At 43.9% G+C, this 57,671-nt stretch carries 55 protein-coding genes; 24 read left to right on the top strand and 31 right to left on the bottom strand.

Annotated elements, in window-relative coordinates:
• Positions 1-174: 174 nt before the first annotated feature.
• A complete protein-coding gene (locus ACHUFW_RS00005) occupies positions 175-711 on the bottom strand; it encodes a DUF4136 domain-containing protein (RefSeq protein ID WP_394199766.1) in 537 nt (178 codons plus the stop codon).
• Between the two features lie 162 nt (positions 712-873).
• Here ACHUFW_RS00005 and ACHUFW_RS00010 point away from each other — a divergent pair, with 162 nt between their 5' ends.
• Complete coding sequence (locus ACHUFW_RS00010; RefSeq protein WP_394199768.1) at positions 874-1,143, top strand: DUF1289 domain-containing protein; 270 nt, start codon at positions 874-876, stop codon at positions 1,141-1,143.
• A gap of 9 nt (positions 1,144-1,152) precedes the next feature.
• Here the strand turns inward: ACHUFW_RS00010 and ACHUFW_RS00015 are convergent, their stop codons facing one another.
• From ACHUFW_RS00015 to ACHUFW_RS00035, 5 genes are all read right to left on the bottom strand, one after another.
• Positions 1,153-2,439, bottom strand: a complete 1,287-nt coding sequence (locus tag ACHUFW_RS00015; RefSeq protein WP_394199770.1) for an ATP-binding protein — start codon at positions 2,437-2,439, stop codon at positions 1,153-1,155.
• 17 nt (positions 2,440-2,456) lie between these two features.
• Entirely contained in the window at positions 2,457-3,170 is a 714-nt protein-coding gene (locus tag ACHUFW_RS00020) for a response regulator (RefSeq protein ID WP_394199772.1), read from the bottom strand.
• The gene (locus tag ACHUFW_RS00025; protein ID WP_394199774.1) at positions 3,170-3,592 is read right to left on the bottom strand and encodes a DUF3019 domain-containing protein; all 423 of its coding nucleotides are present in this window, start codon (positions 3,590-3,592) and stop codon (positions 3,170-3,172) included. The genes ACHUFW_RS00020 and ACHUFW_RS00025 overlap by 1 nt, the downstream gene beginning before the upstream one ends.
• A 5-nt stretch (positions 3,593-3,597) precedes the next feature.
• A complete protein-coding gene (locus ACHUFW_RS00030; RefSeq protein ID WP_394199776.1) occupies positions 3,598-4,494 on the bottom strand; it encodes a MipA/OmpV family protein in 897 nt (298 codons plus the stop codon).
• A gap of 147 nt (positions 4,495-4,641) precedes the next feature.
• Positions 4,642-5,505 (bottom strand): LysR family transcriptional regulator, encoded by an 864-nt coding sequence (locus ACHUFW_RS00035; RefSeq protein WP_394199778.1) that lies wholly within the window; start codon positions 5,503-5,505, stop codon positions 4,642-4,644.
• A gap of 157 nt (positions 5,506-5,662) precedes the next feature.
• Here ACHUFW_RS00035 and ACHUFW_RS00040 point away from each other — a divergent pair, with 157 nt between their 5' ends.
• The 3 genes from ACHUFW_RS00040 (at position 5,663) to ACHUFW_RS00050 (ending at position 10,189) form a co-directional block, all read left to right on the top strand.
• Positions 5,663-6,838, top strand: coding sequence for an acyl-CoA dehydrogenase (locus ACHUFW_RS00040; RefSeq protein ID WP_394199779.1), 1,176 nt, complete (start codon positions 5,663-5,665; stop codon positions 6,836-6,838).
• Positions 6,839-6,899: 61 nt separating this feature from the next.
• Complete coding sequence (locus ACHUFW_RS00045) at positions 6,900-9,134, top strand: dehydrogenase E1 component subunit alpha/beta (RefSeq protein ID WP_394199781.1); 2,235 nt, start codon at positions 6,900-6,902, stop codon at positions 9,132-9,134.
• Positions 9,131-10,189 (top strand): ACP S-malonyltransferase, encoded by a 1,059-nt coding sequence (locus ACHUFW_RS00050; protein WP_394199783.1) that lies wholly within the window; start codon positions 9,131-9,133, stop codon positions 10,187-10,189. Before ACHUFW_RS00045 ends, ACHUFW_RS00050 begins: the two co-directional genes overlap by 4 nt.
• A gap of 154 nt (positions 10,190-10,343) precedes the next feature.
• Here ACHUFW_RS00050 and ACHUFW_RS00055 read toward each other — a convergent pair whose 3' ends face one another.
• The 4 genes from ACHUFW_RS00055 to ACHUFW_RS00070 all read right to left on the bottom strand — a co-directional run bounded on the left by ACHUFW_RS00055 (position 10,344) and on the right by ACHUFW_RS00070 (position 15,206).
• The gene (locus ACHUFW_RS00055) at positions 10,344-11,507 is read right to left on the bottom strand and encodes a response regulator (protein ID WP_394199785.1); all 1,164 of its coding nucleotides are present in this window, start codon (positions 11,505-11,507) and stop codon (positions 10,344-10,346) included.
• Positions 11,504-11,845, bottom strand: a complete 342-nt coding sequence (locus ACHUFW_RS00060) for an Hpt domain-containing protein (protein ID WP_394199787.1) — start codon at positions 11,843-11,845, stop codon at positions 11,504-11,506. The genes ACHUFW_RS00055 and ACHUFW_RS00060 overlap by 4 nt, the downstream gene beginning before the upstream one ends.
• Positions 11,832-14,576 (bottom strand): PAS domain-containing hybrid sensor histidine kinase/response regulator, encoded by a 2,745-nt coding sequence (locus ACHUFW_RS00065; RefSeq protein WP_394199789.1) that lies wholly within the window; start codon positions 14,574-14,576, stop codon positions 11,832-11,834. Before ACHUFW_RS00065 ends, ACHUFW_RS00060 begins: the two co-directional genes overlap by 14 nt.
• Positions 14,577-14,720: 144 nt before the next feature.
• Positions 14,721-15,206, bottom strand: coding sequence for a YcxB family protein (locus ACHUFW_RS00070; RefSeq protein ID WP_394199791.1), 486 nt, complete (start codon positions 15,204-15,206; stop codon positions 14,721-14,723).
• 232 nt (positions 15,207-15,438) lie between these two features.
• Between ACHUFW_RS00070 and ACHUFW_RS00075 the strand changes: the two genes are divergently transcribed.
• Positions 15,439-15,663, top strand: a complete 225-nt coding sequence (locus ACHUFW_RS00075; protein ID WP_394199793.1) for a hypothetical protein — start codon at positions 15,439-15,441, stop codon at positions 15,661-15,663.
• A gap of 174 nt (positions 15,664-15,837) precedes the next feature.
• Positions 15,838-16,584, top strand: coding sequence for an SDR family oxidoreductase (locus ACHUFW_RS00080; RefSeq protein ID WP_394199795.1), 747 nt, complete (start codon positions 15,838-15,840; stop codon positions 16,582-16,584).
• Positions 16,585-16,604: 20 nt separating this feature from the next.
• On the opposite strand, the gene ACHUFW_RS00085 is transcribed toward ACHUFW_RS00080, so the two are convergent.
• Together ACHUFW_RS00085 and ACHUFW_RS00090 are read right to left on the bottom strand one after the other, a co-directional pair.
• Positions 16,605-17,024 carry a VOC family protein gene (locus ACHUFW_RS00085; protein ID WP_394199797.1) on the bottom strand — a complete coding sequence of 140 codons (420 nt, stop codon included), beginning with the start codon at positions 17,022-17,024 and terminating at the stop codon, positions 16,605-16,607.
• A gap of 31 nt (positions 17,025-17,055) precedes the next feature.
• The gene (locus tag ACHUFW_RS00090; RefSeq protein ID WP_394199799.1) at positions 17,056-17,664 is read right to left on the bottom strand and encodes an NAD(P)H-dependent oxidoreductase; all 609 of its coding nucleotides are present in this window, start codon (positions 17,662-17,664) and stop codon (positions 17,056-17,058) included.
• A 143-nt stretch (positions 17,665-17,807) separates the two neighbouring features.
• On the opposite strand from ACHUFW_RS00090, the gene ACHUFW_RS00095 reads away from it, so the two are divergent.
• From ACHUFW_RS00095 to ACHUFW_RS00105, 3 genes are all read left to right on the top strand, one after another.
• A complete protein-coding gene (locus ACHUFW_RS00095; RefSeq protein WP_394199801.1) occupies positions 17,808-18,446 on the top strand; it encodes a helix-turn-helix transcriptional regulator in 639 nt (212 codons plus the stop codon).
• Complete coding sequence (locus ACHUFW_RS00100) at positions 18,436-19,140, top strand: pseudouridine synthase (RefSeq protein ID WP_394199803.1); 705 nt, start codon at positions 18,436-18,438, stop codon at positions 19,138-19,140. Before ACHUFW_RS00095 ends, ACHUFW_RS00100 begins: the two co-directional genes overlap by 11 nt.
• A 100-nt stretch (positions 19,141-19,240) precedes the next feature.
• The gene (locus tag ACHUFW_RS00105) at positions 19,241-21,310 is read left to right on the top strand and encodes an EAL domain-containing protein (RefSeq protein WP_394199805.1); all 2,070 of its coding nucleotides are present in this window, start codon (positions 19,241-19,243) and stop codon (positions 21,308-21,310) included.
• A 35-nt stretch (positions 21,311-21,345) separates the two neighbouring features.
• On the opposite strand, the gene ACHUFW_RS00110 is transcribed toward ACHUFW_RS00105, so the two are convergent.
• From ACHUFW_RS00110 to ACHUFW_RS00135, 6 genes are all read right to left on the bottom strand, one after another.
• On the bottom strand, positions 21,346-22,878 hold the full coding sequence (locus ACHUFW_RS00110; protein ID WP_394199807.1) for an MFS transporter: 1,533 nt from the start codon (positions 22,876-22,878) through the stop codon (positions 21,346-21,348).
• Positions 22,879-23,404: 526 nt separating this feature from the next.
• Positions 23,405-25,468 (bottom strand): heavy metal translocating P-type ATPase, encoded by a 2,064-nt coding sequence (locus ACHUFW_RS00115; RefSeq protein ID WP_394199809.1) that lies wholly within the window; start codon positions 25,466-25,468, stop codon positions 23,405-23,407.
• Positions 25,465-25,791 (bottom strand): YtxH domain-containing protein, encoded by a 327-nt coding sequence (locus tag ACHUFW_RS00120; protein WP_394199811.1) that lies wholly within the window; start codon positions 25,789-25,791, stop codon positions 25,465-25,467. The genes ACHUFW_RS00115 and ACHUFW_RS00120 overlap by 4 nt, the downstream gene beginning before the upstream one ends.
• Positions 25,784-26,089 carry a hypothetical protein gene (locus ACHUFW_RS00125; RefSeq protein ID WP_394199812.1) on the bottom strand — a complete coding sequence of 102 codons (306 nt, stop codon included), beginning with the start codon at positions 26,087-26,089 and terminating at the stop codon, positions 25,784-25,786. Before ACHUFW_RS00125 ends, ACHUFW_RS00120 begins: the two co-directional genes overlap by 8 nt.
• A complete protein-coding gene (locus tag ACHUFW_RS00130) occupies positions 26,086-26,856 on the bottom strand; it encodes a hypothetical protein (RefSeq protein WP_394199814.1) in 771 nt (256 codons plus the stop codon). Before ACHUFW_RS00130 ends, ACHUFW_RS00125 begins: the two co-directional genes overlap by 4 nt.
• Positions 26,849-27,184, bottom strand: a complete 336-nt coding sequence (locus ACHUFW_RS00135) for an HMA2 domain-containing protein (protein WP_394199816.1) — start codon at positions 27,182-27,184, stop codon at positions 26,849-26,851. The genes ACHUFW_RS00130 and ACHUFW_RS00135 overlap by 8 nt, the downstream gene beginning before the upstream one ends.
• Positions 27,185-27,291: 107 nt before the next feature.
• Here ACHUFW_RS00135 and ACHUFW_RS00140 point away from each other — a divergent pair, with 107 nt between their 5' ends.
• Positions 27,292-27,696, top strand: coding sequence for an HMA2 domain-containing protein (locus ACHUFW_RS00140; RefSeq protein ID WP_394199818.1), 405 nt, complete (start codon positions 27,292-27,294; stop codon positions 27,694-27,696).
• Between the two features lie 49 nt (positions 27,697-27,745).
• On the opposite strand, the gene ACHUFW_RS00145 is transcribed toward ACHUFW_RS00140, so the two are convergent.
• The 7 genes from ACHUFW_RS00145 to ACHUFW_RS00175 form a co-directional block, all read right to left on the bottom strand.
• A complete protein-coding gene (locus ACHUFW_RS00145; RefSeq protein ID WP_394199819.1) occupies positions 27,746-28,147 on the bottom strand; it encodes a hypothetical protein in 402 nt (133 codons plus the stop codon).
• A gap of 160 nt (positions 28,148-28,307) precedes the next feature.
• A complete protein-coding gene (locus ACHUFW_RS00150) occupies positions 28,308-29,531 on the bottom strand; it encodes a hypothetical protein (RefSeq protein WP_394199821.1) in 1,224 nt (407 codons plus the stop codon).
• A gap of 12 nt (positions 29,532-29,543) precedes the next feature.
• Entirely contained in the window at positions 29,544-31,916 is a 2,373-nt protein-coding gene (locus ACHUFW_RS00155; protein WP_394199823.1) for a bifunctional diguanylate cyclase/phosphodiesterase, read from the bottom strand.
• Complete coding sequence (locus ACHUFW_RS00160; RefSeq protein ID WP_394199825.1) at positions 31,916-32,590, bottom strand: cupredoxin domain-containing protein; 675 nt, start codon at positions 32,588-32,590, stop codon at positions 31,916-31,918. The genes ACHUFW_RS00155 and ACHUFW_RS00160 overlap by 1 nt, the downstream gene beginning before the upstream one ends.
• A 235-nt stretch (positions 32,591-32,825) precedes the next feature.
• Entirely contained in the window at positions 32,826-35,687 is a 2,862-nt protein-coding gene (locus ACHUFW_RS00165) for a valine--tRNA ligase (RefSeq protein ID WP_394199827.1), read from the bottom strand.
• A gap of 37 nt (positions 35,688-35,724) precedes the next feature.
• Positions 35,725-36,186 carry a DNA polymerase III subunit chi gene (locus ACHUFW_RS00170; protein WP_394199829.1) on the bottom strand — a complete coding sequence of 154 codons (462 nt, stop codon included), beginning with the start codon at positions 36,184-36,186 and terminating at the stop codon, positions 35,725-35,727.
• Between the two features lie 87 nt (positions 36,187-36,273).
• Positions 36,274-37,176, bottom strand: a complete 903-nt coding sequence (locus ACHUFW_RS00175) for a LysR family transcriptional regulator (protein ID WP_394199831.1) — start codon at positions 37,174-37,176, stop codon at positions 36,274-36,276.
• Positions 37,177-37,289: 113 nt separating this feature from the next.
• Here ACHUFW_RS00175 and ACHUFW_RS00180 point away from each other — a divergent pair, with 113 nt between their 5' ends.
• Entirely contained in the window at positions 37,290-37,664 is a 375-nt protein-coding gene (locus tag ACHUFW_RS00180; protein WP_394199833.1) for a DoxX family protein, read from the top strand.
• Here the strand turns inward: ACHUFW_RS00180 and ACHUFW_RS00185 are convergent.
• Entirely contained in the window at positions 37,647-39,767 is a 2,121-nt protein-coding gene (locus tag ACHUFW_RS00185) for a putative bifunctional diguanylate cyclase/phosphodiesterase (RefSeq protein WP_394199835.1), read from the bottom strand. The genes ACHUFW_RS00180 and ACHUFW_RS00185 overlap by 18 nt on opposite strands.
• Positions 39,768-41,054: 1,287 nt before the next feature.
• On the opposite strand from ACHUFW_RS00185, the gene rsgA reads away from it, so the two are divergent.
• The 7 genes from rsgA (at position 41,055) to ACHUFW_RS00220 (ending at position 49,280) form a co-directional block, all read left to right on the top strand.
• Entirely contained in the window at positions 41,055-42,227 is a 1,173-nt protein-coding gene (gene rsgA, locus ACHUFW_RS00190) for a ribosome small subunit-dependent GTPase A (RefSeq protein WP_394199837.1), read from the top strand.
• 328 nt (positions 42,228-42,555) lie between these two features.
• Positions 42,556-44,097: an ethylbenzene dehydrogenase-related protein gene (locus ACHUFW_RS00195; RefSeq protein ID WP_394199839.1), complete on the top strand. Its 1,542-nt coding sequence runs from the start codon at positions 42,556-42,558 to the stop codon at positions 44,095-44,097.
• Entirely contained in the window at positions 44,094-44,750 is a 657-nt protein-coding gene (locus tag ACHUFW_RS00200) for an Lcl domain-containing protein (RefSeq protein ID WP_394199841.1), read from the top strand. Before ACHUFW_RS00195 ends, ACHUFW_RS00200 begins: the two co-directional genes overlap by 4 nt.
• A 68-nt stretch (positions 44,751-44,818) precedes the next feature.
• Positions 44,819-46,792, top strand: a complete 1,974-nt coding sequence (locus tag ACHUFW_RS00205) for a pre-peptidase C-terminal domain-containing protein (RefSeq protein ID WP_394199843.1) — start codon at positions 44,819-44,821, stop codon at positions 46,790-46,792.
• Positions 46,793-46,921: 129 nt separating this feature from the next.
• Positions 46,922-47,929, top strand: coding sequence for a DUF2817 domain-containing protein (locus tag ACHUFW_RS00210; protein WP_394199845.1), 1,008 nt, complete (start codon positions 46,922-46,924; stop codon positions 47,927-47,929).
• A gap of 22 nt (positions 47,930-47,951) precedes the next feature.
• On the top strand, positions 47,952-48,737 hold the full coding sequence (locus ACHUFW_RS00215; RefSeq protein ID WP_394199847.1) for an alpha/beta fold hydrolase: 786 nt from the start codon (positions 47,952-47,954) through the stop codon (positions 48,735-48,737).
• 162 nt (positions 48,738-48,899) lie between these two features.
• Positions 48,900-49,280, top strand: a complete 381-nt coding sequence (locus ACHUFW_RS00220) for a hypothetical protein (protein WP_394199849.1) — start codon at positions 48,900-48,902, stop codon at positions 49,278-49,280.
• 180 nt (positions 49,281-49,460) lie between these two features.
• Here the strand turns inward: ACHUFW_RS00220 and ACHUFW_RS00225 are convergent, their stop codons facing one another.
• From ACHUFW_RS00225 to ACHUFW_RS00245, 5 genes are all read right to left on the bottom strand, one after another.
• Positions 49,461-50,258: a hypothetical protein gene (locus ACHUFW_RS00225; protein WP_394199851.1), complete on the bottom strand. Its 798-nt coding sequence runs from the start codon at positions 50,256-50,258 to the stop codon at positions 49,461-49,463.
• A 55-nt stretch (positions 50,259-50,313) separates the two neighbouring features.
• Positions 50,314-50,664 (bottom strand): hypothetical protein, encoded by a 351-nt coding sequence (locus ACHUFW_RS00230; protein ID WP_394199853.1) that lies wholly within the window; start codon positions 50,662-50,664, stop codon positions 50,314-50,316.
• 77 nt (positions 50,665-50,741) lie between these two features.
• On the bottom strand, positions 50,742-51,446 hold the full coding sequence (locus ACHUFW_RS00235) for a Crp/Fnr family transcriptional regulator (protein ID WP_394199854.1): 705 nt from the start codon (positions 51,444-51,446) through the stop codon (positions 50,742-50,744).
• A gap of 289 nt (positions 51,447-51,735) precedes the next feature.
• Entirely contained in the window at positions 51,736-52,014 is a 279-nt protein-coding gene (gene ppiC / locus ACHUFW_RS00240) for a peptidylprolyl isomerase PpiC (protein ID WP_394199856.1), read from the bottom strand.
• A 120-nt stretch (positions 52,015-52,134) separates the two neighbouring features.
• Complete coding sequence (locus tag ACHUFW_RS00245) at positions 52,135-52,437, bottom strand: hypothetical protein (RefSeq protein ID WP_394199858.1); 303 nt, start codon at positions 52,435-52,437, stop codon at positions 52,135-52,137.
• Positions 52,438-52,748: 311 nt separating this feature from the next.
• Here ACHUFW_RS00245 and ACHUFW_RS00250 point away from each other — a divergent pair, with 311 nt between their 5' ends.
• The 6 genes from ACHUFW_RS00250 (at position 52,749) to ACHUFW_RS00275 (ending at position 57,646) form a co-directional block, all read left to right on the top strand.
• Positions 52,749-53,285, top strand: coding sequence for a sigma-70 family RNA polymerase sigma factor (locus tag ACHUFW_RS00250; RefSeq protein WP_394199860.1), 537 nt, complete (start codon positions 52,749-52,751; stop codon positions 53,283-53,285).
• A gap of 156 nt (positions 53,286-53,441) precedes the next feature.
• Complete coding sequence (locus ACHUFW_RS00255) at positions 53,442-53,801, top strand: hypothetical protein (protein ID WP_394199862.1); 360 nt, start codon at positions 53,442-53,444, stop codon at positions 53,799-53,801.
• A 117-nt stretch (positions 53,802-53,918) separates the two neighbouring features.
• Positions 53,919-54,218 carry an ArsR/SmtB family transcription factor gene (locus tag ACHUFW_RS00260; protein WP_394200472.1) on the top strand — a complete coding sequence of 100 codons (300 nt, stop codon included), beginning with the start codon at positions 53,919-53,921 and terminating at the stop codon, positions 54,216-54,218.
• A 464-nt stretch (positions 54,219-54,682) separates the two neighbouring features.
• Entirely contained in the window at positions 54,683-55,819 is a 1,137-nt protein-coding gene (locus ACHUFW_RS00265) for a permease (RefSeq protein ID WP_394199864.1), read from the top strand.
• Between the two features lie 210 nt (positions 55,820-56,029).
• Positions 56,030-56,278, top strand: a complete 249-nt coding sequence (locus ACHUFW_RS00270; RefSeq protein ID WP_394199866.1) for a hypothetical protein — start codon at positions 56,030-56,032, stop codon at positions 56,276-56,278.
• A gap of 141 nt (positions 56,279-56,419) precedes the next feature.
• A complete protein-coding gene (locus ACHUFW_RS00275) occupies positions 56,420-57,646 on the top strand; it encodes a threonine/serine exporter family protein (RefSeq protein ID WP_394199868.1) in 1,227 nt (408 codons plus the stop codon).
• Positions 57,647-57,671: the final 25 nt, after the last annotated feature.

Consider the following 57,671-nt stretch of genomic DNA (forward strand, 5'->3'; position numbering starts at 1 on the left):
ACAATCAACGAAGGCCGCATTTGGCCTTAAAATACAAAACGCCCGATGAAGTTCATCGAGCGTTTTAAACTGAAAAAGTGTCAACCTATTTCAGGACTAGTCACCAGTTTTCGGAAAGGTGGCTTGGAAAAAGTTATTTTAAAACCACTATCAGCAAAGCTGATTTAGCTTTGGTTATTGCGTTTTGGATGGCGGAAACTGCGCTAATATTTTTTCGACAGTTTTGCGTGTGTCTGCAGCTTTTTGTTCACCGCCAGCATCAAAGTTGAATTTGTCGGTACCGCGCCAAATGAGACGATTGCTTGCGACATCAATCATATCTATCTGAATGGTTTGCACCTTGGTATGGTCATTACCAAGGGGGACGCCAACCGAGGTGCCAACACTCACACCACCGCTACTTCCCCATGTGCCGGTTCCCACTCCGATAGACATACCGGAATCTTTGGGTTTGTCTTCTACTTTAAAAGCATAGGTAACTTGAAATTGCGGTGCATTGTTATCTAAGTCGAAGCCTTTTGCGAGTAGGGTTTCCAATATGGCTTGCTCAATACGCCCGCCACTAAGCAAATCATTGTCTGCGTTGGCTGGTAGTTGAGCGAATCGTTGTAATTGGCTGAAGTCGTAGTTGGTATCGTAATCTTGCTTGGGTTTGCTGGCACAACCAGCGATGAGGCTTAAACTGAATAAGCAAATGAGTAATGACTTCATATTCTAAATGTCCTGTATCCGTTTGGGTCAATGTGAACCTAATTAATTAAATATGCAAGGTTTTTAAACTTATTGATGGATAAACTTTCGCCAATACCGATTAAATCAGTTATGGTTAAAGTATAGATGACAGATTGGTGTGAGGGCCGTGAGTGACGTTTTATGGAGCAACTTGAGTTCTTTGAAATTCCCAGTCCTTGTATTGGTGTCTGTCAAACAGATGCCAAGGGGTACTGTAAAGGATGCTTGCGTAATCGAGACGAGCGTTTTAATTGGCTGCATTTTTCCGATGCCAAGAAGTATGACGTGATTCGTCTTTGTAAGCAGCGTAAACGTCGGCGCCAGCTGGCGTTACTTAAAGCTAAGAAGCAACAAATCATTGAAGCTCGGCAGTTGGCCACGCCATCATTGGATTTTGATGATGGCCAATAGCGAGTTTTACTAATCGGTCTTTTCGGTTGATTTACGTAGATCTACATGGGGCCAAATTAGCGTAAATGCCGTATTGCCAGGCTGGCTCGACAGCTTCACCTCGCCTTGATGACGTTCCATGATGCGTTTGATAATTGCTAATCCAAGTCCGTGGCCTTTATTGCCATTTTGCACCACTTTACTGCGATAAAAAGGCTCAAAAATCATTTCTTGATCTTGTGGCGCAATCCCAGGTCCATCATCTGTCACCGTTAAACAAATGCGGTTACCTTGATTGATAAGGGCGATATCGATGTTGTGTTCGCTAAAGCGCTGCGCATTGGTGATGAGGTTTTGTAGGGCTCGTTCGATAAGTGAAGGATCGCCCATGACCTCCATAACGCGATCGGTATTAATACTGATGTTTTGATGGCCAAGTCCCTGCAAGCGCTCAACCGTTTTTTGTGTTAGCTGAGTGAGGTTACAACGTTCAAAATCTAAACTTTGGCGGTTCGACTCTAGGCTTGCATAGGTTAGCAGCTCTTGTAGTAGGTTCTCCATCTCTTTGACGTCTTGCTGCATGTCATCCAAGAAGGCTTGTCGCTTTTGCGGGTCGGTATCGGGAGTGCAATACTGTGGCGCTAAGGCGAGTGCAAATTTCAGTCTTGCAAGTGGCGTTCTTATTTCATGAGAAACCGCATTGGATAGGTGCTTTTGATTTTCTATCAATGCACTGATGTGCTTGGCCATTTCGTTAAATGTATCAGCCAGTGAATGTACTTGAGAGCTAGGAGAAAGTTGGATTTGGGTATCCCAATTAGCTTGACCAAATTTTCGGGTTGCATGGCGTAAGGTTTTTAAGTCTTTTGATAGTGGCCATACCCAAATTAGCGCGACAAATGCCAACGATAGATAGAAAAACAGGGTGAAGAGGCCCCTTAGTCGGCCGCGTGGATCAATTTCTACTGGGCCTGCGACTAATACTTGATTGTCGACTGCGATGAATTGCAGTTCATGGTTATCATCGTGTCGGGTTACTAAGATACTGTCGGAGTTCAACCCTTGGCTCTTGCCAAAAGCGACTTGAGATTGGTTTAGTAAACGCAGCGGATACGCCGGATTGTTATTGATTTTTTGTAAGTACTCATCCCGTTCATATTCGGGAAGGCTAGATAATAACTGGGCTAGGGCAATCAGTGGCGCATCCATATCACCACTGTCTTCAATATTATTTTGCCAAATGCTATCTAACGTCCAGCCGATACCTAAAAAGCTCAAGCTCAGTAGCAGGTAAAGGCTGATAAAAAGTCGTTTCAAGCGAAATCCAATCTCGGTTAGTTATTCCATGCTTCAGGTGCAAATAAGTAGCCTTGTCCCCAGACTGTTTTGATCCTGAAAGGTGTTTCAATATTATCGCCTAATTTTTTACGTAGGCGAGATATTCTTACATCTATTTTGCGATCTTTGCCATCAAAATCAATATTCAGCAGGTATTGATAAATATATTGGCGGCTTAACACTTGTCCCGCTTGGGAAGCCAGTAGCCATAACAATTCAAACTCATGACTGGTTAGATCAACCTCCGTGTCAGCTAGGCGAATCGCTTGAGTGTGGGGGTCGATACTCAATTTTCCAAAGCTTAAGCAGTGCGATTCCACTTGAGGGGGTTTAGCGGTTCGGCGCAATAGGTTATTAATACGCGCAATCAGCAACGCCGGGTCTACAGGCTTAACCACATAATCATCGGCACCGAGTTCTAATCCTTTGATTTGGTCTTCATTTGAACCTAATGCACTCATTAGTAAGATCGGCCCAGCAAAATAGTCTGGCAACTTCTCACATAAAGTGAGTCCATCCATGCCCGGCAGCATGATATCTAACAAAATGATATCTGGTTTGTAGTTAATTAAACGCGTTAGAACGGTATCACCGCGGCGTTCTACTTCAACGTGCATTCCATGCGACTTTAAATAATCCACAATCAAGTTAGCAAGACGAATATCGTCTTCTACTAACAGCACACGATGAGTCGATTGAGGTTCGGTCATTAGAATAAGCTCCATGGGTTTCGGTAGCGACGTCGCACCTGCTTTTCAGTGGCGGGCGAGACCTTCAGTTTTACACCAGCTAAGGTTTGATTGCTAACTTTATCAGTCATGATAAATTGCACATCCTTGCTAGCTTCTATCGAGATGGTTAATGAGTGTATGTCGGCGGAGTCGGCACACCACTTAGGTAGCTGCTCATGATCGGACATGATACAAATTGGCTGATCAAGACTTTCATCCCACTCAAGGGTTATCTCTATCTCACAGATATTATCGTCAATTGAGGTGATACAAAACTGCGGAGAGAGTTTTAAACTCGGTCCTAGGTCAAATTTACTGTTATTTGCCAACGCGCTAACGCTGCCAAAACATGACAGTAACAATAAACCCCAAGTAATTGAAAAAGGACGAAACAATTGCACTACACTTAAAACCTATAGGCTGTGCCAACAAAAAAGGTACTGGAGTAGCGCTCGTTTAGTAAGGGACTGTCGGCTATTTCATCGGCGATGTCAGTATAGCGGGCCAGAAACACCAATTCCCAATGCTCGGTCATCACATATTGGCTGGTAAACTCGATACCTAAGTTAATTGCTGATTGTGCGTTAAAATGCTCACTCCAATAAACATTTTCACTTGGGCGCACGCCATAATAGTAGTCCACTATTTCTTCACTCTTCCAGTCAAAGATAGCTGATAATTCAAACTTCCATTGCTCGACAGCGATGTTATAAAGCCACTTCAATTGTGCTTCAGTGCCTTGATGCACGTTAAACATATCATGTGCCAAGCTTAGATTGATGATACCAGCTCGAGTGTAAATAAACGCTTCAGCTCCGCCAAGAAGTGTAAAGTGTCGCGTTTCCAGTTCATTAAAAACTGGCTCCATTGAAGCAGGTGTTTTGTTATCTCCATTTGTATCAGAGAGATATGGACGTGTCCTAGCTTGTGGTTTTAGCGAACTGGTACCAGCGATAAAAATATTGGATGGGTCCCAACGATAGAAAAATGCGCTGTCCGAACTAAAGCTAGTGACCAGATTAATCGTATATTTTTCTTGTTCTGTTAACGTATAGCCGAAATTACCGTTATCAAAAAACCAGCTATCGCCGTAATAGGCTATCGTCGGTGCTATATAAATGGGGATATCGTCATAATCTTTTAATGGGTTGGATTTTTCGCCATAACCAACAGCAATACCAATGTCCCAGCGATCTATCTCAATACACTCGCTGTATTCGCCACAGCTATCGACCTGTTCAGCATAGCACTGCGGAAAGTACAGCAAAATGGCACTGAGTAAAATCAGGTTAAGCTTTTTCATAGCAGCTATTCAAAACCCCATCACAGAATTAACAAATCCTGCAACAGAGTATCATCTCGCATGCTTTAAGGCAGTTTTTTAATAGATTTTGATGCAAACTGATACACAAACTCGGTCAATGTTTGTCTGTTTGGTGTGTTTTGTTGCTTAATTGTGTGGTAAAGGTGGTGTTTGGTTTTTATTTTGTTGACAGATTTGTTGTAGCAACTTTTGTGGTGCACTCAGCAGCTGCTCTCTTGGTAGTGCCAGGCCTACCGTGCGTTTTAATTCGATATCCTGTAATTTTCTAAATACGATGTTTTTTTGTTCAGTGATCGCCGGAATATCGGGAACTAGAGCGATGCCGACACCAGCACTCACTAAGCCAATGGCGTATTCGATGGTTTGAATCCGCGCGCGAATTTGCAATTGTAATCCTTCTAAATCCATCAATTGTTGTAGTTCTGACAATGCCTCACAGGGAGCGCGGTAGATAAAAGGCTGTTGGTCCAAGTCACTTAGATTGATTTTACTTTGCAATCTAAGACTAAAGCTTGCTGGGATGGCTAATACGTAGTTATCTCGCCAAATCGCTTCGAATTGTTCGCTGGAGGTGAGGTCTGTGGTGGTAATTATTCTCGCGTCAGCGGTTTCGCTCGGTTCAACTAAAGTCAATTCGATATCATTTGCCGCATGAGTAAACTCCTTGAGTAATTCACTCATGCGTTGCACTCCCAATGAACGAATCAAGCCTAGTTTAAAAGCGGCTCGTTGTACAGGGGCGTTAAACAATGATTCAATGGCTTGGGATTCACTTAATAGCTTCTGCGCTAGTGGATAAAGTCTTAACCCTGCTTCTGTTGGGCGCACGCCTTTGCCATGACGAATAAATAGCTGACTATTTAGCTGTTTTTCTAATTGTACAATTGCAGTTGAAATCGAGGGTTGTGCAATATAGCAGTGTTTTGCCGCAGCGCTAATACTGCCTTTCTCTAGTACGGCGACAAAGTACTTTAATGCTCTTAAGTTCACGACACACCCCTTGATAATTCATCGCGATTACCTTTACGTAAGATATAGTTAATAGCTATATATAGTAAAGAAAAACAATATTTTTTATTGATGTTGATTGCGCTTATGCTAATGAATAAATTGATTAATCAATCAACACTAATGATAAGGAATCAGCATGGCACGGGTACATTTTGATTGGGCAGATCCATTGCAATTAAATCAGCTCTTATCTGAAGAGGAGCGAATGATCCGCGATACAGTTAACGAGTATGCGCAAGAGAAATTGATGGCTCGTGTGTTGATGGCTAACCGTGAAGAGCATTTCGATCGTGAAATCATGAATGAGCTGGGTGAGTTAGGATTACTTGGTGCCACGTTACCTGAGAAGTATGGCTGTTCGAATGTTAACTACGTGAGTTATGGTTTGGTCGCACGCGAAATTGAGCGTGTCGATAGTGGCTACCGTTCTGCGATGAGCGTGCAATCTTCTTTGGTGATGCACCCTATCTTTGAGTACGGCAGCGAAGCGCAACGGCAAAAATACTTGCCGAAATTGGCCAGTGGCGAATGGGTAGGCTGTTTTGGTTTAACAGAGCCAGATGTCGGCTCAGACCCAGGTGGAATGAAAACTCGCGCAGAAGCTATTGATGGTGGCTATCGACTCAATGGTGCCAAAATGTGGATCACTAATTCACCCATTGCCGATGTCTTTATTGTATGGGCAAAGCTGGATGGGGACATTCGTGGTTTTATTCTCGAAAAGGGCATGGCTGGTTTAAGTGCACCAAAAATTGAAGGTAAGTTTTCGCTGCGAGCATCGATCACTGGAGAGATCGTGATGGACAATGTCGAGGTACCTGAATCGGCATTATTACCTAATGTCAGTGGACTCAAAGGGCCATTTGGTTGTTTGAATAAAGCGCGCTATGGCATCGCTTGGGGTGCGTTAGGTGCTGCTGAATTTTGTTGGCATGCCGCGCGTCAATATAGCTTAGATAGAGTGCAGTTTAATCGTCCGTTGGCAGCGACTCAGCTTATCCAAAAGAAACTCGCTGATATGCAAACTGAAATTGCCACTGGGTTAATGGCCTGTTTACAGGCCGGTCGTTTGATGGATGCGGGTCAGTTACCCGTAGAAACGATTTCACTGATCAAACGAAACTCCTGCGGCAAGGCGTTGGATATTGCTCGCGTGGCTCGAGACATCCACGGTGGCAATGGTATATCTGACGAGTTTCATGTGATTCGACATGTGATGAATTTAGAAGCGGTCAATACTTATGAAGGCACCCATGATATTCATGCGTTGATTTTAGGGCGCGCACAAACAGGCATTCAAGCGTTCGGGTGATCGATACAGGGAAGCGTGATGGCTTCCTTGCAACTCTCAATTAGCTAGGTAATGGATTCGTATGGAAGACAGAGCTATCGCTATCGATCGCAGTTTTATCGATCGCATCAATCAACATCAATTCAGTGAGATTGCCGTGGGCCATGACCATCGGCAGCTAGGGCTGACTGATGAGCAATTTTTAGGATTATTTGAGTCACAACTAAAAAGTCGATTATTGGATTTAGAGTCCCGCAAAATGCGTGCTCGTAATGAAGGCTTTTATACTATAGGCAGCGCAGGCCATGAAGGTAACGCTGCATATGGGTTGGCCTTTCGGCCCGATGATATGGCGTTTTTACATTATAGAAGTGCGGCGTTTATGCTTGAGCGGGGACGCCATGTTGATGGACAAAGCCAGCTTTATGATATGTTGCTCTCCTTTGCGGCAGCCAGCGATGACCCCATTTCCGGCGGTCGTCACAAGGTATTGGGAAGCAAAGCGTTAAATATTCCACCGCAAACTTCAACAATTGCATCGCATTTACCTAAAGCTGTTGGTGCTGCGCTCAGTATTCCTTTAACTGAACGCGTCGCTGTAGCGGCGCATATGGCTGCAGATAGTGTCGTGCTATGTAATTTTGGCGATGCTTCGGCCAACCATGCCAGTGCGCAAACTGCCATCAACGCTGCATGCTGGGCAGCATATCAACATGTACCAATGCCGCTGGTGTTTATTTGTGAAGATAATGGCATTGGTATTTCAACTCCAACGCCCCAAGGGTGGATTGCGGCTAATTTTGCGCATCGTCCGGCACTAAAATACATTGCCTGCGATGGTCGTGACGTACTGGATTGTTACCGAGCAAGTCGGGCTGCAGCTGACTATGCCAGAACGCAACGCTCACCCGTATTTTTGCATGTCAGAACCGTGAGGTTAATGGGGCATGCCGGCAGTGATGCTGAAATCGCCTATATGAGTAAGCAGCAAATACTCGATAATGAAGCTCAAGATCCCCTACTGGTTTCCGCTCAGCAAGTGATAGCGGCAGGTTTGATGACTTCAGAGCAAATTATCGCCCGTTACCAAACCCTCAAAGCGCAAATAGCCGCAATTGCAACGATGGCGGTCAAGCGGCCAAAGTTAACCACTGCGGCTGATGTGATGACATCGATAGTGCCGCCGAAGAGACAATGGCAAGCTCCTAGTAACTTAGATGATGCGCAGTTAGCTGCGTTATTTAAAGCCGATAAGGCCTCACTAGGCAAAGCGGTTCATATGGGAAAACTGCTTAATTTAACACTCACTGAGTTAATGGCGAAGCACAAGAACATCGTGGTTTGTGGTGAAGATGTGGGACGTAAAGGTGGGGTTTATCATGTTACTGCGCGTTTAGTTGAGCGCTTTGGCCCCAATAGGGTGATTAACACTTTGCTCGATGAAACTTCTATTTTGGGTCTCGGAATTGGTATGGCTCATAACGGCATACTGCCCATCGTTGAGATTCAGTTTCTCGCTTATGTGCATAATGCCGAAGATCAAATTCGCGGTGAAGCTGCAACCTTACCGTTTTTTTCCAATGGTCAATTTACTAACCCTATGGTGATTCGGATTGCTGGATTGGCATATCAGCGAGGCTTTGGTGGTCACTTTCATAATGACAATTCGTTCGCTGTGTTTAGAGATATTCCGGGGATTATTATTGCCTGCCCATCAAATGGCCAAGATGCGATGGCAATGCTTAGAGAATGTGTGCGTCTAGCTGCAGAGGAGCAGCGTGTGGTGGTATTTCTTGAGCCTATTGCTCGCTATATGACGCGCGATCTTTTGGTTGAAGGTGATGGGCTTTGGAGTCATGAATATCAAGGTGAAGCACACAGTACGGTGGTTAACTTCGGTGAGTCCCATGTCGAGGATGGAGGTAAGCAATTACTCATCATTAGCTACGGCAATGGTTATTATCTTAGTAGGCAGGCACAACAAAAGTTGCTCGATGAAGGCTGGCAAGTTTCGGTAATGGATTTACGTTGGCTGGCACCACTTAATATTGAAGCGGTAGCGGCAGCAAGTCACAATGCACAGCGTATTTTGGTGGTTGATGAATGTCGGCAAACCGGTTCGCTGAGTGAGCAAATTGTTACCGAACTACATGAACATCTTGGCGAACAATGTCCTGCCATTGAGCGCATCACCGCAAAAGATTGTTTTATTCCTCTGGCTGACGCTGCCACTTTGCCGCTACCGAGTTGTGATGACATTTTGCTAACCGCACGACGTATGTTGACTCAAAATAGCTTATTAAAGGTGAATGCATGACTGAGAAAAATAACCGCCAAAGAGTAGTGGTGATTGCACCTGGACGAGGTTGTTATAACAAGTCTGAACTCGGTTACCTTAATCGATATCATCACGATAAAATTGACTTAATTGATACCATTGACCGTTATCGGATTAAGCAGCAACAAACTTCGATTGTCGAATTGGACAACGCTAAAAAATACAGTTTTAAGTTGCATACCCCAGGTGAGAATGCGTCGGCACTCATTCATGCTTGTGCATTAGGGGACTTTCTCGACATTGATCAGAGTCGCTTTGAAGTGGTTGCGGTTACAGGCAACTCCATGGGGTGGTATATCGCTATGGTATGTGCCGGTGCGCTAAATCAGCAAAGTGGTATTGAAGTGATCAATACCATGGGCTCGATGATGAGCGATGGCTTGATTGGTGGGCAACTCATCTACCCTGTTATCAATGAAAATTGGCATATAGAACAACAGCAGCTTGATTTAGTTGAGCAGGTTATCGATAACGTAAATCAGCAGGAAGGTTGTGAGCTGTATTTATCGATTAAATTGGGCGGTTATCGGGTGCTTGCTGGCAATGAAGCGGGCCTGACATTGGCAAGTGAACTACTACCTGAGATAGATAATCGATACCCCATGCGCTTGTATAATCATGGCGCCTTTCATTCACCGCTGATGGCCGATATTTCACAGCAAGGCATGGAGTTGTTACCTCCGCATTTATTTACAGCACCACAGATTCCCCTAATCGATGGTCGTGGGCATTTATGGTATCCGTTAACCACAGAGTCCAATGCGCTTCGTCAATATACACTCGCTGAACAGGTGCTAAAGCCCTATGACTATAGTTGCGCGGTTCAAGTTGCGGTAAAAGAGTTTGCTCCCGATAAAGTGATTGTACTTGGACCAGGCAATACCTTGGGCGGCGCAACAGCGCAGTCGTTAATTGATATTGACTGGTTTAGCTGGGGAAATAAAGCTGAATTTAGTTCGGCGCAACAACATCAACCACAGCTGATTGCGATGGGGGATGAGACGCAGCGTGCACTTGTGACTCATTCAAATTAGTATAAGAATTTGATCTGCTGAACGACTAAATGTTGATATAGATTGGTAAAAGACTTCATCTAAAAAGCTGTGATGATACTTGGTCATTAAACCTAATCACTCACACTAAAAGCTACACCTAACAAATAAAAGATGGCGCTCACTTTAAGCGCGCTTAATTTAGGGTTGTATTGACTGCGGCAACGATTTCTTGTTTGGTTGACGGTTTTAATATGTAGCCTTTTAATCCCAGCTGTGCCCAGCGCTTGATTAAGTCTCGATTATTATTGCTGGTTAAGGCGATAACGGGGATATCTTGGCCGTTATTGACCACTTTAATTTGTTTGGTGGTATTGATACCGTCAAGGTTGGGCATAAACAGATCCATCAGGATCAGTGAGTAGTCATTAGCCTTAATTTTTTTAAGCGCAGTAATGCCGTCACTGGCTTCGTCGGTATCAAATCGATCTTGCTGTAACGCCTTTACGATCATTTCTCGATAGAGGTGATTGTCTTCTACCACGAGTATTTTGTGTTTTTGTGGTTTCGACTCCGGTGTTGGTGCTAATAGATCGTTTAGAGTCTGGGTGTCAGTACTTTTTTGGGATCTCGTCTGACCATGGCTTTGTTTAAGATGAAGCTGTTTGGTCAGCATTTGATCCAACATGGCATCGAGTCCTGATTTTATTTGCTCTTCTAAATCAGCTAATAGTGGGTCGATATGTTGGCTTTTTAATGAGGCGATAATTTTTTCTGGATTCTCGACTTGCTCTGGTGTGGGAGTCGGCGTGGCCTCAATGGCAGATTTACAATTGGCGACCGAGTTGAGTAACTGTTCACGACAACTACTCCCACTGTCAATTAGCGTGCGCAAACTGTTATCGATATCTTCGAGTTGTTCTTCAGAAAGACCTTGATATTGGCTATTGGACTGGGTGATTGTAAGACCATTATGAACAATGGCCTTTAATCGAAACTTTTCGTATAAGGGTTGGTAAACAAAGTAGTTGTCGAACACGTTCTTGATACAACAGCGAAATGCAATGCTCGACTCTTTGTTTTTACACATCAACACACTGTAATGAATAAAGTCGATAACGCGTGCATCAATTAACTTAGTGTAGAGTTCAATGCTGTCGGTGATACTATTCATGGCAAATAAAATCACGCTTGGTTTAAACTGTTGCAGACGATCTCGAATATGTCGATCAGCAGGCAGGGTGCGGTAGTCAGCCACTTGCTCTGAAATAATACTTGCAGCGCCGACAATATCTTCTTCATGCTCATAGATCATGACGACTTTGGGGTGACGACAAACAATATTGGATTTCTTCATCATTGTTGGATCGCTCTAATAAGGCTTTGCAATGCCTGCTTAAGAGATAGAATAAGCTCTTTAGTGAGGGCTTTATCCTCTTGCAAGGAGGCATTTTCTATCATTTGTAAAACTTCCCCGACTTGCAATGCGCCAATGGCACGTGCTGATGTTTTGAGAAAGTGAGCTTCCTGTTTGACTTCAGTAAAGTCTGATTGATTAAAACTGGTGGCGAGTTTTTTCAAACTCTGTTGTGCTTGCTGCATGAACTGACGTTGAAAATTAACAATCTCTTGCTGATCATCACCAATCAAATCAATTAGTACATTTGTATCTAACACTGGAGCTTCAGCTAGCTTCATGGCTGTACCACCTTTGCATCACTTTTTCTAAATCGCGCAATTGGATGGGTTTACTGACGAAATCGTTCATTCCCGACTCGTAACAGTAGTCCAGTTCGGTGCTCATGGCGGCACCAGTGATGGCGACAATGGGGATAGCTTGCTTGTTAGCTATCGCCTCAAGATCACGAATTTTTTTCGACATATCGTAACCATCAAGATTGGGCATATGACAGTCAGTCAAAATGAGTTTGTAGTGCTCGTTTTGCCATAGTTCGATGCCGTCAACGCCATCGCCAGCTAAATCGCACTGATAGCCAAGGGTTTTTAATTGTTTAACAATGAGTTTTTGATTCAATGGGTTATCTTCAACTACTAAAATATCGGCGCAATCATTATGGGGCAGTGCGTTGGGCTGAGTCGTTGATTCACTAAAGATCTCATCTTCAAAGCATAAATCTAAGTTGTCTAAATCAATGGCATGTCGCTGGGTAATAGCATCATGTATCGCTTGAATTAATTGTGCTTGGCACATGGGGAAAGGATTGAGGTGGTTAGCCAATGGCAGCAGATTTTGTAACTTTTCTTTATTTTTACTCGGGGTTAATACCACCAAATTGTCAGCATGCTCGTTTTGTCTAAATAACTGCGTTAATTCTTGTTCACTGTAGCTAAAGTCATGACTCAAGACTAAGGTGGCATCATAGTGTTGCTCAGCGGAAAACAGCGCGTTGAGGGGGATGTTTTCCACAGTCGCACCGGCATTTTCAAGGTATGCTTTAATCCAATCTTGATTCAATGGTTGCCCTTGTAAACCGACAAGTGCGACATGGTTTCCTGCTAATGTTTGATTATCTCGTGTCGACTTTGCTGGCCAAAAGGGGATTTCTACACTGAAACTTGAGCCTTTACCTGGTGTGCTTTCAAGCTTAATCTCACCGGCAAGTAAATTGGTTAATTTGCCGCATATTGCTAGCCCTAATCCGGTGCCGCCGTATTCTCTTGTGGTTGATTTTTGCGCCTGAACAAACGGGGTGAACAGTTGCTTTTGGGTCTGTTTATCAATGCCTATGCCGGTATCTGATACTGTAAATCTGACTCGAGTGACCACGCTGTTTTGTTCGCAGATAGCAACCTTTAAGGTCACAACGCCTTGGTTGCCGTCCCGTGTATGGGTAAACTTCATCGCATTGCTCAGCAGGTTATACAGTATTTGCCTCACTTTAACGCTGTCGCCCTCTAATAACACCGGAATCTCCGGTGCTTCTTGAATAATAAAATCAAGGTTGTGACGATGGGCGGTGGGAGCAAAAAGTTGCTGCAGGTTTAACACGATATCTGCAATGGAAAAATCTGCTTGTTCAACATCCATTTTGCCCGACTCAATTTTGTTGATATCTAAAATGTCATTGAGGATGTAAATGAGATTGTTGGCTGAGGTGGACGCGGTATCAATCAGCTCTTTAGTTTCTTTTTTATCGTCAGTAAACTCAAGCAGCTCGAGGGCACCGATGACAGCATTCATTGGCGTGCGCAGCTCATGGCTTATCATTGACAGAAATTCACTCTTAGCTTGGCTTGCGCGTTCTGCTAGCTCTTTTGCTCGTTGTAACTCGACTGTGCGCTGTTTGACCCGGCTTTCAAGGTTGTTATTGCTCTCTTTTAATGCCAGTTGTGCCTTAATGATGGGCGATTGGTCAATACATACCCCATCAATACGGGTATTTTGATTAAACTCGTTTTTACCTACTTTGCCTTTTGCGACGATATATACGGTTTGTGGGCCATCGAGGACGATGCGGTATTCTTGGTCAAAAGGTTCACCGGTTTTCAAAGAGTGTTCTAGGGCGGCAAATACCCGCTCACTATCTTCAGGGTGGAGCCGCTCAACCCAAGCGTTAAGATCGCCACGACGGTGCGGGGCGATACCACACATGTCATTGGCTCTCATGTCCCAGTTCCATTTCCAATTGCCCTGGTCATCGACTTCTGAATGCCAATTACCTATGTTGCCAGCATCAAGTGCTAAGTCGCGTGCTTCATACAGGGCCTTTAAGTCCTTGAGCATGTCGTTTGATTCGGTTTTGTCTAACACTAACCCGATAAGCACAGACGAAACTTTATGAAATTCGAAGTGTTTTGCACGTAGTTCAAAAATCTGATGGGGTTGATGGCTCATGCTAAATTGAAAGCAACTGCTTTCATTTAATGAGCTTAAGTCGGCTAAGCCTGCCAGTTTATAGCGGTCACTGGGTTGCACCGACTCAACAAAGGTTTGCCAAGATACCTCGTGACTAAGCTCCAATTTCAATAACTGCTTCATTTTGGTTGAGCAATTGAACTTCATACTGGTTAAGTCGAGTTGCCAAACCCCAATATCGGCTGATTCAATGAGCTGATTAAACTGGTACTGGCAGGGTTTATCAGAGGTTTGCGGAGTAAAAAGTAACAGATAATGTGAGTTTTTTTCATCAAACTTTGCTGAAACACTCACTCGAGAGCAGCCATGTTGATGCTTAAACATGAACACGGATTCACTATTTCCTTCAAGCGCTTTTAATGAAGTCACACTGGCAGATAAGACCGGAAAGGTCATAGGGAGCAACTGCTCGATGATGTTATTTGTAGCTGCGGAATCGAGTTGATAATCAAATTGCTGTTTGAAGGCCTCATTGCAGTCAACAATTTGACCTTGCTCTTGGCAGATAAGCATTGCAAATGGAAAAGCCTCATCCATGAATTGATACTGCATAAGCCTGTTATATCCATATAAAAGGGTTTGACTTTAAGTGTAGCAGTAAATTTTTTCCTGCGTATGCAGCTTAGATAGATGTGATTATGTTTTTGATAAGGAATCACTTGGTTTTTAGCTAAAACCAAGTGACATCATTAGGATTTAGTTTTTTGTGTTGTTTGTTTGCTGATGGATGAAGGCGATAGCCTGATCATCAAGGACTTTATTTGACAGGTAAGTGCTGCCGTTAGCCACTTTGAGCAACATACCCGCCGAAGTTGGGGTTACTTGCTCTATTTGCTCCCAAGTGATTAGCTGTTCAATCACATCGGAATGGCTGTGAATACCTGTTTCATCAATGGTTAAGTTAACGGGGTGGCCTGAGGCTTTACTCATGAGTTGGCGCCATAGCCACCAGGCTCTTTTAAAACGTACGCTGAGGCCTTCTACAAACCCAAGTCCGATAATAAACCAAGAAGCATAGGCGTTGATATCTGTCAGTAGCAATGCGGTACCGATGAAAATGAATCCTATGGCTTTAGTGTAAGGTTTAAGCCCTGTTGTTTGTGGGACGGATTGGTCAAAACACTCTAGGTAGTAGGCTTTATCTAAAATGTATTGTTGTTGATATTTATATGATGCAGTCATGGTTTGGTATGGCCTGAGTTAACTGACGCTAGTCTACCTTGAATCAAACACGTTGCAAAATAAGCCTGTCGCTGGCACACAATAAGCGGCAATTATTTAGGTATTTGTTAGCGATTAAACCGGCGAGCGGGCAACATCATTAAAGGATGTTAACCTTGTGTGGGCTTTTCTTTAATGATCTGTTTGTTACTGTTTAACATTACAGGAGTGAGTTACTTATCAAGGAAATGTGATGCAATCAACTAAAGAGACAGCGACACAAAGTAAGTCGACCAAGGACAACAATAAAGCACAGCACATAAGCAACCATAGTTGGCTACATGATCTGTACGCGATGGATACCGGCTTAGCGTTACTTCATTCGATGACGCAGTCTAAAACACTGATGATCATGGTAATAGCTGGTGTGTTGTTATTTGGTGGCTTTATGGGCGGGCTTTTTCTAATGGCGCCATAATCGCAAACCTTAATTCCCACTATTGCGCGCTATGCCTATAGCCAACTAGCTGCTTGGCTTGTTGAGTATGCTTTGTAGATAGTTCTATTACAACCAGAAGACCCAAGCCAACTGGGTTTACTTTTTGTGCATTAATCTTTAGGTTTGAGTTTTATATCAAAAATATAGAACACTATGCGACAGCGAATATTGATAACTGGTGCAAGCTCGGGTCTAGGTAAACAGATGGCTATTGAATACGCCTATCAAGGCCGTGATTTAGTCTTATGTGCGCGACGATTAGAGAACTTACAACAGCTGCAACAGCAATTACTACAGGTTAATGCCAATATTAGCGTACATATCTATCCACTAGATGTCGATGATCATCAGTCTGTTTTTGATGTGTTTAATCAAGCGGCAGAACAACTTGGTGGCCTAGATCGTATCATTATCAATGCTGGTATTGGTAAGGGCGCCAGCATTGGTACTGGACAGTTCCAGGCCAATAAAGCCACCGCGATGACCAACTTTGTCGCCGCATTGGCACAAGCAGAAGCCGCTATGGCGATATTTAGGCGCCAAAACGCAGGTCATTTGGTGACGATCTCTTCGGTGAGCGCTGCACGTGGGTTTCGCCGGGCAATGACAGTGTATGCAGCCACAAAAGCGGCCCTGACTTCGATGACAGAGGGGATAGCCGTTGATGTGCTAGGTACACCAATCAAGGTTTCCTGTATTCATCCAGGTTTTATTCGTACTGAAATAAATGCCAAAGTTGACAAGGTGCCATTTATCGTTGATTTGGAAACCGGTGGTCGCGCCTTGTATGCAGCAATAGAAAAAGAGCGGCCAGCTAGTTATGTTCCAAGCTGGCCTTGGGCTGTTGTATATCGGTTGTTAGCACTTGTGCCGCAGAGTTTTTTACGTAAATTGAGTTAGTGATACTTGCGCTATTGAGGTCAGTCATAGCGATTGCGTAGCGTTGGTTGATCAGACAAATATTCAACAAATTCGATTTCAAAACCATCAGGGTCGATAAAATACGCATTTTTTCGATAAGGGTCTTCGGCTCCTTCTTTATCGACCTCAAACCCAGCCGTTGCAAGCCTTTCAATCACTGAATCTAGGTTGTTGGTGACAAAAGCAAAATGTGCTAAGCCGACTTGATGTCCTGTTAAGTCTCTATTGTCACTATCACCGTCATTATTGAGTGCAATGTATTGATATTCATCGCCAAAATGCACCCAGTGGCGGGGAACCCCGTACCAACTACCAGTACCGCCGCCGCGTACAGACCAATGTGGAAAGGCTGCTTGATAGAAGCGCAATGCCGTGGGGATATCTCTTATTACTAAGTTAATATGCTCTAAATGAATCATAACCATTCTCCTTATTGATGTTGGGCTGGCATTACATGCCGTAAACGTATTCTTGTTGTTTGGGGTAAGGGGTGTGCTGGTGGTTGTGGCGAACCACTGCCAGAGCTTGTGCATATTGATGCAACATATGTTGGCTATAGCGGATCCGCTCTCGTAGCTTGATGTCTCGAGTGTTTGCGGTGTTAGTGGCTTGCAGCATTTGGGTGACATCACGAATGATCAAGTGGTCTGGTAGCGCGATCATCTTGTTGTTTTTTAGGGCATTCATTCTTAGCTCTGCGATAGGGTAAGCACCGCTGATACCGCTGGATACGGCGATAAGTAACACCGGTTTATGTGCTGTAGATTGGTTGTCGCACATCAGTAAAAAGTTCTTCAAGATCGGAGTCGCCATTCCGCCCCATTCAGGTGTGATGAGCACCAAAGCATCAGCCTCTCGCACTTGTTTATCTAATTTGGGCCAGTCACCGCCATTGTTTTGTTTGCTGACAGAATCTCCATCCCATAAGGGAATATCTAACTGGCATAACTCTACATAATTGATGTGAGTAAAGTGCTTTTCTGTTTCGGCAAGATAGCGACCAACTTTGTCGCTTTGGGAATGTGCACGATGACTGCTGCTGATGATGAGTAGATTCATTATGTAATCCTTTTTGTTTACTTAATATTAAATAAGGTAATTGGTTTATTTAATGAAGTAAAGCATAATGTAAATAAAAAAGTTTACTTAAGCGTGAGATCAGTAATAATAGGGCTATTAATGAGCCACGGTGTAGGTGAGTAGTGAAGAAAACCAGCGAACGAATCATTGAGTTTATCAAGCTCAATGGCCCGGCTACGGCAAAGGTGCTTGCAACAGAGTTTAGTCTAACCACCATGGGAGTGCGCCAACACCTGCAATCTCTCGAAGATGATGGCATGTTGACTTATGAAGATAAGAAAGCAGCACGTGGGCGGCCGACACGTTACTGGGGATTAACGACGAGCAGCAACAAATACTTCCCGGATCGGCATGATGATTTGACCAGTCAACTTATTGAATCAGTGGTGACTGTGTTTGGTGACGGCGGATTGGAGCAGTTAATTGCTCACCGAGAGCAAAAGAGCTTTGAGCTTTATTCCGAGCGGTTGCACTCAAAGTCAGGGTTAGAGAATAAGTTACAGGAGCTAGCCAATATTCGTACAGAAGAAGGCTATGTTGCCAATGTTGAGTTTGATGGGCGCTGCTACTGGTTATTGGAAAACCATTGTCCGATTTGCGCCGCTGCAACTCGGTGTTTGAACTTTTGCCGTTCAGAGCTAGCCTTGTTTCAAAGCTTGTTAAGTGATGAAGCGATTGTGACTCGTGAAGAACATATTATTGAAGGCGCTAGGCGCTGCGCATATAAGGTGACACCAAAAGAGCTCGCCGATGCAGAGTAAACGTGGTCGTTTAGACAGGTTTATTAGCCAGCAAAAGCAGATTGCTCGTAAACAGGTGCGTCTGCTGGTGGCACAAGGGCAGATTTGGGTTGACGGTGTCGTTGCTAAGGATGTCGCCCAGCTTATTGATGAGTTTAGCCATATCCGCTTAAACGATGAAGTTTTGCAAGCGCAATCGCCAATTTATCTGATGTTACATAAACCCGTTGGTGTAGTATGTGCCACGGTTGATGCGCAGCATAAAACCGTGATTGACCTGATAGATCATCCGCAAAAGCAGCAATTACATATTGTAGGGCGTTTAGATCTTAATACCTCGGGGTTAGTGTTGCTAACTAACGATAGTCGCTGGTCTAAGCGGCTGATGTCTCCTGAAAACAAAGTTGCTAAACGCTATCGAGTGACCTTGGCACATCCACTGAGCGACCAATATATAGCGGCTTTTGCAGCAGGTATGTGGTTTGAATATGAAAAGATTACTACCTTGCCCGCAAAGCTTGAAATCATTGATGATTTCACCGCAGAGGTCATTTTAACAGAAGGTAAATATCACCAGATTAAGCGCATGTTTGGTCGTTTTCGTAATCCGGTTGTGGCTTTACACCGTTATGCCGTAGGTAACATGCGCCTTAGTGATGACTTGTTGGTGGGGGAAAGTCGCAGCTTGACCGAACAAGAGGTTGAGCAGATCTAGCCGGTTAGCTCGGTTTCATGGCGAAGAGTACAGCGTGGTTCAAATCTTGGGCGTAAATTTTCTATTTGGCTGTTTTTAGACTAACTTTAAGTGTTAGTCATTGAAATGTCAGGACACCATGCCGGGGACTCAACAGGTAGCAGAACGTCGATTTTTACTCGCTATTCGCGAGTCGTTTATCGCTTTGTTGCCATTTTTGTTTGTTAATTCATTAATGGCTCTCATTATTGCGTTAGTCGATGTATGGCAGCCACAATGGCAACAGTATCAATTTTATGCTTGGTTGACTGAATTTGGCGGGGTTCTGTTTTCATTTTTCCCTTTACTTGCCATGTTATCCCTGTCTTTTCATTTTGCCAAATACCTTAATTTGTCAGCCGTGGTGGTTGCTTCACTATCTATTGGTGCACTGATTGCACTGCATATTCATGTTGGTGGTGCTTCAATTAATACTGAGGGTTTTAGTCGCTTTTTCGGTGATCCTCGGGCCGTTATTTTACCTATTGTCATGGCCTACAGCTTACGTTTTGTCATGACAATAGAGCGACTGCAGTTTATCAAGAGTACGTCTCTAAGCGGCTATTTAAAGCTACACCTTAATATTCTGCTACCGCTTATCATCTGTTTTATCGTGGTGACGACTGGTGTATGGATGCTAAGCGAGATCGCAAAAATGCTGCTAGTGCCGGTTATGGAGCAACTAGGCGATGCGAGCCTCACTCAGCAAGTGTTTGTCCGAGTGCTCGTCACCCATATTTTGTGGTGTTTTGGGGTCCATGGCGACAACGCCTACCTCTTAGTCGTTGGCATAGATAATGGCCTGCAACAGATCCTTCCGAATCTAACTATCGCTCAATTTATGGATTTGTTTGTTCTATTTGGTGGCAGTGGCGCCACGATTTCGTTATTGATTGCTATTTTTTGGGCCTCTGAGGATAGAAACTCCATCAATGTAGCGCGAATATCACTGCCTTTCTCGCTGTTCAATATTAATGAAATACTCATCTATGGTTTGCCGGTAATCTTTAATCCCCGCTTGGTGCTGCCTTTTGTTATGGTGCCTTGCATCAATATGCTTATTGGCTATGTTGTCGTAAATCAGGGATTGATTAGTTTTAGTGGTCATGATTTTCCCTGGGTGACCCCCACAATCCTTAATGGGTTTATCGCAGGCGAGGGGATAGGTGTCGTTTTGTTGCAACTACTGCTGATAGGTTTAGGGTTTTTTATTTATCTGCCTTTTGTAAAACGAACGCAACTGTTGTCTGGTAATGCCAGTTTAGATGCCACAATGATTAAGCGAGTTCAGTTGCAACATGATATAGATAAGATAGCCGAGCAAAACTATTCACAAAAACAGCAGCAGATCATAGAACACAGCCGCAATTTAGAAAAAACCATCAAAGAGGTACTTAACGGTGAGTTGCTGCTGTATTACCAACCTAAAATTGATGTTGAACACAATATTGCCGTGGGCTTTGAGGCTCTGCTGCGTTTGAGAAACAGTGAAGGTAATGTCGTTGGCCCATACTTCATAGAGGAATTTGAGCAGGCAGGCTACTCCAATTTGATTGACAGCTTTGTGATTAATCGCCTATCCGAGGACATGCAAAAATGGCATGAATCCGGATTTTACCCTAAGGTCAGCATGAACCTTAATCCCAATAATATTATTGAAGAATCGATACTTGAGTTGTTGCTAGATAAGCTCGCTCGCTATGCCAAATCGATTGAAATTGAGTTGCTAGAGTCGGCCTTTATGATCGATTTCGACCGTATAGAGCACTGTATCAAACGCTTAAGAGACGTTGGATTTGTCATTTTACTTGATGATTTTGGCACCGGCTTTTCCAGTATTAGTTTGCTCAGCAAGGTTAAAATTGATGGCATTAAATTAGACAGAACCATGTTAGAAAATATTGTTAACCCTAAAGGACGCACCTTGTACTCTCACACTTGTATGTTGTGTCAAAGCTTAGGGTTTACGTTAATTGCTGAAGGCGTAGAAACTAAAGAAGAGGCTAGATTTGTTAAATTGGCTGGGGTTGATTACGTACAGGGTTGGTTGTATGCCAAAGCGCTGCCCAGAGAAGAAGCGAAGCGCTACATGATTTTGTCACAGCAATTAGGCACACAGCCTGAAGCAGCAGATCATTATCATCAGCAATAAAAAAGCAGCCTAGTGGCTGCTTTTTTTAGTTGCAATTAAGCGCGTTGTAGTTTCAATAGCCACTTACCGTACAAGTAGATCCCCACCGCCGAAATGGTGCCGATGGCAGCGATAATATACCAGGCCATGCCAATATTGTGGGTGTTGTAAAGCAATGTCGTCAGGGCTTTTTCTGATTCACCAGTAAAACTGACTAAAGTAGAAAAGGCTTCACCTTGAGGTATGGCGGCAACCTCTTGGGCACTCATGCCACGCTCAGAAAGTAGCTGTAACGAGAATATCTCTTTAGATGCGTACATTTCATAAAGTTTAGGCGCGAAGTAGCCTTCTAACGTCCAGCCGATACCTTGCGGCAACATAACAAAGCCTAAGTACATTGCTTTTTTACCTTCTGGTGCGATATTACCCATGAACTCATTTTTCTTAGGGCTAATCATCATCTCACCAAAAGAGAACATCGCAATCGCCAGAACCATCATCCATGCCGCATTGGTGGCACCAATAAGCACAAATGCCAAAATACTTAATAGACAGCCGCCTAACATCGCAGAAGTGATACGATATTTTGCCGTTAATGCAGCAACCAAGAAGCATGATGTCATGATCATACCGGCGTTGAGGTTCAGCATACCTTCAGGCATGACTTTCGTACCTGAGTTATCCAGGCCTAGCCAGAACTGAATAACCCCATTTGAAGTGCCTTCTGGGCCAAATAATGAGGTAACAATAACGCTCGTATCTACCCACTCAGCGATATGGATGGGTAATACATCAAATAGCGAATTGAACAGGAACCAGAAACCAGAAAATACCAGCATGTAGTAGATAACAATAGGCTTTTTCAACTCATGCCAAGCATCTTTCCACAGTGCGTCTTGGTGAATTTCTCCCGCTTTGATTTTACGTTTCCGTTCTAGTCGTTCTTCTTTACCTGGCTCTTTGTAGGCCAGTAAAAATAGGAAGTTAAGAGAGATGATTGCGGCGCAGGCATAGAAAACGTTATCCCAAGAAAGCTGGCGCATATGTACCGCGACCAGAGGGCCAAGGAAGCCACCGATATTAACCACTTGGTAGAAGATGCCCCAGGCCATTGAGGTATTTTGCCGCCCCGTAGACAGGACTAAGGTGCCTTGAATGCCGGGTTTAAATATCCCTGTACCACCTGCAAGTAGGATGGCGCCAAATAAAAAGCCCCAGAAGCTGGGGAAGAACGCCATTACTAAATAGCCGGCAATTTTAATAATTGTTGATGCGAAAATGGTTTCTTTATAGCCAACGCGATCGGAGATACCGCCGGTAAAAACAGGAATGAAAGTCTGCATAAATGCCCAGATAGCGATAATGACACCATAATCGCTAAGGCTAATCCCTAGACCACCTTCAGAAACAGGGGCTTTAGCATATAGGCCTGCACTGGCTTTGACACCATAGTAGGCAATACGCTCAACGAGCTCCATGCCACCAACAATCCAAAATACGTAGCTCAAACTGGCAATGGAGGCCCACATACCGAGCTGTTTGACCTCACGCAGATCATTATCTGCGTAGGGGTTCTTTGGGTCGCTCATACTTATCCTTTACAAATTGTTGTTTATTGTTGTTATTTGCGCCTAGCTTGTTGGTTAGGCGCTATGTGCTTGTGAGTGCAAGCCACACTTTACCTAATTTGTTGCAAAAGATCAGTGCCAAATTAATACTTGTGACGTGAACTTGGACTTGGATGAACAAATATCATGTTGCTATCGTGGTTAAGCGATAACCCCCCTTGTAGTGGCAGGTTCTTTATGTCGCACATTTGTGGCCAACAGTCTATACAGATGGGCTGTTTTGAAGACTCGGTCATTCCCAGCGCGAGTTAGTATCAACGTTGATTGGACCAATGACTCATTAAACTTAAACTCGCCCTTTGGGAGTTTTTTGGGCTGCCTACTTTTTCGTTAAATAACTTCGCAAAAGAACCAGTATTACTTAAGTTATTCGTCTTGAACTAGCGTGCCCAAAATAGTTCTGAGTAGATCACTTTCTTATGCTGACTGGTATAACGCCATAAAAAAACCGCCCAAGGGCGGCTTTTTAGTTACAATCGCGAGTTGGTTAGCGAGCATGTTTTGCCGCTAAAGAGCGGGCTAGAATACCTATGGTGGTACCATTGTGAAGCAGCGCGCTAGTCGCTGGAGTCAGCCAGCCGAGTGCGGCGGCTAACATAATGCCACTGTTGATATATTCGGTGAGTTTGATATTGCTATTGATCAACTTCATGGCGATATCAGCCAAGGTTTTAGCTTCTGCAACAGCATAGAGTTTGTCTTTTAATAACACGACATCGGCAGCTTGCCTCGCTAGTTCGGTGCCATTTTGCATGGCGATACCGACATCAGCTTGGGTCAGGGCTGGGGCATCATTGACCCCGTCGCCAACAAACATCACCTTATGACCCGCTTGCTTTAGCTGCTCAATAATACGTGATTTACTGTCAGGAGTGGCCTCAGCATAGACTTTGTCCAAGGCTAACTCTTCACCGAGCATATGGGCTTTGTACTGGCTATCACCAGATATCATGATGAGCTGGTTTATGCCACTTTGGCGCAATTGAGCTAAGGTCTCAATGACATCTTCGCGCAATTGATCACGCAAACCTATCATACCGATTAAGCGTTTTTGATGAGCAATGAAAATTAAGTGGCGCCCTTGCTTTTCAAGGTTAGTGATCTGAGCTTCAAAGGGCCTGAAATCGACATTTTCGTGCTCTTCAAGGAAGTGGCGACTGCCCATATTGAGACAATGCTGATTTAAGGTGCTCTTTAAACCGTGGGCAATAATATACTCCACTTCACCGTGGGCAATGTGAGGCAATTGATTGTCTTGAGCTGCATTGACAATAGCTTGGGATAGCGGGTGATTACTATGCTCTTCAACCGAGGCGGCAATAGCGAGTAAGTCACGTGCACTATTGGCGCCATCTAGTGGCACGACGTCAGTCACTTGCATATCACCATAAGTTAAGGTGCCGGTTTTATCAAACACGCAGGTGTCAATTTGGGTTAACTTTTCAATGGCACTACCGCCTTTGAGTAACACCCCATTTTGAGCGGCGCGATACATAATCGATTTAAAAGTTACCGGGGTGCTGAGTTTTAACGCACATGAGTAGTCAACTAAGAACACCGAGGCCAATCGATTCACATCTTGAGTTAACGCAAACACCGCAGCACCTATCCCTAAGGTAATTTTAACTCGGCGGTTAGCCATATCTTGGGTAACCTGCTGAATTTCACTCTTGCTGCTCAATGAGTCATAGATTAGCTGGGCTATTTTTGCCGTGGTGGCTTCGCTGCCGACTTTGTCCACTCGAACCTGAATATTGCCTTCGTGAACACTGGTGCCAGAGTATATCACCGCATCTTCTTCTCGACGTACTGGGACATTTTCTCCAGTAAGCGCCGATTGGTTTATCAGTGCTGCGCCTTTAATGATGGTGCCATCAATCGGAATCGCATCGCCAGGTTTTAGCTCGATGATATCGCCAGTCACTAAGGTTGAAGAGTGAACTTGAACCGATTGTTGGTTGGTTAACTTCCACACCATGGTTTCAGCAGGTTGCATTAATTCAGCCAGCAGTTGGTCACTGTTGCGACTGGTGCGTTGCTCCATGTATTCGCCAAAACTGATTAGGCTTTGGGTCATCATTGCGGTACTATAGTCACCCCGCCAAGCCGAAAGACCGACAGCGATAGCATCGAGTACTTCAACAGATAAGCGTTTGTCTTTTAGCTCATTAATTCCTTCAACCAGTGTTGGTGCAATCAATGTTGCTGTAGAAACCGCGCCCCAGCGCGAGGGAAGTAACGCCGCAGCTAAGGTACCGATAGCATTCATGGCAATATCGCCACGGGTATATTGGTGTTCGGTTTCTTCTGCTTGCCCTTGGCTTAGATCCAGTGCGGCAACCCTGTGCTCCAATGTTTCTTTGGTTAATAGCTGAGGGTCATATTCCACTGCAATAGAGGCTGCATGGCTATTGACTCGAACCTGCTTAATCCCTTGAATCGCAATCAGGCTTTGCTTAATCCAAGCTTCAAGATCTTGGTACTGCTTTAATAGTGGCAGGCGAAACCTGACTCTTCCGGGAATATGGTGTTTGATGGTCACAACCATCATTGATCGCCTTTATGTAAGTTACGGTAATATTCAAGCTCGGCTTGGGTGTCTTCTAAGCGCTCTTTTAATTCTTCCACTTCGCCACGAACAGCAGACCAGGCTTTTTCGCCTGTGGCGGTGACGCCTTGCTGAATTTTCTTGTTACTTAAGAGGTAAGCAACGGCAGCACCTGCGGCTATACCCATCACAAAATGGGTCTTGCTATTGCTATTTTTATAGCTTGGCTCTGTATTGCTAGACGCTGGGGCGTTAGTTGGTGCCTGAGTCAGTTGGGCTGGGGCACCATAATAGGGGTAGGGATAATAAGGGTTGTGATTATTCATTGAGTTGACCGTCTTTATGTTGTTGTAGCATATATAGACCTGCGGCACCGACACTCAATATGGTGAGCATTGATAACGTGGGTCGTCCAGCCATCTGTTGGGCAATATAGGTGGCACTGCCGCTAATCGCGCCGGCTTTAAGCGCATCTTTTGCAGCATGTTTGACCATTTGGTCCGTATCGATTTCGCCCTGTTGGCGTCGCTGCCATTGGCTAGCAGCAGATGCGGTACCACCCACTAAGGCCCCAACCAACATGGCTCTGCTGGCTGGGCTTAGCTTGTCTTGGCTATTGCTCATAGCTTCGCTTCTGATTCAGTGGCTAACTGAGGCTCAATGCTAGGTTCTGGGGCTTCAGCGTTTTCTAAAGATTGTGCCTCATCTTGTTGAGGCTGCTTATGGCGGTCAACTGATTCCTTAAAACCTTCTTTACCAGCTGAATAGGTGTCGCGGAAGATCTCGCTGCCTGTAGTGACATTTTGTTGTACGTTTGATGCCGTTTTCACCGCTGCATCTTTTACGCCTTCGCCACCGGTTTTAAGCATGTTACCCGCACCAGATACGGCGTTCATTAGGCCTTTTCTCACGTTTTCATTGCTCAGTAACAGTGCTGCAGCAGCGCCAACCATAGCGCCTTTCCAAAATTCTTTATCGTTCATACCCATGTTTCCTAATAGTTCTTTAAAAATACCAGCTTCTTCGCCAAGTGCCCCTTCCAACATGGCTTGGGCTTGTTCAAAGAAAGGATCGCTGACGTCGCCTTGTTGTGGCTCAGGTGGCGTCATATTCGGTGGCATACCAGGTGGTGGCATATGCATATGTGGTGCACCGTAAGGTGAGCTAGGTGGTGGCATATGTGCATGAGGATGCCCATGAGGATGAGCATAGTGCTGTGGGTGACCACCTTGAGGGTAACCGTAATGGTGTGCTGGTGGATAATAATAAGGGTGCATCATATGTGGCGGTGGAGCATAGTACCCTGGTGGTGGGCTTGCCTGTCCCCATGGATTAGCTGACTCAGCATCATGGGGAGGCTGGTTATATGTCTGCTGCTTGTCTTCACTCATTGTTTGCTCCATTTAAAGCTAAACGTTCGCTAATTTGATAGCAGGCCTCTCGGGCAGCTTGTTCTGATTCTGCGAATAAGGCATCAATTAGCGATGGTGTTATTTGCTGTGGGTCGTATTCAATGACCACACTGCCTGTTGCGTGGTTAATTTTGTATTGTTTCAAGGCGGGCACTTTTTGCACCGCTTGCTCAATGTCACTGGCACTGAAGGCGGCAAATTGTGTCAAAATGCCCAGTTTATATTTCAGTCGAATGCGACCAGGTATATGGTGACCAATTGTCACCCAGCGCCGCAGTTTTAGCGCTGATTCGATATGTTTGTTCATGCTCAGATTATATCCGTAATTCAGCATTATCCATTGATGAGTAAGTAAATTTCGGTGCTAACTCACTTTTGTTTGCGCTAAATCAAACTTAAATGATATGATTGCGAATGAAAATGATTATCATCACACTATTGAGAATGGTTGGTAAAATTATGCAAACCTATATTCATAAAACAGCACAGCGTTTACGGGTTCGGTCTGATTTTGTTCGTAATCATCCTGCTGAGGTGAAGCAATTGCTATCACAACTACAGCAGATTGATGCCATTACCGATATCAAACACAAGAAGCATGCAGGTTCTGTGGCTATTTGCTTTGACGCTGAGCAGATGAGTGCTGATGATTTACAAGAGTTATTGGAAAGTCATAACTGGATGCAACAAGCGACTAAACCTTCTTACATCGAAAGTGCGGTAGTAAAAGGGACAAAAACCTTGGCTAAAGGCGTCACAGTGATGGCATTAAAACAACTGGTAGGGCCGACATTTAGTCGAGCAATATTAAGCATCTAATTATCACTGACGATGATCACCGTGATGGTTTAAGACAATAAAAAGCTGGCTACATAGCCAGCTTTTTTAATGCGCATTTACACTGTCCGCCTTGGCGTGCGGGGCACTTCTTACAAGGTGGTGACTTTAACGGGAAATGGGTAATATCTTTAGTCGCAGCAGGTTTTAACTGGGTGACAGGCGCAAGCTTTTTTCCGGTTTGCGTGGGCTGTTTAAGTTGAGTTTGGCCGTCATCAAACCATGATAGCACCGGGTTAAACGGCGTTTTTAATTCATTAACCGCCGTTTTTAAGGCGTGTTGTGACAGTTGGCTAAGCTCATTGCGTAACTCATCATTAACGCTTTCTAGTTCAGTAACCCGCTTATGCAGTTGTTTCAGTTGTTTCAGCGACTGCTTGTTGGCTTTTTTACTGCTCTTTTTGAGTTTCTTTAGCGCCTTTTTTGCGTTCACATTATGACCTTATCCAGCCTGATGATGACCCAGATAGTAGCAGTTTTTACTCAACGCTTAAAGTTAAATGATAATTAATCGCATTTATCTGTGATCGCTAATATAAACTGGTTGGCGTAAAAATGTATGGCTAGCCTGTCAGATGCTTATGCCGCTGGTATTAAAAATACCAGCGGCTTGCTAGCTGCCATTGCTGCTCAATCAGATCAGCTGGTAAGCCTTGGGCCGCTCGCGCTGGACGACTTGAGTCAATGCGATTGTATTCAGCCTGGAGATACCAACCTTTCTGGATGCGATATTGATAAGAGGCCGTGAGGCCGAAGCCTGATTCATCATTATTATCATCTAGGGTGAAATCTCGGTCTTCGACCTCGAAGCCTTCGACGCGAAATGTGAGTCGGTGTTGCTGCCAGCGGCGGCTAAGTAACAGGTATGCCGCCCGATAGCGGTTATTAACGACATCGATACCATCAGGAGATTGCATTAAGGTGTCACCTTGCATGAATTGTGCGAGTAGTAAAATTTTATAGGGTAAGTGCCATTTGTTGTCGACATGGAAAAACCGGGTTTTCCAAGCGTATTGGCCATTTTTTACGACCCGAGTGTCAGCGTTGTTGTCGTAGTAGCCAAGGGTGAGTTCACCACGCTTTTGATAACGCCAGCGTGTATTGACGTGGTACCCAAAGCGATTATCTAGCTCGATAAAAGGATCTGAATAACGTGCTTGTTCAGCCAAGCTGCCTTGTAAGCTTGGCATATTGCTAAGTGGTAATGTTTCTTGAATCAACGTCTGTCTTGAGCTGTTAGTCCAGCCGTGCCAAGCAAGCATGGCACCAGCAGTATCATTATTTTGGAATAAAGTCGCTGATAGGCTGAAGTCATGCTGGCTGTTAGTGAATTTCCCCAGCCGTTCAATGGTGAACTCGGCTCCTAAGTGGCGAAACTCTTCGCCTAACCAGCTGTTGATTGATGAAGGCGTTAATGTATAGGGCGACGACCAAGCGGTGGCGATGTTTTCTAACGAGATAGTCGGGTACATTAAGCCGGCTCGCGCTTGTATACGATAGCCTTGCTGATAGGGTAGGCCGCGGTATTTCAGAAAGGCTTCGGTAATGCCAAGGCCATCTCGAACGCCGTCTAGATAGCCATTGGCAGTAATGTGTGCTGCAAAGGCGTTCTCCCAATCCACTTGATAGCTTAAGCCTGCTTGCGCAATAGAGAGCTGCCCACCGTCGTTAAATCGATATTTGCCTAAGCCGCCGTCAACGTGGCTATCGATACTGTCGGTGTAACTGGCGCGCATATCGATAATGCCAGAAAAATCATGTTCAGCAGCATTTGCATTTAGCATTAGTAAACACAGCATCCATAGCCAGTATCTCATCCTTGCTCCTTACTATTTGAGTTTTACTACCGTATTGGTGGCTACTGCTTGATATTGAGACTGAGAAAGCCAGCTGATTAAGGCATCAGCACTGACTGGTTTAGATAAGTAGAAACCTTGGCCCATTTCACAGCCACGATCCGTGAGCCAGTTTAGCGTGGCTTGGTTTTCTATTCCTTCTGCTACTACCTGTAAACCCAGGTTATGGGCTAACTGTAAGGTTGATTCGACAATGATTTGATCGTCATTATTGATCATCAGGTTTTGCACAAAAGATTTATCGATTTTTAGCTCATCTACCGGTAACTGCTTGAGCTGAGCGAGCGATGAGTATCCTGTACCGTAATCATCAATGGATAATTTTAAGCCATGCTGCTTGAGGGCTGACAATTGTTTAATGGCATTTTCTGGATCAGCGACCACTGCATCTTCAGTGATTTCGAATGTCAGTGCATCAATGGCGACATTGTGTTGGTTGATCATTTCCAGCACATAGTCACAAAATGCCATGTCTTTAAGGTTCTCGGCTGAGATATTGATTGCTATCGACAGCTCAATGCCCTGCTTTTGCCATGCCACATATTGAGCCAATGCAGAATGAATGACCCAATGGGTGAGGGCATTCATTTGTCCCATCTGTTCGGCAATGGGAATAAAGGTATCGGGCGGGATCATCCCTCTATCTGGATGTTGCCAGCGAACTAGCGCTTCAACATGGGTGACTTTGTTGCTTGCTAAGTTGAGCTTTGGCTGATAGTACAGCACTAGCTCATTATTGGCGATTGCGGGTTTAAGCTCATTAATCAATTGCAGTCGATCGACACTATTCACATCAATTTGCTGGTGGTAAACCTGCACATCTAAACGGTGCTTCTTGGCATATTGCAGCGCCGTATCAGCTTGCCTTAACAGCATCTCTAAATCACAAGGGTAATGAACAAAGCTGACACCGATAGTCAACTGCAGGTGTAACGAGATATCTTGATAGCAATATTCGGCTTCAATCACGTGTTGAATTTGACTGATGAGACTACGTACGTGTTTGGTTTCACTTTGTTTGATGGCAATAATAAATTCATCGCCATTGAGGCGACACACTAAGTCTATGCTACTGAAGCTACTTAAACGGCGGCCGACCTCTTCAATCATTTTATCACCGACATCATGACCTAAGGTTCCGTTGACTTCAGTCATGCGTCGAATGTTTATTTGGCAAAGAGCTAAGGGGGCTTTTTCTGCAAACCAACTTTGGGTCACGCGCTCTAATTCATTTTTATTACCCAGATTGGTTAACGGGTCGTGAAACGCTTGGAAGGCGATTTTGTTTTCGCGGCTCAAAATAGCTTGCTGCATTTCAGTGAACTCTTGCGCTAATGCTTGCATTTCAGAACTGGAGCCGACTTCCACTTTTGAATGATAGTTTCCTTTGGCGATAAACCTGGCTTGGGTGATCAATTGGGTGATGGGTTTAGTGACCCCTCGGGCAATGATATAAGCCAGCATCAGAGACATTGGTAGCATCAGCAGAATAAGTACTAACTGTTGAAGCCATTGTTTCTGTGATGACGCCAGCACATCACTGCGGCCTAAATACATAAATGCGTGGAGTTGACTGTCATTGACATCGCCTATAAATGCTTGCCATAACAGGTAGTCATGGTGCTGCGTACCATGCAAAATGTAGTCGTTTAGTACCTGACTATCGCTGCTTGATAAACCATTGTCTGTCGCATTGATAACATGTTTGACTTCATTTTCATCTACCAACATAAAACCAGTGTTCAGGCCGGTTTGCTGAGAGAGTGAATGGGTTAGCTCATCACCAATAATGTAGCCAAAACCAAGCCAACCTATGATGTTTGCTGCCCCACTCGTGATGGGGGCAAACTTCAACTGGTAGACTTGATCATCGAGTCGATACAAGGGGTTGTTATCATCCAATTGAGAACCAAGTTGATAGCGAAACGGTTTGCCTTGTTCCGAGCCGACTTTTACCTTACCGCGCTCACTGCCCGTTGGGGCGAGAACAAGTTCACCAATGACGGTACCTTGTTTATCGACAGCAATAGCGAGATCGGCATTTATCCGTTTACGGTGGTTATTGAGGGCAACTAAAAAGCTGCGTCGATCATCATCAATAAATACCTCTTTGAGGCCGAAGTCTTTAGCAGCGGTTTCAGCAAACGCAGTAAGGTAATAGTTTCGGTTATCGTATTCAGATTTAAATACCAATTCTGCTATGGATAATTGGTTGGCTAATTGTTGTTGCTCAAGTCGTTTGTTGGCGTAAAAAGTGATCGCAAAAGAGATCGCCTGAATGGCAATCAGTAGAATAACAAAAAACGCAAAAATCCTTGTTTGTATTCGATTAAACATATCGAACATTAATATCCTTCTAAAAACTCAAAGTCGTCTAAGCTTTGTTGAGTTGGAATGTCAGCCATTTCGGCTGCAATGGTTATTGCAACAGCTGCCTTGCTGGGCAAACTGAGGGTTTCTGTAACGCTGTTATCGGTAGTCATTAGCTGCGGGTGCCAAATGACCATTTGGTATTGACCTTTTGGAACACCGTCAAGCTCAGCTTGGCCTTGCGGGTTGGTAACGGCAAAGTAGGGGGTATCAACAACCAGCACATGGCCACTCATCCAGTCATGGATATTACAACCCATCGAAATATGACCCGCTTCATCAAATAGCATCTGCTTTTGGGTATCGTCTTGCTTGAGCTTGAAGGAAAAACGTTTTGGTCCCGACGCTGAATAAATATGATGGGTGATATCGTCGTCATTAACAAACTGCAGCTGGTAGCCTTTTTGAATTACGGTAACGTACGGCGTAAATTGTTTATTATATTGATGAATTTCAATGGGATCTTTCGATGGCGTGTTAACAAGCGCTGTTGAGGTGTGTTCATTGATTAAATACACCACCATTCCAGGCATAGCCTTACCAGCCGTATTGGTGACCGTAATCGTTTGAGCTACTGCTGAGCAACTACTTATTGCCATGATGAATGAATAGATCAGGACATTTAATTTACCTATACCTGTGCGGCTCACATCAACCCCTTTAATGCTACTTTAGTGTTTATTTCAACTCGACAGTGACAGCGTTTGCTATCGCAAGTTTGCCTGCCTTGGGTAATAGAACGGTAATCGGTGACTTTTATTTCATAATTGCAATGTAAACGTGGTTATTGAAGGCATAAAAAAAGCAAAACCGAAGTTTTGCTTTTTGGGGAGTGCATTAATTGAATTAGCGAGCGTCGCCTAATCTTTTTATTTTGCTGCTAGCCTAGGCTTCTAACTTAGCTAACTCAGCTTTTTGTTCCAGTAGCTTATCCATATCGCGTTGGTACTCGGCTTGTTTGGCGCGCTCTTTCTCAATCACAGCAGCAGGTGCTTTGGCTACAAAGCCTTGGTTAGAGAGTTTACCTTCAATACGTTTAAACTCGCCGGTAATTTTCTCCAACTGCTTATCGATACGCGCCATCTCTTTAGCGACATCAATTAAGCCTGCCATTGGAATAAGTAGCTCCATGTCACCCACAAGTTGAGTCGTCGACATAGGGGCTTCTTCACCGTCAGCTAGGATGGTCATTGACTCTAACTTAGCTAAGGTGGCAAAGAAGGTTTGGTTCGCTTCTACGCGGGCTTTATCTTGCTCACTCACCCCTTTAAGCAGTGCGTTAAGCGGTTTTGATGGTGCAATATTAAGCTCTGCGCGAATGTTACGCACTGCAGTTATCACTTGCTTAACCCATTCAAGATCAGCCATATCTTGAGCATTAACTTTGTCGGCTTGATATTGTGGGAACTCAGCTAACATCAATGTATCACCTTCAACACCAGCTAGAGGCTTAACGCGTTGCCAGATGGTTTCAGTGATGTACGGCATCATTGGGTGCAGTAAACGTTGCATAGCTTCGAGAATGGTTACTAGCGTATGACGTGTACCACGCTGCTCAGCCTCACTGCCGTTTTGTAATACAGGTTTAGTCAGCTCTAAGTACCAATCGCAGAATTGGTTCCAAGTAAATTCATATAAGGTATTCGCTGCTAGATCAAAACGATAGCTTGCCATATGCTCATCAAAGCTTTGCACCGTTTGATTAAACAGCCCGGTGATCCAACGATCAGCTAGTGAGAGTTGCATCTCGCCACCGGCTTGACCACAATCTTGATCTTCGGTGTTCATTAATACGTAACGTGATGCATTCCAAATCTTGTTACAGAAGCTGCGGTAGCCATCAAGACGTTTCATGTCCCAATTGATATCACGGCCAGTCGATGCCATTGCCGCTAAGGTAAAGCGCAGTGCATCGGTACCGTGTGCTTCAATGCCTTCGCTGAACTCTTTACGGGTACTCTTCTCAATCTTAGCCGCTAGCTTAGGCTGCATCATATTGCCGGTACGCTTTTCAACCAATGCTTCTAAGTCAATACCATCAATCATGTCTAATGGATCAAGTACGTTACCTTTAGACTTAGACATCTTATTACCGGCTTCATCGCGGATTAGGCCCGTAACATAGACAGTTTTAAATGGCACCTGTGGCTTACCGTTTTCATCTTTGATGAAGTGCATGGTCATCATGATCATGCGTGCCACCCAGAAGAAAATAATGTCAAAGCCAGTGACTAGCACATCGGTTGGGTGGAAGGTTTTGAGCGCTTCAGTATCGTCTGGCCAGCCTAGCGTCGAGAACGTCCAAAGAGCTGAGCTGAACCAAGTATCGAGTACATCGGCGTCTTGGCGTAGTACAACATCATCGCCTAAGTTATGCTTTGCACGCACTTCGGCTTCGTCGCGTCCTACGTATACCTTTCCAGCCTCGTCATACCAAGCTGGGATACGGTGTCCCCACCATAGTTGACGTGAAATACACCAGTCTTGGATATCACGCATCCAAGAGTTGTACATATTTTCATATTGTTGTGGCACAAACTTGATGTCGCCGTTATCAACCGCTTCCATTGCCGTTTTAGCCATTGGTGCGACAGAGACATACCACTGGTCTGTCAGTAGCGGTTCGATAACCACACCACTACGATCGCCATAAGGTACTTTTAGCCCGTGAGGATCAATTTTGCCCAGTAGGCCTAATGTTTCAAATTCAGCGACAATCGCTTTACGTGCTTCAAAGCGGTCAAGGCCGGCGTAACGCTCAGGCAAGCTATTATCAAGTTCATTGTTTGCACTGCCGTCGGTATTAACCACTTCAGCACTGCTACGAATTGCTGCATCAATGGTCAAGATATTGAACATAGGTAAGTCGTGGCGCTTACCCACTTCATAATCGTTGAAATCGTGTGCTGGGGTAATTTTAACGCAGCCAGTACCGAACTCCATATCGACGTAATCATCTGCAACAACTGGAATGCGACGATTAACGATAGGCAACAAGATGAACTTACCAATTAAAGACTGGTAGCGCTCATCGTCAGGGTGAACAGCAACCGCACTGTCACCAAGCATGGTTTCAGGACGGGTGGTGGCAACTTCTAAATAATCTTTACCATCTGCGGTCAATGCGCCATCTGCAAGTGGGTAACGGAAATGCCACATGCTACCTTGTTTTTCTTTATTCTCGACTTCTAAGTCTGAGATGGCAGTGTGGAGCTTAGGATCCCAGTTAACCAGACGTTTACCGCGATAAATAAGGTCGTCTTCATATAAACGGACGAACACTTCTTGTACCGCCGCAGACATACCTTCATCCATGGTGAAGCGTTCACGATCCCAGTCTACAGAGGCGCCTAGGCGTCGCAACTGTTTGGTAATGGTGCCACCTGATTGGTTTTTCCAGTCCCAAATACGTTCAATAAAGTTATCGCGGCCTAAGTCATGACGACTTAACCCTTCTTCTGCAGCAACTTTGCGTTCTACTAGCATTTGAGTTGCGATACCTGCGTGGTCGGTACCCACTTGCCAGAGGGTATTTTTACCTTTCATGCGTTGGTAGCGAGTCAGGGTGTCCATAATGGTGTCTTGGAAAGCATGACCCATGTGCAAACTACCCGTCACGTTTGGTGGCGGAATCATAATGCAATAGTTGCCTTTGGATGTATTACCGTGAGGCTTGAAGTAACCTTTCTCTTCCCATTGTTGGTATAGAGATTGTTCAATAGATTGCGGGTTGTATGTCTTTTCCATAGGAGCGTGTGCTTCTCAAACTAATTAAATGGTTGTGTTATTGATGATTTTCAGTCGACAACTGGATACCTAAATCACGATATTGTCGGTAGCGATCGCGGGCAATCGCTTTTTTGGCATCATCATTAGCAACGAAATCGATAATATGACCAAAGTTTACCGCAAATTGCGGCGCTTGGTCTGCTAGATTAACCAGAACATGACGATTTTTATTAGGGCCAAGCTTATCAAAGCCAATTTCAACTGGCGCTCCGCCCGTCGGGCCTTCCCCTTTTAAGTTGTGGGGAACAAAAGCGTTAGGTTCAAACTGCCATAGTAGTTCATCTATTTCATAAGCTTGCTGCTGATCTTGGCAGTGAATATAAATCAATTGCTGTTGACTATAAGCTTGTTGGGACAGCTCACATGCGAGCCGATAGACTGCCTGCATAGCCGGGGCAAAATCACTGTTGGGATCTTGCTTTACGGGCGGCATGACATGGAACAAAGCATTAGGCATAGTTAGGCAACAATTGAGTACGCTTACTTAAGTGGCAACTTTACCACTGACGAAAGACGAGATTTTACACTAAAACGCCAGCTAAGTTCAGCATCTTTTTGGCTTGTTATGATTAAAATGTGCCACCAAGCTGTCAATGAAGCAGCGAATTTTCAAAGGTGTATGTGCGCTGGGTAAATAAAGGGCTTGAACAGGCATTTCTACGGCACCGAAATCAGCAAAAACACGGGTTAACTTTTTCGACTCGATAGCCTGCATCACCATCCAACTAGGTAACAGTGCAATTCCTTGATGCTTGATGGCCAGCTGCATAATCAAATTGGCATTATTACACCTTATGCTCGGGTCTATGGTGATGTGATGGCGACGTTGACCATCAATAAATGGCCAACGAGTGAGCCTTTTTGATAGTGAATAACCTATGCTGCGATGGGTATAAAGATCATCCGGTGAGCTGAGTTCGGGGCTGTGATTTAAATAGCTTGGTGAGCACACATAGATGGCTTGAGTGTTAAATAAATGCCGTGCTTTTAAATTTGAGTCAGTTAATTCCCCTGCACGGATCACCACATCATAATCTTCAGCAATTAAGTCCACATATTGATCATTTAACGAGATGCTCAATTCAATGTGAGGGTAGTCATCGGCGAATGCTGCAAGCATATCCACCAGGAGAGTTTCAGCTAATGAAACTGGAATCGAGACTTTTAATTGCCCTTTAGCAATGACATTGCCGTGTTGTAGTTGCGCTTCCACATCTCGCAGTTCAGTGAGTATTTGTTGGCACTGATTGAAGTAGTGCTCACCGGCATTGGTCAGTGACAGTTTCCGGCTACTGCGGTGCAATAACTGCAAACCGAGGGATTGTTCTAGTGCGGCGACTCTTTTGCTAATACTGCTTTGCGAAACTTGTTTTTCAGCGGCCACCGCTGAAAAGCTGCCAAGTTTAACGACGCGAATGAAGTCCTCTATTGCAGCCAGTTTTTGCATCTTGTTGACTAGTATCTATTCCATTTCAGAATAGATACTAGTCAATAATTGATATATTTGCGAATTTATTTCTTGCATATACTCAAATTTGAAATGAATGAGGAGACAAGTTTATGCAGGTCTATGTGTGGGTTTTGCAACTGTTGTTGAGTGTATTTTTTGTGGTTGCTGGATCAATCAAAGTGTTTGGTTGGCAGAAATTTATTTATCAAACTCAATTAGCATTTTTTCAGTCCTATGGCTTTAATCGCTCAATGATGCTGACTGTGGGAATAATCGAACTCGCTGCCGCGATTGGACTGTGGTGGCCACACGCCATGGTTGCGCAGTTAAGCGCACTGGCAATAGCGGCAGTTTCAGCTGGTGCGATTGTTTGTCATCTGCGTTTTGATAGTGCTCGCAATGCCATAGCGGCGATAGTGACCTTAGTACTATCTACCACTGTGCTATCCGCTTCTGCTTTTGGCAATTTAAGCGGTGGATTTTAATTGATGATGGTGTGATTGCTGCTGGCGAACAAACTGCTCAAATTGCTGACAAGACTCAGGTTTATGATACAGGTAACCTTGATAGTTGTAGCAGCCAAGGTTGCGCAGTATTTGCCGCTGTTCATTTTGCTCGACCCCTTCGGCAATCACGTTGAGATCTAAACTCTGAGCCAAGTTGACAATCGTTTTTGAAATCGCCACATCGTTTTCATCATGCTGCAAATCTCTGACAAAAGATTTATCAATTTTCAGCTGCGATAGTGGCAGCGATTTTAGGTAACTTAAGCTAGAAAAGCCGGTGCCAAAATCATCTAAGGAAAAGATAATGCCACTGTCGGACAGCTCGTCCATTATCGCTACCGTTGTGTCAATATTGTCGATAAAAATGCCTTCGGTGATCTCTATTTTTAACTTACCTTTGGGGACTTGGTGGATATCAATAAGTTGTTTCACATACAGGGTGAAATTCCTGTCTAACAACTGCACCGAGCTAACGTTAACGGATAAGGTCATGTGGGAAAACAGCGGCTGTTTTGCCCAGGCACCGAGTTTTGCGCAGGCCTCTGAAAGCACCCATTTTCCCACTTCGATGATCAGCCCGGTTTCCTCTAGTACTGGGATGAACTCATCAGGCCTGACTAAGCCTTTTTGTGGGTGCTGCCAGCGAATTAAGGTTTCTGCACCGATAATACCGTTGTCGTCACTAAACTGGGCTTGATAATACAGGGTAAATTCGCCATTTAAACAGGCGTTTTCCAAGTCTATTTCCATCTGTTTGCGGTTTAGAATATCGGTTTGCATGGCTGGGTCGAAAAAGCTGATGTGGTTTTTTCCGCTATCTTTAGAGCGGTACAAAGCCAAGTCGGCTTGCTTTAATGCTTCATCACAGGTGGTACCTACATGGTTAAATAGAGTAATACCGATACATGCGGTCAGTTTAAACATGCAGCCATTACTGACGATAACTTGGCTTAGGCTATTTTGTATGCTTTCCGCCGTGGTACGTGCAAAATCGACGGCGATACGCTCATTTAATGAAATGTGCGGTAGCAAGATAGTAAACTCATCACCACTCCAGCGACTTAAGGTATCTTCAATACCGATAGCGTTACTTAATCTCGCTGCGATTTCAGTCAGCACTTCATCACCTAAATCATGACCATGGATATCATTAATTTCTTTAAAATTGTCTAGATCTATAAATAATACTGCACCATAGAAATGCAGCCGGCGACTAACGGCGAGTGATCGCATTAAGCGGTCCTTTAGTAGGCGACGGTTGGGTAAATTAGTTAATTGGTCAAAATAGGCTAACTCATGAATCTTATTTTTACTGGTTTCGACATCGGTAATATCAATATTTGAACCAATAAATCGAATGGCTTTATTGTGTTGGTCGGTTATTACTTTTGCTGAAGCTTGTATGGTTCTGACTTCGCCATCTCCGCGGACTATTCTAAATTCACCGTTAAAGTTTTTCGCATTGGCAATGGCGTCTTGAAAACTGTGAAGCGCTTTGGCTGCATCATCAGGATGGATGGCGTCGGCCCAAGTATCAAATGTCGCCGAAGTTTGTTGAGGATTAACATCATAGAGTTTGTACATCCAGTCATCCCAGATGAGTGATTGGCTGTCGATTTGATAATCCCAGATGCCAATTTCGGCTGCCTCTGCAGCAATGGCAAGCCTCTCCTGGCTATCTAACAGCTCGCTGCGATTAAGCACTTCTTCATGAATTGCAAATAGATAGGTTTCATCGCCTATCACTAAACGTGTAGCACTAAGTTGGAAGCAACGCTCTCTATGTTTTTGAAAGCTCAGATATTCTAAGCGAATAAAATCGACTTCTTGGTTAATCAACCTATCGATCTCTAGCTGTAGATTTTGACTTTGCCTATCTTGTTCGTTTTGATAAATATTGAGGTAGTTGATACCGGTCCATATGGCGATGTTTAAATGTTTAAAGCAGCTGAAGTTACGCCAGCGTTGATTGACTACATGAATAATGCCTTTGGTATTGATGATGGCAATAGGCAGAGGAAACTGCTCAATCAGTTCACGAAAGTGGTTTATGGTGAATGCATTACTGCTGGCGGTATTCATAATAACTATTCCCTTAGTGACTTATGAGTTACTTAACAACGTGGTGAATATGACACCCCTCAAAAGGGCTAAAAATCGTGACCCTGCTGAGTCCTTTCATTTTTCAAGGGTACTTAAAGCTTAGTCGAAAATAGTTGTTTGTTGAGAATTCTTTGGTGGATTCATCGGTGCTTAGGTCGATTGTTAACACAATATCTATTGAGTTTAATAGCTTATAGATGGGGTTTTTGTAACAACTTTTTTAGTATTGCCTACCATTGAACGCAAAATGGGGGGCGATTAGCCTATTCGCTGATTATGGTCTTAGATTGGCTATTTCGTCATTGTTGAGCGTGTAAAGGGGTGAACAAAACATAGGGTTCACAGCATCAAGCAATTCACTTAAAAAAGAGGGAGAGTCACTCAATAGCAGGATACGCCTTATCCAATCGAAGAAGTCACTTAATAGGGGTATCCGCAAAAGGGTTCTGAGCTGACTAGAGCTGGCTTATTTGTATAGTTAGTCGCAAACTCTATAAACGCTTGTTGGGGCGGGGTTTGTGATACAAGTAACCTTGATAATCCAGGCACCAATTTCTTCTAATAGTCCCCGTTGTTGCTCTAGCCCTACTTTTTCTCCAATCGCACCTAAACTCACGCTTTAGCCAGTGTGACTATAGTGGCAGCGATAGCAACATCATTACTATCATGCAAAATGTCAGTGACAGAAGATTTGTCAATTTTGGCCCTTTAACTGAGTTGTGTGGAGGCCTGTAACAACACCCAGTTGCCAGATAGAAATATCAACCCAGACGTTTCTCGTCGAGGGAGGGGGCTTTCTCAGATTTTGTGCCAACATAAATTGTGTTTTCCTAACCGTTGCTAAAATTAGCTTCAGTAGCTGCGAAAGCATTCATATTGGCCTTTTTTTGGAACTAGTCGTGCGAGGTTATGTGATGTGCAGAACACTTTTTATAAATTAGTTATTATGAATTAATGCGAGTGCTGGTTATTTAGCGATTATGCTGCTAAATTCAGCCATCGAATATGACGTATTTTTACCCGAGTTAGTTAAGGAGATTTGATGATTGTTGTTAGCCTCAACTGGGCAACCAACGCACGTTAATTAAAACGCCTGCTGTCTTAACGCTTAAAGATAGTCTTAAACGCATAAAGATAGTCTTAAACGCTTAAAGATAGTTGCGGTTTAACTCTGCATATTGCCCGGTTCTCGAACATTAAACCGGGGAACTTACCTATATAAGTATCCCAGAATGTCACATTCAGGCGCTTGGCGCTGGGGTCACCATGACAAAATTTGATCGTTTCGCATCAATTCGTGCGAGCAAAAAAACACTTCAACAACCGACTAATACACAAGCTAATACAACAGCGACGGCAAACGCTAATAACGCTGACGTAGATGCAAAATACTGCACACTTGCGCAGCTCGGATGGAATCAGCAACTTCAAGTTCAATTAGCTCAAATGAGCACTGAACAAAACCGTCGCAGTGAAGATTCAGTGTATGCCAGAGTCGTTGCCCATCATCGACAGCATTACCAATTGTTATCGCCTCAAGGTGAGCACAAACTCATGCTACACCCGCAGCTGCCGGTAATGACGGTGGGTGACTGGGTTATGTTAGATAAGCAGCAACGGTTCGTGCATCTATTTGAGCGCCAATCCTTGTTTAGCCGTAAAGCACCGGGTAGCAAGATTGAGCAACAGCTGATTGCGGCCAACCTTGACTGGGTGTTCATAGTGTCATCACTCAACCAAGACTTTAATCTTAATCGGATTGAACGTTATCTTGCATTAGTGAATGAAGCTGGTGTTACGCCTGTGCTGGTGCTCACTAAACAAGATTTGTGCGATGACGTGCAAAGCTATATTGAACAGCTTCGTCGCCTAGATAGTCAGTTACTGATTGAAACGGTTAACGGACTAGACGTTGACAGCGTTGCTGTTTTATCCAGTTATGCTGCTAAAGGTAAAACCGTGGCATTGATTGGCTCATCCGGTGTCGGTAAGTCAACGCTAGTGAATAGCTTAGTATTGCAACCGCAGCAGCAAACTGCAGGTATTCGTGAAGATGATGCTAAAGGGCGACATACCACCACCGGCAGATCATTGCACTTTACTCAAGCGGGTGGCTTGCTCATTGATACGCCGGGTATGCGAGAGTTGCAGCTAGCTGATTGTGAAGATGGCGTGCAAAACACCTTCGCAGATGTGATGTCATTGGCGCAGCAATGTCGCTTTGGCGATTGTACCCATCAAACGGAGCCAGGTTGTGCAGTGCAGCAGGCAATCAGTTGCGGTGAGTTGGATTCTCGGCGATTGGTTAGCTATCAAAAGTTACTGCGTGAACAAGCGCTAAATGGCGCCAGTATTGCGCAAAAACGCGCTCACGGAAAAAGCTTAAGTAAGATGTATCGCCGAGTACAAGATGATGCAAGGCAGCATAAGCGTGGTTAGGCTGAATTAAATTACCTCTAATATAAGGCACCTTAACGGTGCCTTTTTAGTTTTATTAATACTTAGCGTAGCCAATTTTTGTGATGTAATCATGATTTAAATGTGTTTTTTTATTTGCTTATCCCTATTATTTCTTTTTGCTATATCTAATAAGTCTATTTTTTATCTTGTTTCTGTCTATTTTTTCACGTTTTTTTGTGTTTGTTTGTCTTTTGTTTTTAATTGTTTTATTTGTTTCATATTGGCTTGTTAAGGTTTTTATTATCTTCTGGCTGTAGAGTTGGGGTGTGTGAAATTAATTTCAATTCGTTTGTTTAGTTGAGGGAATATGCGGCTTCAATATAAAGGGATGTTTGTTGTACTGCACTTGTTAGTCATTTTATTTGTATGTGTTAGCTTATTAACTGGGCTAGCGATTAGTACGGTTAGCCGTGATGACTGGCTGATGGCAGACTTCATATTGCCGCAAGGCAGAGTTCATCAAATTCACCTATACAGTGGTATGGGGATTCTGACCGTCACCATTCTATACGGCGTGCTGCGTAGCCAGTTTCGCCAAAGGATATTAAACCAAGGTTTCCACATCGCCTTAAAATATTTAGCTTATATCGCTATGTTATCGTTATGTCTTAGTGGCGTGTTTGCATATTTGGGGTATACAGACGGCGTCATAGGGAGACTATTGAGTGAATGGCACTATATAAGTGCCATTACACTCATGGTATTTTTTATACTTCATGGTGTGATACTTTTTTTACAGCGAGGTTTATTAGTCTTAAAGCAAGTTTTTAATAAGCAGGCTTTATTAGTTGGTTATGAGTTTTTTGTATTTTTAATAGTTGTTTCTTTTGTGGTGAAAATATATTTTGACGCTGAGTTAACTCACGAAATCACAGTGTTAGAACTCGAAAGTCAACAAGCCATTAATATTGATGGGTTTGCAGAAGAGTCTTTTTGGCATGATGCAGAAGAAGCCATTGTGTTTACCCATGGCGGAGCTAATTTTCTAAATGGTCGCACCGCGGTAAGCATCAAAGCAGCAACTAATGATAAAGAAAGCTATTTTTTATTTCGCTGGTTCGATAACAGTGAAAGCTTACTTCACCTGCCATTGCAGAAGGAAGTTGATGGCTGGCGAGTATTAGGCGCAGGCTTTAGTACATTTAATGAGACAGCTTATTACGAAGATAAGTTTGCTGTGATGTTGTCGACTACGTGTGAATTTGGTGCAGATGGAACAGCGCTTGTGGGTAGAAATCCCTTATCGAATAGGCCGAGTAATTGGCATGGAAAAGGTTATCACGCCAGTCTTGATGGCCGAATTCGTGACTTATGGCACTGGAAAGCGGTAAGAACCAACTCAATGTTACAAGCTGATGATAATTATTTTGGTCCTCCGTTATCCGTGCGGTTGGGGGAGCGACGTTACACAGCGGGTTATCAGGTAGATGGCAAAGAGAGTGGTGCCTATGTCATGAATTGGCAGTGGTATAACCCAAAGTATATTCAACCTAAACGCTTACCAAGCAACCCCAAAGTGGCAATAACCTCGCCGCTAGCTTGGTTTCAAGCTCAACCATATCGAACCGATATTGATCACTATCCTGTAGGGACTCGACTGCCCTCTGTTTTATTGCGTTCTAACCAATTTGAAGGTGATCGCGGCGATGTGCGGGCTCGTGGGGTTTGGCAAGATAATTATTGGACCCTTGAAATGGCGCGAAAAAACAATACTGGGTCTGAAAAAGATGTGATGTTGCAAGATGAGGTATGTATGTGGGTGTCAGCATTCGATCATGCACAAGTTGCTCATACCCGTCACAACAGGCCGCTTAGACTCAACTATCCTAGCGAAGGATTACTACAATGATTCGGCGGCTGCTTATCTTATTAGTCTGCTTTGCAATTGGCATACTCATACTCAAAATGAGTGATTCAAGAACGCCTATTTCAGCAACGAGTGCCGAAGCTCGATATATCAAAGTCAGTGCCGCAGGCAAACCTCTCACACCTTGGCAAGGACCTTGGTCATGTGTGTTTGATAAATCTCAGCAGGTATTGTGGGAAGTGAAACGAGATGATGAATCTATCCATGACGGTTACTGGTCATACTCTTGGCATAACGGCACTACAGGTCAAGCTGATATGGGGGATTGCTACTTTGAATCTACAGGTTGTGACAGCCAAGATCTTATCAGACGGACCAATGATGAGAAATTATGCACGGTAACCCAATGGCGTTTACCGAGCCTTGATGAATTACAGGGGCTACTCATTGCACAAGATAGGCATCAGCAGCTGCATATTGCTGTTGATTTCTTTCCTCAAATTCGTGTTGGTGACTATTGGTCCGCCAATCATAATCAGCCTCTTAGTGGTGTTTTTTCAGACTTAAAAGAGGGGGCGATTGCTGTTGATTTTTCCCAAGGTGTTAGCCGGACACTGCCATATCGAAATGCCGCATTTGTGCTGCTAGTGACTGACCAGTTGCCTGCGCAACTTCAGTCAACTGGCACTCAATAGTCGTGCCGAATGTTCGGCATTTTATTTATGCAGTATCTAATGGGAAATTCAACATATAGGGAATATGAATGAAAAGCTTAATCAAATTAGCAGTGTGCGCGATGGCAGGTTTTGCCTTACCTGTTGACGCAGGCAGTCAATATCATCGTTTAATATGGGATGCATCGCCTCAAACTCAAGCCACGGTTGGTTTTACTCCAGATGGTAGTAGTAATCATGTGGTTAAGTTTGGTTTGAGCACCGATGAAACGACTTGGCAAACTCTGGCACCGACGGCAACGCGAACATTTGCGTCAAGTTTGACCAGCCACTTTGTCAAGTTGTCAGGGTTAACACCCAACTCAGCTGTTTATTATCGAGTCTGTGATGACAGTGGCTGTGGACAACGTATGTGGTTTAAGACTGCACCTAATGATAGCAGCGGTTTTGTTGCAATAGCGGGAGGCGATACCCGTACTGGGTGGACCAACAGGCAAAATGGTAATCGATTGGTGGCTAAGATTCGCCCTTTAGTCATATTACACGGTGGTGACTACACCAACGCCAACAGCGCTTCAGAGATGCGTAGCTATTTGAGTGATTGGCAGCTGACCTTTTCTAGCGACATGATTGACGGCTATAGCTATCAACGTATCTATCCGTTTGTACCAACTCACGGTAATCATGAAGACAATAATTACAATACCTTATGTCAGGTCTTTGGTAGTGATTATAATCAAGATGGCGTGTGTAACGCCCATGATACTTACGGCGCGTTTAATGTTTCTCCTTTACTCAGGGTGTACACCTTGAATAGTCAGTTTAAAAATTCTGGTTGGTCGAGCTATGCAACAGCCATGAATAACTGGTTAAGTCAGGACTTAGTAGCGCAAGGTGCTAGCGCAACGTGGCGTATTGCTCAGTACCATAAACCTATGTTTCCTCATTATTCCGGTAAATCTGACAATACTGAGTTGCATACCTGGTGGGCGGATATTTTTTACAACCAAGATATGAATCTTGTGGTTGAGTCCGACACCCATATTAATAAAATCACTGAAGCACTGACACCAACCAGCAGTGGTTTTAATGCTACCACAACAGGTGGCACGGTATATGTCGGAGAGGGGAGTTGGGGAGCGCCTGCACGTTCGGCCAACGACCCGAAATCTTGGACAATTGATTTAGCCAGCATCCAACAATTTAAAGTGATTTCGGTCACCAGTGATACACTGACGGTGCGCACAGCTCAATTTGATGCATCGGCAAGCACTTTATCTCGAGCGGAAAGGTTAGCCAATCCATTGGCACTGCCCAGTAGCGTTAATTGGTGGCAAGCATCTAGTGTTGGCGACAAGCTTAAGTTGGTTAAGGCGGGTAATGGCTTGAGCATCATTGATTCAGGAAATACTGATCCTGTTGATCCTCCTGTTGCGATCCCATTGCAAAATGGGGTGGCCGCGACCTCACTTTCGGCGAGCAAAAGCAATCAGCTTAATTTTACACTTGAGGTACCAGAGGCTGCGACTAGCCTAGACTTTAACATCACTGGTGGTAGCGGTGATGCTGATTTATATGTCAAACAAGGCAGTGCTCCAACCTTAAGCAGTTATGATTGTCGACCCTATAAAAATGGCAATGCAGAGTCTTGTAGTATGACGCCGGTGCAGGCGGGAACGTATTTTGTGATGCTTAATGGATACGCCAGTTTTAACGGAGTGAGCTTACTAGGAGAGTATCAAATAGATAGTGGCGGCGGAGACGGTGGCTCTGGAAGCTTCAATAATTTAGCGGAGTCGACAGGGAATTGGTCGTATCATAGTGCGACGCTTCCTGCTGGAGTGACCAGTTTAACCGTCACTATTAGTGGTGGTACAGGTGATGCTGATTTATATGTGCAATCAGGAAGTCAGCCAACGAATACAAGCTATCAATGTCGACCCTATCGAAATGGCAACGAAGAGACCTGCACCTTAACTGCGCCCCAAGCTGGAGTGTGGCATTTTGGTGTTAAAGCATACAGTAGTTTTAGTGGAGTCAGCTTAAGTTATCAATATCAGTAACAGTGAACCTATTAGCCTTAGCAGGTGCTAAGGCTAATTTTTGAATAAGCCCTAAGTTGTTGAAAGTGTAATAAGGCTGACGCATTTAGGTGTTAAATTAACCACAAAAGTCAGATTGATTTGTCCGCTATGAGCAAGTTTTCGTTCGAGCACGCATTTGAGATTGATACCCTAAAGCGCCTGATTGCAAAACATCAAAATCATTTCCATCATCACTCTTTACTCGACTTACATTACCGCGGAACGCCCGTATCTTTGACAGCCATTGAGCTAGGTAAACAACATAAATGTCCTACCGTATTGTTTGTCGGTGGTGTTCACGGTGTTGAACGCATTGGTGCGCAAGTGGTTTTAGCTTGCCTAAATAACCTGATTAATCGATTACCCTGGGACACGCACCTGCAACAGTTACTGCGTCATGTCAGAGTGGCCTTTTTACCCATAGTCAATCCTGTGGGGTTTTTAAAGGGAACTCGCGGCAATGGCAACAATGTTGACCTGATGCGCAATGCGCCTATCGAGGCTGACAATGGCGCGACGTTTATGGTGGGGGGACAAAGGGTTTCCGCTAAGCTTCCTTGGTATCGTGGTACACAACTGGAAGCCGAAACACGGGCATTAATTGACTATGTACAAGCGCAGCAACAACGCAGCAGTAGTTTAGTGTGTTTAGATGTGCATTCTGGCTTTGGCATGGAAGATCATATCTGGTTTCCCTATGCCTATTCAAAAAAGCCTTTTGAAGGTATGGGCTACATTTATCACTTAAAGCAGCTGTTTGATAAGGGCTATCCTCATCACGGATATTATCGCTTTGCACCACAAAACCATTACTACCAAACTCACGGTGATATATGGGATTATTTGAGTGTTAATGACGGTAAGCAGGCACCCTTTATCCCCTTAACATTGGAGATGGGGTCATGGGCATGGGTTAGAAAAAATCCGCGGCAGATGTTTAATTTCCCCGGTTATTTTAATCCGCAAAAGCCCCACCGACATGACAGAATTTTACGTCGGCATCTGATCTTGATGCAATTCTTGATGGAATCAGCCTATGCTAATGTATTGGAAAAGATATCGGCTCCAGTGCTCACTGGGCTCAACAAAGATGCACGGCGTATCTGGTGTAAGTAGTTGCGATCAACAAGGAACTTAAATGGCAACCTTGGTACTATTACGTGGCTTAATGCGCGATAAACGCCACTGGCATGGCTTTGAGCAGCGTATGCGAGCTAGCGGCCATGAGGTGCTTTGTTTTGACATGCTGGGCAATGGTGAGTTTGATCAAAGTGCAAGTCCATATCATATTAGCGTTTATGGCGATCATGTGATTGAGCAACTCAAGCTCTGTAAGCCTGACATGTTATCGCAGCCGGTAACGATAGTCGGCTTATCAATGGGCGGGATGGTGGCACTGGATATCGCTAAACAATATCCTCAGCTCGTTGAGCGTGTGGTGTTGATAAATTCTAGCGCTGCTAACATAAGTCGATGGTATCAACGTTTTAGGTTAAATAGCTTGTTTATCTGCGCGTTTAGGCAATTGAGGCGTTATATTGGTGATGGCAAGCTTAAACCCGCAGCCCAACAAGATGACAGCTTGCTAGAGCGAATTGTGCTGGCGTTAACCAGCATGGTGGCTATTGAACAGCCAAGCTATATTCACCAGTGGTCTGTATGGCGCCTTGAGCGACATTGCCGCAGTATCAATGGTGTGCGGCAAATATGGGCTTGTGTTAAATTTAATGCCCCCACACAGTTAACGTGCAACATCGACATTATTGCCGCAAAGCAAGACCGTCTAGTCAGCCCGCAATGCAGCGCTGCACTGGCGCGCTTCTACGATTGCCCAATCCACTATATTGAAAACACCGGCCACGATGTCAGCCTCGACCAACCCGAGCAATTAGCGACCATCCTCAATCGGTGTTTGCAGCATTAACCCCGTCATTTTGTGATCGCTTTCAAGTTTATTCAGGTTTTTGCAAAAGAGTGTCGTTACATGTTGAACCAAGTGTTATGCACTTGCTCTACATGTTGAACATTGTTGTTCCCGGAAAATACTTACATGCGGTGAGTTAAGCGGGAAATGGAGAAAAGTAGTTTGAAAAACCTAGGTTGGTTGCTGGTTTTTATACCAGCAGTTTGTACTTGTAGTACCGTGTTATTGGCGATTGCGCACTATTTTCATCTGATAGAAAGTGATCAAGCCACCTTATTTCTAATGATAGCCATGGCGGTGATTAATGGTTTAGGAACCTTGGCCATAGCCATAAGAACCCGTGGTAACTTGCCCTATCTATTGTTGGGTAATTTAATGTTTTTTATTGTGTTTGTTTTCTCGGTTACCACGACTCAACATCATGATTGTGCTCACCATGACGACAGTTTGGCAACACAGCCCAAAGCGAACGCTGCTAATAGTGCACCTAAAGCACAAGATTTAGATTTAACTAGCAGTGAGCTATGCAATAACTGCAACTAGTGATAGTAAGATTTCAAGCTTCCCATGGTGTTGAATCTGTCGACAGCATGGGAAGTATGAAATCAAAGACAAGTAATTCTTATCCTTCTATTTGGGCTATGAAATTAGTTTAGGCTAGCACGCGTTGCGTAGTTTAGTGCTATTGTGCTTGTTTGAAGAGAACTTCACTACTGAGTTGTATTAGTTGTTTAACTGCTGTTGCAAGTCGACCGGATATAAGTAGCAACGTTGATCGGGAGCAAACACGAGTATCCAAGGTGTCTCATGCCATTGTTGCTGTTCGTATTCGGCTAAAGAATTTGGTGATGGTTGAATATCACTGCAGCGGTGAATGACCTTCCCTTGTCGCTGAACTTCAATATTTATCAATGACTGTTGCGTTGATAAAATGAGTGGCTTTGATAGTACTGTACTGTTTAAGTCGCTTACGACGCGTTTACCATTGAGGTAAATATCTGACTGGGAGTGAAAGTCTGGCGTCAAGGCATCAATGAGATAAAGTGGAACGGTGTCTTTGGTTTTACTGAGTTTAGGTCTTGGTACACTGTACAAGGTGTAATCACTATTCAGAGTATTGCCGAAGGCGAAAACCCAGTAAGCCTGTGTTTCATTTGCAGGGATTTTTACTTGTTGATGTACAACTTGAGTATTGCGGTCAATCAGCTCAACGGTAACTTGTTTGCTGACTGCTGGTTTAAACTCATAGTGGTATTGAGAGCTAGAACTTGACCCAAATAGCCAAAAGTCTGGAGTCAGCATGTGTTTGTTTTCGCTATTACTATAGGCTGCAAAATGGACGGTGCTATAATCACTTCCCCCATAAACAAAGTCGAACACCCGAATATTTTGCTTAATGCTGGCAGTTTTTATTGGAGAGGTAGTTTTAGGACTATTGTCACTTCCTCCGCTGCCACAAGCCGAAGCTAAAACACTTAAACTGAGCAAAAGTAAAAGCTTAAAGTAGTAAAAACCTTGCATAGTATTCTCTCTTTGATACAACAATTAAAACTGGAAAGTCACTGAGTTTTACTGCTCAAGAAGCCTGCATATCGGCATTGTCGATATGTAGGGCCATTTGTGAGCAACGATGAGGCTGGTTAATTGCCAACCAGCTGGGTTGTTTATGGATGACTTTGACACTGTAGCGTGATTGCATATATTGCAAGCTTGCCTTAATGACTTGGTCCCACTGATGATCGAACTGGTCTTTTAGTTGGTATGACAGTGGGTAAGTCTCCCACCTTCTTTTGCTTATTTGTGGACAAATAAACACTGTGCCATTTCGATCTGTGATGACTTCGCCCTGTAGCTTGTTATCACGAAATAGTTGATTTACATCATCTTTAGCGTCAGTTTCTATCATAACGGCATAAATAAAAGGCATTGAAGTTTCCTAAAGGTGAACGCTGACCTCAGGTGAGTTCCTGATATGTGCGTTTCATATTGGTTTGGGTTACATGTTTATAGAAAAGCTCTTGGATCGTTTATGCTCAGATCAACGCCTTCCAATTGGTTTGATAGTCGTTGCCGATCTTTTACCACAATTTTTCCCCGACATAATTGGACAATGCCATCACGTTCAAGCTGTTTCATCACCTCATTGACTCTTTGCCTAGCAATACCTGTCATCTCACTGAGCTGTTGCTGAGAAACGGCAATTTCATCGTCGGCATTAGCTTGTGTTATGTGCAATAGAATTTCGAGCAATTGATATACCACACGGACTAGCAAACTCTCGCTATTGATTAGTTGGCTTTGTAGCCATTTGGCTCGAGATTCAAATGTCAGTGAGTAAAACCATTTGTAAATTTCATTGTTGGTTAATGCGATTTTTTTCAGTTTGTCGTTATTGAAATGGACTACCGTGCAGGGCTCTATTTCAATAAATACGAATGATGACAAGCTTGATGCACCGTCAATATAGTTACCAAACCAGCCGCCTTTCCCAATAACAATACAGTTGGCGGTCTTTAAACTTGGGGTTTGAATACAAACAGCTAACGTACCCTGCTCGATAAAATTAGCACCTTGGTTAATTAGTTGGGAATTATCTAATGCTGGCTCAAACACCTTTTTACGCTCAGAAAGGTTCAACAATGCTTGTTGCAGTGACGATGACAACTCTGCAGTCCATCTAATATCTAGACTTTGTGATGTTTTGTGCATGACCACCTCACTTTAAAATTCAGCTGTTATTTCATCTATGAACCACTGCGCTTTTATCTAGCGACTAAGTCATTAAACTCGTTTGTGTCTGAAGTGGTAGCATATGATACTAAGTATATCGCTAATAATGGTGAGCAAGTATCCGCAAGCGGACACTTGTAATTAAGTCGCCGAATGTTCAATTGGTAGAGTAATAGATTTCACTCATTGGGCTACGGCTGTAAATCTGGTTTAAATGTGGTCCAGCATCTTAGTGACACGATCATTACCAGTCACTTGGCTGGTTGATTTAGGTCCTGTAAAGCACCTTCACCACATGCCAGCCAAACTTTGTTTTCACTAGGTGCGGAGTAATAAGCTCACCGGTAAAGCAAACTTTATCAAATGCGGGCACCATCTGGCCTTTTTTAAACTCACCTAAGCTGCCACCTTTTTTACCGGATGGGCAAGTTGAGTGTTTCTTGGCTAGCACATCAAACTTGGCGCCTTTGTTTAGTTTCTGAATAATCTCTTCAGCCAACTCTTTGTGTTTGACCAAAATATGTAGTGCTGCAGCGGTTCTTGCCATAGTGATACTTGCCGTAATTGTTTTAACCTAAAACTAAGCTGGCAGTATACCAGCTTTTGCGGCAATCAGGCTAAGGCAAGTTGACGAGTAAATCGCCCGATAGTGAGGACTTATTAGCGACTATTTTGCGGCTCTAAGGGTCGTTTTTCGGTGATCATAAATCCGGTTAACATGATTAACATCACCCAGCGAAACTTGATTCTGGCTGACGTTACCCTGTTTATCGACAGTGAACTTATTGACGGTACGGCTGACCACATCAACCATTAACAGGGTTTGATCAAGGTAGTTTTTTGCAAGTTGGCCGCGTTGCGTATCATTGCAATCATTGCATTCTATGGTTGTTGGCAGCGCAGCGAAACTGGATGAACTGGCTACCAGTGCCATGCCAGCTAGAATGCGCGCTATAGAGTTGTAGGTCATGAAAATCTCCCTGTATGAATACTGCTTATGATTCGGCTGCGTGATCTGTATCACACTTTTTACGGTATGAGATAATTATCTTGCTGTCTAGTTTTTAACCTTTTTAGTTGTGGTTTTAGTTATATGTTGATGTTAATCAGTGGTTTAAGCTTGCTATTGTTCCGGCTAATACCGGGCTCAGCGGTAAGTCTTAAGGTTGGATGGGCAACAGGCAGCCAAGCTAGTGCATCTTTTTGATGATGCTATCGTCTATATTGGTATCACCCGTTAGTCGGGGTAAATTGTGAGATTGCCAATCTAGAGGTTTTGTTATGCAGCAAGTCGCATCGACTGCGTTTAGCCAATATCAACAAGAATTATTACGTTTCATCATCAGCAAAATAGGTCATCAACAGGATGCACAAGATATCCTAAGTGCCGTGTTTGTTAAGCTGTTACAGCAATCTACGCCGCCAAACTCACCAATTGCTTGGCTATATAAAGTGACCAAGAATGCCATCATTGATTACTATCGCACCCACAAACCTAATGAAAGCTTGCCTGATGATCTGCTGCAAGAAACAGAGCCTACCGATGCGTTTACAACGATGAGTCAATGTATGCGACCGATGATCATGACCTTAGATGAAAAATATCAAACTGTGTTATTGCTAAGTGAGCTTGAAGGCTTAAAACATCAGGTCGTAGCCGATAAACTCAATTTAAGTCTGCCCGCCGTTAAATCGCGGGTACGCCGCGGTCGGCAATTATTAGCAACAAGTATTCAAGGATGCTGTGCGCCTGTGGTGAACAAGCAAGGTCGCATTGATGATTTTGATACTGAGCAGCCTAATTGTAAGGGCTGTTAAAATTTTTCCATGATATTGCATCTTTTTGCTTTTGGTTTCGTCTTTATGAGTAAACCTAAAAGTGCCTTTTGGCAGATAGTATTTTGGAGAACATAATGAGCGAAACCATCAAAAATAAAACAGCAGCATGTTGTCAACCTAATTCAGACTTCACTCATGAAGACCAATGTCGTTGCGAATGCGTCGATGGCAAATGTGTTTGCCAGTGCGAGTTCGCTAACGATGATTGCTGTGACGGTAAACAAACATGCTGCACAGATAACCAAGCGCGCCAATGCAGCTGTGAGTGTATTGATGGCAAATGTGTTTGCCAGTGCGAATGCGCTAACGATGACTGCTGTGACGGTAAACAAACTGGCTGCACAGATAATCAAGCGTGCCAATGCAGCTGTGAGTGTGTTGATGGCAAGTGTGTTTGCCAGTGTGAATGCGCTAATGATGACTGCTGTATTGATAACCAAACTTGCTGCAGTGGCACTCAGCAAAAGTCTGCATGTTGTGCCTAAGTTCGTTTAAATTTTTCTGACTCGTTCTACGGTTAACCCACAGTCATTTAGTGACTGTGGGTTATTTGCTCCTAGTAATAATTCTGCTAATATCGAAATATATTGAATTGTTCACATGAGCCCATCAATGGATATTGAAGTCGTTGCTAAAGCGCTAAAAGAGTTAGGGCACCCGACTCGTCTCGCTATTTTTAAACGTGTTGTCCGCGCGGGTTATCAAGGCGTTGCTGTAGGAGATATCCAGCAGCAGTTAGCTATTCCTGCTTCCACCTTGTCCCATCATATAGCCAGCTTAATGTCGGCACAATTACTGTCTCAACGCCGAGAAGGGCGAACACTTTTTTGTGTTGGTGAGTTTGATAACTTAGAAAAAGTGATTGGTTTTTTACAAGATGAATGCTGTTTTGACGAGCAAAAGTGTAGCTAGAGCGTGTTGACCTGTTGTCGTTAAATGTTGTTAGGTCGGTGACGCTTGTAACCGACCGCTTCGAGCAGTGTTTGTGACGCCTTTATACTGCGTTATCGGTCTATCAAGTAGCGCAACACTGTGTCGACGCCATTTTTATAATATGCCTTGTATAAAGTGTCTTGAAAAAACAGTCACTGCCGCAACAAGCAGATCTAAAGAAAAACATGCACTAATCACCTGATTTTAAATGTTTTTGTTTGTTCTGACTTGCTTTTTCATCTCATCGATACAGTTCTCTTTATAAAAATTAAGTTAAATTCAATAGGTTAATGCCGTATAGCACTGCTCCATTAGAAAAAATTAATAGATATTTCGGTAATTCTGGAATTATAGGTTGACTTGAGATTTTTCAGGAGTATTATTTCGACAAATATCGAAATAATTCGATAACCGTATTAAGTCAGATCAAGGTGGGAAAAGCAATGAGCCCTGAAATATTAGCCATGGCCTATGAAGCCGCAGATATGTTTATATTTCTCGCAGTAGAGTTAACCCTGCTGTTTCTAGCAATTAGTTACTTAGTTGGCGTATTACAGATGTACATCACGCCAGCCAAAATTCAGTCGATATTGAGTTCGCGTAATGGTAAGGGTTATGTGATTGCAGCGTTACTGGGATCCATTACCCCATTTTGTTCATGCTCAACTATTCCTTTTTTAAAAGGCTTACTAAGAGCAAGAGCCGGTTTTGGTCCTATGATGGTGTTCTTGTTTTCAAGCCCATTACTTAACCCAATTATTATTGGTTTATTTGTGGTGACCTTTGGCTGGCAAGTGGCATTGTTTTACTTTGCCGTTGCACTTGTTGTATCGATTGTCGCTGGGTGGATGTTGGAAAAACTTGGCTTTGAGCGTTACGTAAAACCTGAAGCTTATGAAGCCGCTGGTGTGGCAAGCTGTGAGCTGTCAACTTGTGGTGAGCCTAAGCCCAAAGCGAGCGCTGCAACTGCATGTTGTGGTGAATCGCAGCCAAAGGTAAGCAGCTGTGGTGATTCAGCCAAGATGCAAAACAGTGAAACCGAGGCGGACAGTTGCTGTGGCGATTCAGCTAAAGTGACCGCAGAGACCACAAGTTGCTGCACTGCAGAAGCTAAGCCACAGCCTACACAATCTTGCTGCGGCAGTGATGAGACGGCAAAGGCGACGCCTAACAAATGGATTGCTTTGTGGCACTCAACCTGGAAAGACTTTAAACAAGTGCTGCCTTATTTATTGCTTGGTATTACGTTAGGTTCGTTTATCTATGGATTTATGCCAACAGAACTCATTGTTAAATATGCAGGTGAGGGTATGTGGTATGCGATTCCTGTGGCTGCAGTGATTGGTATTCCTTTATATATTCGTGCCGAAGCCGTTATCCCGCTAAGTGCAGCATTGGTTAAAAAAGGTATGGCGTTGGGATCGGTTATGGCGTTAATCATTGGTAGTGCAGGGGCCAGTTTGACCGAAGTGATATTGTTGAAGTCAATATTCAAAAACCAAATGATCATTGCCTTTGTGAGTGTGATCCTCACTATGGCTATCGCGGCAGGCTTTATATACCAATGGTTGTTTAGTTAGTATTTTTGAGTGGTGCATGCTGGGCAAGGCGATTGCTAGGCAAAGCACCACAAAGGGTCAATGATATTTTTGCATAATGGGCTATCCATACGACGAGATGAAAAACTGTTGAATCCTATTTAACAATCGAATAATAACCAGTTTAACCTGCATGAAAGACTTTAAGATAATGGTCACTTAAAGTAGTCATTTGATGAACTGGAGACAATTATGAAGATGCTAAGAATGACTTTGTTCAGCTTAATAGTGTTGGTTAGCAGCAGTGGCTGTGCTCAGCATAACAATCCGTCAGCGTTAAATCCAGAGTCAACTACAACTGTTACCCATCGCGTGCATCAAGACCATACGGGGTGTGATTTGCAGTGTGAGCTGCGTCGAGAGCAGTTGCGCCGTGATATCGAGGACAGGGCTATCCTTGATGAGATTCTAGAGGAAGATGATGGTGCAGTGCTTTATTAGTTTTTCAGTGGTTTGATGCTTTAAGTTAGCTGATTATTAGCGAATTTCTTTTGCACCTTAACTGCTTTTCGCGTTAGCTTATTAGGCAATGGAATAGCCCCATCTTACGGCTATCACCCACTGTTTTATTAAGGAATCGTCATGGATCCCCAAGCATTTAAAGCCTATCGGCGTTTTATTGTTAAGTTAGGCAAAATGCTGCACAAGTACGGTAGTCCATCGTTTCGCTTGGAATCTTACCTTATTGAAGTTGCCAATCATTTTGGTTTGAACTCCTCTTTTATCTCTACCCCGACTTCAATCATTTTCATGCTGCGTACCAGCGACCAAGAAGATGAGTACCATCATGCAGTGCGCATGCAGCCCGGTGAGATTGATATGGCGGCGCTGTCTCTCACCGACGAGGTGGCTGCGGCGCTGCTGGCTGGTGAAATTAGTTTAGCCGCGGCCGACCAACGGCTTGATGAAATTGATGCTATGCAACCCGCCTACGGCAAAATACAAACTTTATTGGCCTATTGCTTAGCCTCTGCGGCCTTTGCCATGCTGATGGGCGCGAGTTTATCTGAAATTGGTTGGTCAGGCTTGCTGGGCGCACTCACCTATATTGGTATTCTTGGCTCACTGCAATCTGAGCGGTTTTTAGCCATGCTAGAACCGGTGACGGCGTTTTTTTCAGGTTTGATTGCCTGTGCCATCGGTTATTACCTCGACCCTGGGATTAATATTCCGATTATTGTCTTGTCGTCTATCATTATTTTGATCCCGGGTTTGTCATTAACCATTGGTTTATCGGAGCTATCTTCGCGTAACTTAGTATCGGGTACCGCACGGGTGATGGACTCCATCATGCAGCTGTTTAAGCTGTTCTTTGGTGCATTCTTGGGGGTTAGCTTAGGTTTTGCACTGTTTGGTGAGAACGTGTATCAAGCTGGAGAGTCTCTGCCTTATTGGGGCCGTTGGCTGGGGGTGCTTTGTTTAAGTTTAGCCTTAGTGCCGATATTCCGTGTACGGGTCAAACATGTACCTTGGGCCGTGGTAGGTGCATTTATTGCCTTCGGTGTAACGGTATGGAGTTCACAATATGTGACCCAAGGGGTTGGTTCATTCATGGGCGCTTTTGCATTAGGCGCTTTTGCCAATATCTTTAGTCGGGTTGCTAATCAGCCTTCAAGCATCGTAGCGATGCACGCGTTAATTTTGTTAGTTCCCGGTTCAAAAACCTATATGGGTCTCGACTCATTTATTTCCGGTAAAGATTTAGTCAACACCCAAAACATTGGCCCTGAAGTGTTTATTATTTTTATGTCGCTGGTGGCGGGATTGATTTTCGCTAACGTGATTGTGCCAACACGTAAAGCTTTGTAGCTTGTTTGGGCAAGCCATAAAAAAA

The organism is Shewanella waksmanii (assembly GCF_043643685.1).
GTDB classification, from domain to species: Bacteria; Pseudomonadota; Gammaproteobacteria; order Enterobacterales; family Shewanellaceae; genus Shewanella; species Shewanella waksmanii_A.

What these genes read in the sequence shown, in the direction of transcription:
- ACHUFW_RS00045 (WP_394199781.1), top strand. Translation starts at nt 6,900, where the DNA reads ATGGAAGACAGAGCTATCGCTATCGATCGCAGTTTTATCGATCGCATC.
- ACHUFW_RS00260 (WP_394200472.1), top strand. Translation starts at nt 53,919, where the DNA reads ATGGATATTGAAGTCGTTGCTAAAGCGCTAAAAGAGTTAGGGCACCCG.
- ACHUFW_RS00135 (WP_394199816.1), bottom strand. Translation starts at nt 27,184, where the DNA reads ATGAACAAACATATCGAATCAGCGCTAAAACTGCGGCGCTGGGTGACA.
- ACHUFW_RS00090 (WP_394199799.1), bottom strand. Translation starts at nt 17,664, where the DNA reads ATGAATCTACTCATCATCAGCAGCAGTCATCGTGCACATTCCCAAAGC.
- ACHUFW_RS00070 (WP_394199791.1), bottom strand. Translation starts at nt 15,206, where the DNA reads ATGACTGCATCATATAAATATCAACAACAATACATTTTAGATAAAGCC.
- ACHUFW_RS00140 (WP_394199818.1), top strand. Translation starts at nt 27,292, where the DNA reads ATGAAAATGATTATCATCACACTATTGAGAATGGTTGGTAAAATTATG.
- ACHUFW_RS00195 (WP_394199839.1), top strand. Translation starts at nt 42,556, where the DNA reads ATGCGGCTTCAATATAAAGGGATGTTTGTTGTACTGCACTTGTTAGTC.
- ACHUFW_RS00050 (WP_394199783.1), top strand. Translation starts at nt 9,131, where the DNA reads ATGACTGAGAAAAATAACCGCCAAAGAGTAGTGGTGATTGCACCTGGA.
- ACHUFW_RS00010 (WP_394199768.1), top strand. Translation starts at nt 874, where the DNA reads ATGGAGCAACTTGAGTTCTTTGAAATTCCCAGTCCTTGTATTGGTGTC.
- ACHUFW_RS00165 (WP_394199827.1), bottom strand. Translation starts at nt 35,687, where the DNA reads ATGGAAAAGACATACAACCCGCAATCTATTGAACAATCTCTATACCAA.
- ACHUFW_RS00060 (WP_394199787.1), bottom strand. Translation starts at nt 11,845, where the DNA reads ATGAAGCTAGCTGAAGCTCCAGTGTTAGATACAAATGTACTAATTGAT.
- ACHUFW_RS00210 (WP_394199845.1), top strand. Translation starts at nt 46,922, where the DNA reads ATGAGCAAGTTTTCGTTCGAGCACGCATTTGAGATTGATACCCTAAAG.
- ACHUFW_RS00230 (WP_394199853.1), bottom strand. Translation starts at nt 50,664, where the DNA reads ATGCCTTTTATTTATGCCGTTATGATAGAAACTGACGCTAAAGATGAT.
- ACHUFW_RS00110 (WP_394199807.1), bottom strand. Translation starts at nt 22,878, where the DNA reads ATGAGCGACCCAAAGAACCCCTACGCAGATAATGATCTGCGTGAGGTC.
- ACHUFW_RS00275 (WP_394199868.1), top strand. Translation starts at nt 56,420, where the DNA reads ATGGATCCCCAAGCATTTAAAGCCTATCGGCGTTTTATTGTTAAGTTA.
- ACHUFW_RS00265 (WP_394199864.1), top strand. Translation starts at nt 54,683, where the DNA reads ATGAGCCCTGAAATATTAGCCATGGCCTATGAAGCCGCAGATATGTTT.
- ACHUFW_RS00215 (WP_394199847.1), top strand. Translation starts at nt 47,952, where the DNA reads ATGGCAACCTTGGTACTATTACGTGGCTTAATGCGCGATAAACGCCAC.
- ACHUFW_RS00080 (WP_394199795.1), top strand. Translation starts at nt 15,838, where the DNA reads ATGCGACAGCGAATATTGATAACTGGTGCAAGCTCGGGTCTAGGTAAA.
- ACHUFW_RS00150 (WP_394199821.1), bottom strand. Translation starts at nt 29,531, where the DNA reads ATGAGATACTGGCTATGGATGCTGTGTTTACTAATGCTAAATGCAAAT.
- ACHUFW_RS00130 (WP_394199814.1), bottom strand. Translation starts at nt 26,856, where the DNA reads ATGAGTGAAGACAAGCAGCAGACATATAACCAGCCTCCCCATGATGCT.
- ACHUFW_RS00085 (WP_394199797.1), bottom strand. Translation starts at nt 17,024, where the DNA reads ATGATTCATTTAGAGCATATTAACTTAGTAATAAGAGATATCCCCACG.
- ACHUFW_RS00180 (WP_394199833.1), top strand. Translation starts at nt 37,290, where the DNA reads ATGCAGGTCTATGTGTGGGTTTTGCAACTGTTGTTGAGTGTATTTTTT.
- ACHUFW_RS00075 (WP_394199793.1), top strand. Translation starts at nt 15,439, where the DNA reads ATGCAATCAACTAAAGAGACAGCGACACAAAGTAAGTCGACCAAGGAC.
- rsgA (WP_394199837.1), top strand. Translation starts at nt 41,055, where the DNA reads ATGACAAAATTTGATCGTTTCGCATCAATTCGTGCGAGCAAAAAAACA.
- ACHUFW_RS00185 (WP_394199835.1), bottom strand. Translation starts at nt 39,767, where the DNA reads ATGAATACCGCCAGCAGTAATGCATTCACCATAAACCACTTTCGTGAA.
- ACHUFW_RS00005 (WP_394199766.1), bottom strand. Translation starts at nt 711, where the DNA reads ATGAAGTCATTACTCATTTGCTTATTCAGTTTAAGCCTCATCGCTGGT.
- ACHUFW_RS00205 (WP_394199843.1), top strand. Translation starts at nt 44,819, where the DNA reads ATGAAAAGCTTAATCAAATTAGCAGTGTGCGCGATGGCAGGTTTTGCC.
- ACHUFW_RS00100 (WP_394199803.1), top strand. Translation starts at nt 18,436, where the DNA reads ATGCAGAGTAAACGTGGTCGTTTAGACAGGTTTATTAGCCAGCAAAAG.
- ACHUFW_RS00250 (WP_394199860.1), top strand. Translation starts at nt 52,749, where the DNA reads ATGCAGCAAGTCGCATCGACTGCGTTTAGCCAATATCAACAAGAATTA.
- ACHUFW_RS00055 (WP_394199785.1), bottom strand. Translation starts at nt 11,507, where the DNA reads ATGATGAAGAAATCCAATATTGTTTGTCGTCACCCCAAAGTCGTCATG.
- ACHUFW_RS00245 (WP_394199858.1), bottom strand. Translation starts at nt 52,437, where the DNA reads ATGACCTACAACTCTATAGCGCGCATTCTAGCTGGCATGGCACTGGTA.
- ACHUFW_RS00235 (WP_394199854.1), bottom strand. Translation starts at nt 51,446, where the DNA reads ATGCACAAAACATCACAAAGTCTAGATATTAGATGGACTGCAGAGTTG.
- ACHUFW_RS00170 (WP_394199829.1), bottom strand. Translation starts at nt 36,186, where the DNA reads ATGCCTAATGCTTTGTTCCATGTCATGCCGCCCGTAAAGCAAGATCCC.
- ACHUFW_RS00125 (WP_394199812.1), bottom strand. Translation starts at nt 26,089, where the DNA reads ATGAGCAATAGCCAAGACAAGCTAAGCCCAGCCAGCAGAGCCATGTTG.
- ACHUFW_RS00255 (WP_394199862.1), top strand. Translation starts at nt 53,442, where the DNA reads ATGAAGACCAATGTCGTTGCGAATGCGTCGATGGCAAATGTGTTTGCC.
- ACHUFW_RS00020 (WP_394199772.1), bottom strand. Translation starts at nt 3,170, where the DNA reads ATGACCGAACCTCAATCGACTCATCGTGTGCTGTTAGTAGAAGACGAT.
- ACHUFW_RS00155 (WP_394199823.1), bottom strand. Translation starts at nt 31,916, where the DNA reads ATGTTCGATATGTTTAATCGAATACAAACAAGGATTTTTGCGTTTTTT.
- ACHUFW_RS00225 (WP_394199851.1), bottom strand. Translation starts at nt 50,258, where the DNA reads ATGCAAGGTTTTTACTACTTTAAGCTTTTACTTTTGCTCAGTTTAAGT.
- ACHUFW_RS00175 (WP_394199831.1), bottom strand. Translation starts at nt 37,176, where the DNA reads ATGCAAAAACTGGCTGCAATAGAGGACTTCATTCGCGTCGTTAAACTT.
- ACHUFW_RS00040 (WP_394199779.1), top strand. Translation starts at nt 5,663, where the DNA reads ATGGCACGGGTACATTTTGATTGGGCAGATCCATTGCAATTAAATCAG.
- ACHUFW_RS00065 (WP_394199789.1), bottom strand. Translation starts at nt 14,576, where the DNA reads ATGCAGTATCAATTCATGGATGAGGCTTTTCCATTTGCAATGCTTATC.
- ACHUFW_RS00270 (WP_394199866.1), top strand. Translation starts at nt 56,030, where the DNA reads ATGAAGATGCTAAGAATGACTTTGTTCAGCTTAATAGTGTTGGTTAGC.
- ACHUFW_RS00200 (WP_394199841.1), top strand. Translation starts at nt 44,094, where the DNA reads ATGATTCGGCGGCTGCTTATCTTATTAGTCTGCTTTGCAATTGGCATA.
- ACHUFW_RS00115 (WP_394199809.1), bottom strand. Translation starts at nt 25,468, where the DNA reads ATGATGGTTGTGACCATCAAACACCATATTCCCGGAAGAGTCAGGTTT.
- ppiC (WP_394199856.1), bottom strand. Translation starts at nt 52,014, where the DNA reads ATGGCAAGAACCGCTGCAGCACTACATATTTTGGTCAAACACAAAGAG.
- ACHUFW_RS00030 (WP_394199776.1), bottom strand. Translation starts at nt 4,494, where the DNA reads ATGAAAAAGCTTAACCTGATTTTACTCAGTGCCATTTTGCTGTACTTT.
- ACHUFW_RS00120 (WP_394199811.1), bottom strand. Translation starts at nt 25,791, where the DNA reads ATGAATAATCACAACCCTTATTATCCCTACCCCTATTATGGTGCCCCA.